Annotated in this window: 53 protein-coding genes and 1 tRNA gene (2 of these 54 cut by a window edge); 29 read left to right on the forward strand and 25 right to left on the reverse strand. The window is 61.1% G+C overall.

Translation table 11 applies throughout. From position 1 onward, the window contains the following. On the reverse strand, positions 1–400 hold the 5' end (the start) of the coding sequence (locus tag ABD653_RS11115; protein ID WP_160778743.1) for an MJ0042-type zinc finger domain-containing protein. The gene continues 470 nt to the left of window position 1, outside the view; 400 of the gene's 870 nt are visible here — the first part of the coding sequence; its start codon is at positions 398–400; the stop codon falls past the left edge of the window. A gap of 150 nt (positions 401–550) precedes the next feature. Between ABD653_RS11115 and ftsE the strand changes: the two genes are divergently transcribed. From ftsE to ABD653_RS11135, 4 genes are read left to right on the forward strand one after another with little or no spacing between them, the layout of a single operon-like run. Further along, positions 551–1,285 (forward strand): cell division ATP-binding protein FtsE, encoded by a 735-nt coding sequence (gene ftsE, locus ABD653_RS11120; protein ID WP_160778744.1) that lies wholly within the window; start codon positions 551–553, stop codon positions 1,283–1,285. Then, a complete protein-coding gene (locus ABD653_RS11125) occupies positions 1,282–2,214 on the forward strand; it encodes a cell division protein FtsX (protein ID WP_160778745.1) in 933 nt (310 codons plus the stop codon). Before ftsE ends, ABD653_RS11125 begins: the two co-directional genes overlap by 4 nt. After that, on the forward strand, positions 2,211–2,744 hold the full coding sequence (locus ABD653_RS11130) for a YdcF family protein (RefSeq protein ID WP_325065379.1): 534 nt from the start codon (positions 2,211–2,213) through the stop codon (positions 2,742–2,744). Before ABD653_RS11125 ends, ABD653_RS11130 begins: the two co-directional genes overlap by 4 nt. A 6-nt stretch (positions 2,745–2,750) precedes the next feature. Next, positions 2,751–3,434 carry a lysophospholipid acyltransferase family protein gene (locus tag ABD653_RS11135; RefSeq protein ID WP_160778746.1) on the forward strand — a complete coding sequence of 228 codons (684 nt, stop codon included), beginning with the start codon at positions 2,751–2,753 and terminating at the stop codon, positions 3,432–3,434. On the opposite strand, the gene ABD653_RS11140 is transcribed toward ABD653_RS11135, so the two are convergent. Both ABD653_RS11140 and hisC read right to left on the reverse strand, forming a co-directional pair. Then, a complete protein-coding gene (locus ABD653_RS11140) occupies positions 3,435–4,337 on the reverse strand; it encodes a prephenate/arogenate dehydrogenase family protein (protein WP_160778747.1) in 903 nt (300 codons plus the stop codon). Then, complete coding sequence (gene hisC, locus ABD653_RS11145; protein ID WP_160778748.1) at positions 4,334–5,428, reverse strand: histidinol-phosphate transaminase; 1,095 nt, start codon at positions 5,426–5,428, stop codon at positions 4,334–4,336. The genes ABD653_RS11140 and hisC overlap by 4 nt, the downstream gene beginning before the upstream one ends. 69 nt (positions 5,429–5,497) lie before the next feature. Between hisC and metX the strand changes: the two genes are divergently transcribed. The 3 genes from metX to ABD653_RS11160 all read left to right on the forward strand — a co-directional run bounded on the left by metX (position 5,498) and on the right by ABD653_RS11160 (position 8,389). Beyond that, a complete protein-coding gene (gene metX / locus ABD653_RS11150) occupies positions 5,498–6,625 on the forward strand; it encodes a homoserine O-acetyltransferase MetX (protein ID WP_160778749.1) in 1,128 nt (375 codons plus the stop codon). Next, the gene (gene metW / locus ABD653_RS11155; RefSeq protein ID WP_160778750.1) at positions 6,618–7,229 is read left to right on the forward strand and encodes a methionine biosynthesis protein MetW; all 612 of its coding nucleotides are present in this window, start codon (positions 6,618–6,620) and stop codon (positions 7,227–7,229) included. Before metX ends, metW begins: the two co-directional genes overlap by 8 nt. 281 nt (positions 7,230–7,510) lie before the next feature. Beyond that, positions 7,511–8,389: an OmpA family protein gene (locus ABD653_RS11160; protein WP_160778751.1), complete on the forward strand. Its 879-nt coding sequence runs from the start codon at positions 7,511–7,513 to the stop codon at positions 8,387–8,389. Positions 8,390–8,434: 45 nt separating this feature from the next. Here the strand turns inward: ABD653_RS11160 and fghA are convergent, their stop codons facing one another. From fghA to ABD653_RS11190, 6 genes are read right to left on the reverse strand one after another with little or no spacing between them, the layout of a single operon-like run. Further along, a complete protein-coding gene (fghA, locus tag ABD653_RS11165) occupies positions 8,435–9,280 on the reverse strand; it encodes an S-formylglutathione hydrolase (RefSeq protein WP_160778752.1) in 846 nt (281 codons plus the stop codon). Further along, the gene (locus ABD653_RS11170) at positions 9,280–9,672 is read right to left on the reverse strand and encodes a VOC family protein (protein ID WP_160778753.1); all 393 of its coding nucleotides are present in this window, start codon (positions 9,670–9,672) and stop codon (positions 9,280–9,282) included. The genes fghA and ABD653_RS11170 overlap by 1 nt, the downstream gene beginning before the upstream one ends. A 42-nt stretch (positions 9,673–9,714) precedes the next feature. Then, the gene (locus ABD653_RS11175) at positions 9,715–10,095 is read right to left on the reverse strand and encodes a VOC family protein (RefSeq protein ID WP_160778754.1); all 381 of its coding nucleotides are present in this window, start codon (positions 10,093–10,095) and stop codon (positions 9,715–9,717) included. Between the two features lie 13 nt (positions 10,096–10,108). Further along, positions 10,109–10,483: a cupin domain-containing protein gene (locus ABD653_RS11180; protein WP_160778755.1), complete on the reverse strand. Its 375-nt coding sequence runs from the start codon at positions 10,481–10,483 to the stop codon at positions 10,109–10,111. Next, positions 10,483–11,589 (reverse strand): S-(hydroxymethyl)glutathione dehydrogenase/class III alcohol dehydrogenase, encoded by a 1,107-nt coding sequence (locus tag ABD653_RS11185; RefSeq protein WP_160778756.1) that lies wholly within the window; start codon positions 11,587–11,589, stop codon positions 10,483–10,485. The genes ABD653_RS11180 and ABD653_RS11185 overlap by 1 nt, the downstream gene beginning before the upstream one ends. Positions 11,590–11,619: 30 nt before the next feature. Continuing rightward, complete coding sequence (locus ABD653_RS11190; RefSeq protein ID WP_160778757.1) at positions 11,620–13,053, reverse strand: NAD-dependent succinate-semialdehyde dehydrogenase; 1,434 nt, start codon at positions 13,051–13,053, stop codon at positions 11,620–11,622. Between the two features lie 123 nt (positions 13,054–13,176). On the opposite strand from ABD653_RS11190, the gene ABD653_RS11195 reads away from it, so the two are divergent. From ABD653_RS11195 to ABD653_RS11215, 5 genes are all read left to right on the forward strand, one after another. Beyond that, positions 13,177–13,551, forward strand: a complete 375-nt coding sequence (locus tag ABD653_RS11195) for a hypothetical protein (protein ID WP_234032141.1) — start codon at positions 13,177–13,179, stop codon at positions 13,549–13,551. Between the two features lie 73 nt (positions 13,552–13,624). Next, positions 13,625–14,068 carry a hypothetical protein gene (locus tag ABD653_RS11200; protein ID WP_160778758.1) on the forward strand — a complete coding sequence of 148 codons (444 nt, stop codon included), beginning with the start codon at positions 13,625–13,627 and terminating at the stop codon, positions 14,066–14,068. Between the two features lie 51 nt (positions 14,069–14,119). After that, complete coding sequence (locus tag ABD653_RS11205; RefSeq protein WP_160778759.1) at positions 14,120–14,791, forward strand: glutathione S-transferase family protein; 672 nt, start codon at positions 14,120–14,122, stop codon at positions 14,789–14,791. Between the two features lie 51 nt (positions 14,792–14,842). Then, complete coding sequence (gene msrB / locus ABD653_RS11210; RefSeq protein ID WP_160778760.1) at positions 14,843–15,253, forward strand: peptide-methionine (R)-S-oxide reductase MsrB; 411 nt, start codon at positions 14,843–14,845, stop codon at positions 15,251–15,253. Positions 15,254–15,349: 96 nt separating this feature from the next. Continuing rightward, positions 15,350–17,491, forward strand: coding sequence for a transglycosylase domain-containing protein (locus ABD653_RS11215; RefSeq protein ID WP_160778761.1), 2,142 nt, complete (start codon positions 15,350–15,352; stop codon positions 17,489–17,491). A gap of 84 nt (positions 17,492–17,575) precedes the next feature. On the opposite strand, the gene ABD653_RS11220 is transcribed toward ABD653_RS11215, so the two are convergent. The 3 genes from ABD653_RS11220 to hflK form a co-directional block, all read right to left on the reverse strand. Continuing rightward, complete coding sequence (locus ABD653_RS11220) at positions 17,576–19,105, reverse strand: Do family serine endopeptidase (protein ID WP_325065422.1); 1,530 nt, start codon at positions 19,103–19,105, stop codon at positions 17,576–17,578. 180 nt (positions 19,106–19,285) lie between these two features. Then, a complete protein-coding gene (gene hflC / locus ABD653_RS11225) occupies positions 19,286–20,131 on the reverse strand; it encodes a protease modulator HflC (protein ID WP_160778763.1) in 846 nt (281 codons plus the stop codon). Next, the gene (hflK, locus tag ABD653_RS11230) at positions 20,131–21,279 is read right to left on the reverse strand and encodes a protease modulator HflK (protein ID WP_234032142.1); all 1,149 of its coding nucleotides are present in this window, start codon (positions 21,277–21,279) and stop codon (positions 20,131–20,133) included. Before hflK ends, hflC begins: the two co-directional genes overlap by 1 nt. Positions 21,280–21,352: 73 nt before the next feature. On the opposite strand from hflK, the gene ABD653_RS11235 reads away from it, so the two are divergent. From ABD653_RS11235 to ABD653_RS11250, 4 genes are read left to right on the forward strand one after another with little or no spacing between them, the layout of a single operon-like run. After that, on the forward strand, positions 21,353–22,324 hold the full coding sequence (locus tag ABD653_RS11235) for an Mrp/NBP35 family ATP-binding protein (RefSeq protein ID WP_160778764.1): 972 nt from the start codon (positions 21,353–21,355) through the stop codon (positions 22,322–22,324). Next, on the forward strand, positions 22,324–24,597 hold the full coding sequence (locus ABD653_RS11240; protein WP_160778765.1) for a molybdopterin cofactor-binding domain-containing protein: 2,274 nt from the start codon (positions 22,324–22,326) through the stop codon (positions 24,595–24,597). Before ABD653_RS11235 ends, ABD653_RS11240 begins: the two co-directional genes overlap by 1 nt. A 41-nt stretch (positions 24,598–24,638) precedes the next feature. Next, entirely contained in the window at positions 24,639–25,661 is a 1,023-nt protein-coding gene (gene hemH / locus ABD653_RS11245; RefSeq protein ID WP_160778766.1) for a ferrochelatase, read from the forward strand. A 39-nt stretch (positions 25,662–25,700) separates the two neighbouring features. Then, the gene (locus ABD653_RS11250) at positions 25,701–27,104 is read left to right on the forward strand and encodes a cytochrome P450 (protein WP_160778767.1); all 1,404 of its coding nucleotides are present in this window, start codon (positions 25,701–25,703) and stop codon (positions 27,102–27,104) included. Here the strand turns inward: ABD653_RS11250 and ABD653_RS11255 are convergent. Further along, positions 27,101–27,268: a DUF1674 domain-containing protein gene (locus ABD653_RS11255; protein ID WP_160778768.1), complete on the reverse strand. Its 168-nt coding sequence runs from the start codon at positions 27,266–27,268 to the stop codon at positions 27,101–27,103. The genes ABD653_RS11250 and ABD653_RS11255 overlap by 4 nt on opposite strands. 55 nt (positions 27,269–27,323) lie before the next feature. Between ABD653_RS11255 and ABD653_RS11260 the strand changes: the two genes are divergently transcribed. After that, on the forward strand, positions 27,324–28,559 hold the full coding sequence (locus tag ABD653_RS11260) for an RsmB/NOP family class I SAM-dependent RNA methyltransferase (protein ID WP_160778769.1): 1,236 nt from the start codon (positions 27,324–27,326) through the stop codon (positions 28,557–28,559). Between the two features lie 91 nt (positions 28,560–28,650). Then, positions 28,651–29,121, forward strand: coding sequence for a DM13 domain-containing protein (locus ABD653_RS11265; RefSeq protein ID WP_160778770.1), 471 nt, complete (start codon positions 28,651–28,653; stop codon positions 29,119–29,121). Here the strand turns inward: ABD653_RS11265 and msrA are convergent. Further along, positions 29,118–29,642 carry a peptide-methionine (S)-S-oxide reductase MsrA gene (gene msrA / locus ABD653_RS11270; protein ID WP_160780355.1) on the reverse strand — a complete coding sequence of 175 codons (525 nt, stop codon included), beginning with the start codon at positions 29,640–29,642 and terminating at the stop codon, positions 29,118–29,120. The genes ABD653_RS11265 and msrA overlap by 4 nt on opposite strands. 105 nt (positions 29,643–29,747) lie before the next feature. Between msrA and ABD653_RS11275 the strand changes: the two genes are divergently transcribed. From ABD653_RS11275 to folK, 3 genes are read left to right on the forward strand one after another with little or no spacing between them, the layout of a single operon-like run. Further along, positions 29,748–30,584, forward strand: a complete 837-nt coding sequence (locus ABD653_RS11275) for a class I SAM-dependent methyltransferase (protein ID WP_160778771.1) — start codon at positions 29,748–29,750, stop codon at positions 30,582–30,584. Positions 30,585–30,613: 29 nt separating this feature from the next. Beyond that, positions 30,614–31,465, forward strand: coding sequence for an N-carbamoylputrescine amidase (gene aguB, locus ABD653_RS11280; RefSeq protein WP_160778772.1), 852 nt, complete (start codon positions 30,614–30,616; stop codon positions 31,463–31,465). After that, complete coding sequence (gene folK, locus ABD653_RS11285) at positions 31,462–31,950, forward strand: 2-amino-4-hydroxy-6-hydroxymethyldihydropteridine diphosphokinase (RefSeq protein ID WP_325065423.1); 489 nt, start codon at positions 31,462–31,464, stop codon at positions 31,948–31,950. The genes aguB and folK overlap by 4 nt, the downstream gene beginning before the upstream one ends. Before the next feature lie 38 nt (positions 31,951–31,988). On the opposite strand, the gene ABD653_RS11290 is transcribed toward folK, so the two are convergent. After that, complete coding sequence (locus tag ABD653_RS11290) at positions 31,989–32,519, reverse strand: PEP-CTERM sorting domain-containing protein (RefSeq protein WP_160778773.1); 531 nt, start codon at positions 32,517–32,519, stop codon at positions 31,989–31,991. A gap of 223 nt (positions 32,520–32,742) precedes the next feature. Between ABD653_RS11290 and ABD653_RS11295 the strand changes: the two genes are divergently transcribed. The 3 genes from ABD653_RS11295 to yaaA all read left to right on the forward strand — a co-directional run bounded on the left by ABD653_RS11295 (position 32,743) and on the right by yaaA (position 35,403). Then, entirely contained in the window at positions 32,743–34,296 is a 1,554-nt protein-coding gene (locus ABD653_RS11295) for a tetratricopeptide repeat protein (RefSeq protein ID WP_160778774.1), read from the forward strand. Between the two features lie 106 nt (positions 34,297–34,402). Then, positions 34,403–34,478 (forward strand) — tRNA-Lys (locus ABD653_RS11300). 139 nt (positions 34,479–34,617) lie between these two features. Then, positions 34,618–35,403 carry a peroxide stress protein YaaA gene (gene yaaA / locus ABD653_RS11305; RefSeq protein WP_160778775.1) on the forward strand — a complete coding sequence of 262 codons (786 nt, stop codon included), beginning with the start codon at positions 34,618–34,620 and terminating at the stop codon, positions 35,401–35,403. Between the two features lie 27 nt (positions 35,404–35,430). On the opposite strand, the gene ABD653_RS11310 is transcribed toward yaaA, so the two are convergent. Beyond that, positions 35,431–36,819 carry a DcaP family trimeric outer membrane transporter gene (locus tag ABD653_RS11310; protein WP_234032143.1) on the reverse strand — a complete coding sequence of 463 codons (1,389 nt, stop codon included), beginning with the start codon at positions 36,817–36,819 and terminating at the stop codon, positions 35,431–35,433. Positions 36,820–36,963: 144 nt separating this feature from the next. Between ABD653_RS11310 and acs the strand changes: the two genes are divergently transcribed. After that, complete coding sequence (acs, locus tag ABD653_RS11315) at positions 36,964–38,889, forward strand: acetate--CoA ligase (RefSeq protein WP_160778776.1); 1,926 nt, start codon at positions 36,964–36,966, stop codon at positions 38,887–38,889. A gap of 4 nt (positions 38,890–38,893) precedes the next feature. Beyond that, entirely contained in the window at positions 38,894–39,547 is a 654-nt protein-coding gene (locus ABD653_RS11320; protein WP_160778777.1) for a LuxR C-terminal-related transcriptional regulator, read from the forward strand. On the opposite strand, the gene ABD653_RS11325 is transcribed toward ABD653_RS11320, so the two are convergent. The 5 genes from ABD653_RS11325 to ABD653_RS11345 all read right to left on the reverse strand — a co-directional run bounded on the left by ABD653_RS11325 (position 39,499) and on the right by ABD653_RS11345 (position 47,683). Then, the gene (locus ABD653_RS11325; protein ID WP_160778778.1) at positions 39,499–42,855 is read right to left on the reverse strand and encodes a hybrid sensor histidine kinase/response regulator; all 3,357 of its coding nucleotides are present in this window, start codon (positions 42,853–42,855) and stop codon (positions 39,499–39,501) included. The two genes, ABD653_RS11320 and ABD653_RS11325, sit on opposite strands and share 49 nt — an antisense overlap. A gap of 120 nt (positions 42,856–42,975) precedes the next feature. Continuing rightward, positions 42,976–44,751: a sodium:solute symporter family protein gene (locus ABD653_RS11330; protein WP_160778779.1), complete on the reverse strand. Its 1,776-nt coding sequence runs from the start codon at positions 44,749–44,751 to the stop codon at positions 42,976–42,978. Between the two features lie 10 nt (positions 44,752–44,761). Then, a complete protein-coding gene (locus tag ABD653_RS11335) occupies positions 44,762–45,052 on the reverse strand; it encodes a DUF4212 domain-containing protein (protein WP_160778780.1) in 291 nt (96 codons plus the stop codon). Positions 45,053–45,141: 89 nt separating this feature from the next. Further along, the gene (locus tag ABD653_RS11340; protein ID WP_160778781.1) at positions 45,142–45,819 is read right to left on the reverse strand and encodes an exonuclease domain-containing protein; all 678 of its coding nucleotides are present in this window, start codon (positions 45,817–45,819) and stop codon (positions 45,142–45,144) included. A gap of 1 nt (position 45,820) precedes the next feature. Further along, a complete protein-coding gene (locus ABD653_RS11345) occupies positions 45,821–47,683 on the reverse strand; it encodes a DUF294 nucleotidyltransferase-like domain-containing protein (RefSeq protein WP_160778782.1) in 1,863 nt (620 codons plus the stop codon). Positions 47,684–47,827: 144 nt separating this feature from the next. On the opposite strand from ABD653_RS11345, the gene ABD653_RS11350 reads away from it, so the two are divergent. After that, the gene (locus tag ABD653_RS11350; protein ID WP_160778783.1) at positions 47,828–51,037 is read left to right on the forward strand and encodes an amidohydrolase family protein; all 3,210 of its coding nucleotides are present in this window, start codon (positions 47,828–47,830) and stop codon (positions 51,035–51,037) included. On the opposite strand, the gene ABD653_RS11355 is transcribed toward ABD653_RS11350, so the two are convergent. The 4 genes from ABD653_RS11355 to ABD653_RS11370 all read right to left on the reverse strand — a co-directional run bounded on the left by ABD653_RS11355 (position 51,034) and on the right by ABD653_RS11370 (position 54,848). After that, positions 51,034–52,242 carry an acyl-CoA dehydrogenase family protein gene (locus ABD653_RS11355; RefSeq protein WP_344705447.1) on the reverse strand — a complete coding sequence of 403 codons (1,209 nt, stop codon included), beginning with the start codon at positions 52,240–52,242 and terminating at the stop codon, positions 51,034–51,036. The genes ABD653_RS11350 and ABD653_RS11355 overlap by 4 nt on opposite strands. Positions 52,243–52,284: 42 nt before the next feature. Then, a complete protein-coding gene (locus ABD653_RS11360) occupies positions 52,285–53,232 on the reverse strand; it encodes a GGDEF domain-containing protein (protein WP_160778785.1) in 948 nt (315 codons plus the stop codon). 167 nt (positions 53,233–53,399) lie between these two features. Continuing rightward, the gene (locus tag ABD653_RS11365) at positions 53,400–54,068 is read right to left on the reverse strand and encodes a helix-turn-helix domain-containing protein (RefSeq protein WP_160778786.1); all 669 of its coding nucleotides are present in this window, start codon (positions 54,066–54,068) and stop codon (positions 53,400–53,402) included. A gap of 78 nt (positions 54,069–54,146) precedes the next feature. Continuing rightward, positions 54,147–54,848, reverse strand: coding sequence for a queuosine precursor transporter (locus tag ABD653_RS11370; protein WP_160780358.1), 702 nt, complete (start codon positions 54,846–54,848; stop codon positions 54,147–54,149). Positions 54,849–54,986: 138 nt separating this feature from the next. On the opposite strand from ABD653_RS11370, the gene ABD653_RS11375 reads away from it, so the two are divergent. Together ABD653_RS11375 and ABD653_RS11380 are read left to right on the forward strand one after the other, a co-directional pair. After that, positions 54,987–56,336: a NupC/NupG family nucleoside CNT transporter gene (locus ABD653_RS11375; protein ID WP_160778787.1), complete on the forward strand. Its 1,350-nt coding sequence runs from the start codon at positions 54,987–54,989 to the stop codon at positions 56,334–56,336. Positions 56,337–56,345: 9 nt separating this feature from the next. After that, a protein-coding gene (locus ABD653_RS11380) for an isopenicillin N synthase family dioxygenase (RefSeq protein WP_160778788.1) crosses the window boundary here: on the forward strand, positions 56,346–57,058 show its 5' portion. Its footprint extends 217 nt past the window's final position; the window shows 713 of its 930 coding nt (coding positions 1–713); its start codon is at positions 56,346–56,348; its stop codon lies off the right edge, out of view.

Genomic DNA, 57,058 nt, shown 5'->3' on the forward strand with positions numbered 1-57,058 from the left:
GGTCCGGTTCGGGCAATGGCGGCGGTGGGGGGACCACATCCGGCACAGGCGGGGGGCCATCCAGTGCCGTGTCGGCGTAGGGATCGGCCTGCGCAAATTGCGTGTCGTCTTCCACTTCCCGGTCGGGTTCAGGAGTCGGGGCCGGCTCCGCTGCAGGTGCCGCGCTGACTTTTTCCGCAGAATCGGGAGTTGGTGCGGGCACCGTCTCTTCGACCGGGTGGTGATCGGGCGCGGGGGTCGGTGCCGCTTCGGCCTGTTGTTCCTCGGTCAGTTCCAGTTCGGGCCCGTCCTGGAACCAGCTGTTTTTGCACTTCGCGCACCGGACGGTGCGACCCTCTATGCCGATGGCACTATCAGGCACCGCGTAGCGGGTGGAACAGGCAGGGCAGGAAATGATCATTATCTTCCGCCTTACGCTGCACTGCGAATCGCTGGCAAGGTCGCTTGCGGTGGATGCAATTGTGAAAGCGGCTTTTTTCCACATGGAAGGGCGGCTATGGGGGCGCAGACATGCCCCGTGTGATCCAGCCCAGCAGCGAAAGGCAGCCCCATGGCCGAAGGTGACGAAGAAGTCGTGACCTTCGACAATGTCGGCTTGCGCTATGGCCAGGGCAAAGAGGTGTTGAGCGATGTGTCGTTCACGCTGTGGCCGGGCAGCTTCTATTTCCTCACCGGGGCGAGCGGGGCGGGCAAGACGTCGCTGCTCAAACTGCTCTATCTGGCGCAGCGCCCGTCGCGTGGCGCAATCCGCATGTTCGGCACCGATGTGATTACTTTGCCGCGTCCTCGCCTGCCGGGTTTCCGGCGCAGGCTGGGGGTCGTGTTCCAGGACTTCCGATTGGTCCAGCATTTGTCTGCATACGACAATATCGCATTGCCCCTGCGGGTGTCGGGCGTGACCGAGGCAGAGCTGGCAAAGCCGGTCACCGACATGCTGGAATGGGTCGGGCTGGCCCATCGGGCAGAGGCGCGCCCTGCGACCCTGTCGGGTGGGGAGCAACAACGCGTTGCTATCGCGCGGGCCGTGATCGGTCGCCCGGATCTATTGGTGGCGGATGAGCCGACCGGCAATGTCGATCCTGAAATGGCGGTCAAACTGTTGCGCCTGTTCGAGGCTTTGAACCGGCTCGGGACCACGGTCGTGGTTGCGACCCACGATCTGCATTTGCTGCAGAAAGTACCGCAATCGATGATCATGCGGCTCGACAAGGGGCGCTTGTCCGATCCAACCGGCGCCTTGCGCTATCCGCCGCGGGCCCAAACCCAGTCGGAACCCCGGGAATGAGCCGCCCTCCCGTCATCAAGAATGCGGTCAAGCGCGGACTGGCGCCTTTTCGCGGCGACCAGGCCGCGCAGTTGGTCCCGCAAGGCAGCCTGGCTGGTCCGATGCCGTGGGTGATCGCGATCATGGTCGCCTTGACGGTGATTGCCACGGCGGCAGGGCTGGCGCTGAGCAATCTTGCTGAGGGGGCACGGGCAGAATTATCGGGTGGTGCCACCGTGCAGGTGGTCGAAGCCGATCCCGTCGAGCGGGCACGACAAGCAGCTGCGGTGGAAGAGGTGCTGGCGAATTTCCCCGAAGTCGCATCGATCCGCCTAATCCCGGAAGACGAGCTGTCGCAGTTGCTGGAGCCGTGGTTGGGCACTGGCATGGACAGCGAGGCCGTGCCGGTTCCGGCCCTGATCGATGTCCGCCTGCGCGAAGGTGTGAATCCGGACAAATTGCGACGGATGCGTGCGGCCTTGATCGAGGCCGCCCCGGATGCCCGGATCGATGCGCAATCGACCTGGTTGCAGCCCGTATTCTCGGCGATTGCATCGCTCCAGTATCTCTCGATGGCGTTAGTGGTCCTTCTGGCCGTGACCAGCGCAGCGGCCGTTTTCCTGGCAGCGCGTAGCGCTTTGGGCGTGAGCAGGGAAACGATCGAAATTGTACACCTCCTGGGCGGGACAGACACACAGATTGCGCGGGTATTCCAGCGCTCTGTCGGTTTCGATGCCACCATGGGTGGTGCCGTAGGCTTGGCCTTGGGTCTGGGTGCTGTCCTTTTCCTCGGGCAACGCTTTGCTGCGCTCGATAGCGGTATGGTCACCGGCGGGGGTTTGGGTTGGCTGGACTGGCTGGCGGTGGCAGCGGTGCCCTTGATCACCGTCGCGCTCGCCATGGTTACGGCCCGCGTCACAGTGGTTGCTGCGCTGAGGAAAATGCTGTGATCCGCAGGTCGCTTGCGTTGTTGTTGGTGGTGTGGGCTTTCGGGTTCGCATGGTTCGCCGTGGCCTTGCCGCAACCGATGACAGAGGCCCGGCAAACAGATGCCGTGATCGTGCCAACCGGTGGAGCCGGGCGTATCCCGCATGGCTTGGAGATTGTCCGATCCGATGAGGCGCAGCTGATGCTTGTAACCGGGGTGGATCGCGAAGTCAGACCCGCCGAATTCGCAGCCGAGTTCGAAGCGTCGATGGAACTGATGGAATGCTGCGTCACGCTGGGGTTTGAGGCTGTAGATACGCGCGGCAATGCGACCGAAGCGGCACAGTGGGTGAAAGACAAGCAGGTTCGCTCACTAAGGCTGGTGACCAGCGACTGGCATATGCGGCGGGCTGCCGGAGAATTACGGGATGTGTTGCCAACCAATATTCGCGTGATCGAGGATGCTGTCCATACCGAGCCGAGCCTGTTCACCCTGTTTCTGGAATTCAACAAGTTCCTCGCAAGCTGGATCTCACGGGCCTGGCCGGGCTGATCCTTGATGTTTGTCCTGCGTACTCTCCTGTTTTGTCTTATCTTCTATCCGGGCAGCACGCTCCTGGTGGTCTGGGCTGTCCTGGCATTCCCGCTCGGGATTGAAGTGCAGCGCGCAGCAGCGAACCGCTGGAGCCATTTCCACCGCTGGTGCGTCGAGAATCTGCTTGGAATCGAGGTCGTCTTGGAGGGAGCACCCAGTACAGAGCCGACCCTCTATGCGATCAAGCACGAGAGCTATTTCGAAGCGATCGACATGCCGACCTTGTTCGAGATGCCGGTCGTCTTCGCCAAGGAAGAGCTGTTTCGCATCCCCGGTTGGGGCCGCATCGCGCGTGTCTATGGCCTGGTGTCGGTGGCCCGCAAAGACGGGGCCAAGGCGCTTCTCAAGCTCATCCGCGAGGCGCGCAAGAGCGCTGCGGAAGGCAGGCCTTTGATCATTTTTCCCGAGGGCACACGCGTGCTGCACGGGCAGATTGGCAAGCTCCAGTCAGGGTTTGCCGGCATCTACAAGATGGTGGGCCTGCAAGTTGTTCCGGTGGCAGTGGATAGTGGACCGCTATATCGCAAATTCTGGAAGCGCCCGGGCCGGATTACTTACCGGTTCGGGGATCCGATCCCGCCCGGTCTGGAGCGTGAAGAGCTGGAACGGCAGGTCGCTGCCGCGATAAACGCACTCAATCCCGACTGATCAGTGATCGCGCCCGAAATCGGGCTTGGCATCATCCTGTCCGGAATCGATGATTGACCGTCGAATGTCGCGAGTCCGGCTGAACAGATCATGCAATGTGTCGCCATCGCCGGATCGGATCGCGCGCTGAAGGGCGGTGAGATCCTCGGTAAAGCGACCCAGCATTTCCAGAACCGCCTCCCGATTGTTCAGGAAAACGTCGCGCCACATAACGGGATCGGAGGCGGCGATGCGGGTGAAATCGCGAAAACCGCCTGCGGAGTATTTGATCACCTCGCTCCGCGTGACCTCTTCCATATCGGAAGCAGTGCCGACGATTGTGTAAGCGATCAAATGCGGAATATGGCTGGTCACTGCCAGCACCAGATCGTGATGCTGGGCATCCATGATTTCAACCTTGGCACCAAGCGCTTCCCAAAATTCGGTGAGATCGGTCACGGCTTGGGCGGGGGCGTTCACGGGGGGTGTCAGGATCGACCAGCGACCATCGAACAGAGTCGCAAATCCCGCATCCGGTCCGCTTTGTTCGGTGCCCGCAACCGGATGGGCAGGGATAATGGGATTGTCGGGCAAAGCCATTGCCAGCGCATCCTGCACCGATTGCTTGGAGGAACCGACATCGCTGACTACAGCGTGCGGCGGCAAGGCGCTGGCGAATTCGGCTGCGGCGCTGGCCATGGCTCCCACCGGCACGCACAGGATGACCAGGTCACAGGCGGCAACGGCCTCGGCTGCAGTGTCGCATACAGTGTCGACCAGTCCGCGCTCCCGTGCGCGGTGCCGTGTCGCCGTGTCGCTGTCATATCCGGTCGTAGTTATGTCAGGCAGCTTCTCCCTGATCGCCAGGCCAACCGATCCGCCCAACAATCCAAGGCCTATGATGGCGACGCGCCCGAAGCTCACGCGCCGGCTGCCTTGGCAATGATCTGGGCAATGTCGTCCATCTGTTCGGCTGTTCCGATTGTTATCCGCAAAGCATGGGGTAGGCCCTGGCCGGGAAGGTGGCGCACAGCATATCCGCCCGCAGCGATGGCGGCCAGCGCTTCTGCGGCGTCCAGCTCTCCTTCAAACAGAACGAGCGCAAAATTTGCCTTGCTGGGCACGGGACGAATGCCCCGGTTGCCCAGAGCCGCCATGGCATCACTGAAGCGCGCCAGCTGCGTTGTATTATGCTCGCGTGTGGCGCTGATAAAGGCTTGGTCGGACAGCGCAGCCAAACCAGCAGCTTGCCCGGAATTGGTCACATTGAAGGGGCCGCGGATGCGGTTGAGCGCATCAATCAAATGCGGCGCGCCGGTGGCCCAGCCGATCCGCTCGCCTGCCAGACCGTAGGCTTTTGAAAAGGTCCGCGTGACAAGAACATTGCTGTGCGCGGCGGCCAGGAGGAACCCGCCATCATCCTCTTCAGGAGTGAGATATTCCGCATAGGCCTGGTCGATCACCAGCAGCACGTCAGCCGGCAAACCGGCATGGAGACGTTCGACCTCCGTACGCGGAAGATACGTGCCGGTCGGGTTGTTCGGATTGGCGAGGAAGACAACCCGTGTTGTCTCGTTGACCGCATCCAGCAGCGCATCGACATCGGCAGTATATTGGTCGTCAGCCGCCTCCACCGGTCTTGCTCCGCAGCGCCGGGCAGCAATATCGTAGACCGAGAAACTGTATTTGCTGAACAGGACTTCGTCACCTGGCCCGGCAAAGGCTTGTGCTGCCAGATTCAGCAGTTCGTCCGAGCCGGTGCCGCACACGATCCGTTTGGCGTTCAGCCCATGGACCTCGGCCAGCTTGGCACGCAGGGCCGTAGCATCGGGATCGGGATAGGTGGCCGGATTGGCTGGCGCGTTCAGTGCGTCCAATGCTTGGGGCGAGCACCCGAGCGGGTTCTCGTTGGCCGACAATTTGACCAGCTGGCGGCCGTCAGCGCCGGTCGCCTTGCCGGGCACATAGGCATGAATTCCCTCGATCCAGGGCTTGATGGTGGGGCGGGTGTTCATTGCACAGGGCCGATAGCCGCGAATGCGGGTGATTGACAGTGGGTAAGCTGTCCCCCAATCCGCCGGCCCATGTCACCAGCATATGTCCATCAGGCGCTGACGCTTCCCGGACCCCTGCCGCTCGATAACGGTCAGGCGCTCGAAGACGTACAAATTGCCTATGAGACGTATGGAAACCTGGCCGCCGACAAAGGCAATGCAATCCTGATCTGCCATGCGCTGACGGGGGACCAATATGTCGCTAGCACGCACCCAGTAACGGCCAAACCTGGCTGGTGGGAACGCATGGTCGGCCCCGGCAAGCCGATCGATACCGACCGTTATCATGTCATTTGCGCCAATGTGATTGGCAGCTGCATCGGCTCCACCGGGCCGTCGAGCAATCATGCTGATGGTACACCCTATGGTATGCGCTTTCCCGTGATCACCATTCGCGACATGGTTCGGGCACAGGTTGCGCTGCTCGATGCGATGGGCATTGCCCGGTTGCATAGCGTGGTGGGCGGATCGATGGGCGGGATGCAGGCACTGAGCCTGGCTGCAAACTTCCCTGACCGGGTTGAACGTGTTCTGGCGATTGCAACAACCAGTCGTCACTCGGCCCAGAATATCGCCTTCCATGAATTGGGTCGGCAAGCGATTATGGCCGATCCGCATTGGCGTGGCGGTGACTATTACGGCGAACAGAACGCGCCCGATTCCGGCCTCGCAGTCGCGCGGATGGCGGCGCATATCACCTATCTTTCCGAAGAAGGGCTGACCGAGAAATTCGGTCGCCGCCTGCAGGATCGCCCGGACGGTCAGGTGGGGGAAAGGGCGTTCGGGTTCGATGCCGAATTCCAGGTCGAAAGCTATCTGCGCTATCAGGGCAGCGGGTTTACCCGCCGGTTCGATGCCAATTCCTATCTCTATATCACCCGGGCGATGGACTATTTCGACCTTGCCGAAGAGCATGGCGGCATGCTTGCTGACGCATTCGCCGGCCATGCCAGGGGAAAGGGCGCGCGCTTCTGCCTGGTCAGTTTCGATACCGATTGGCTCTATCCTACGGCGGACAGCCGGCATGTGGTGCATGCATTGAATGCGGTGGGCGCCCCGGTCAGCTTCGTCGAGCTGTCTGCGCCATACGGCCATGACAGTTTTCTGCTCGATGTTCCCGCGCTCGACCGGGTGGTGAAGGGTTTTCTCGATGGCTGATCTGCGGCCTGATCTGCGGCCTGATCTTCTGGCCATTCTGGACCGGATCGAACCGGGCACCCGCGCGCTGGACGTTGGCTGCGGTGACGGGGTGCTGATGGCTGCCTTGCGCGACGCGAAGCAGGTCGATGCACGCGGGATCGAGATTGACGGAGCTTGCGTCGAACGCTGTGTTGCCCAAGGCCTTAGCGTTGTTCAGGGCGATGCCGATCACGATCTGACATTTTATCCAGACGGCGCGTTTGATTATGCGATCCTGAGCCAGACATTGCAGACGGCGGCGCGGCCCGACCATATGCTGGCCGAATTGCTGCGGGTCGGCCGCCGGGCATTCGTCAGTTTTCCGAACTTTGCTTATTGGCGGATGCGGTGGGCGCTGGCGAGCAGAGGTCGCATGCCGGTCACCCGCCATTTGCCGGTCACCTGGTTCGAAACGCAAAACATCCACCATGTGACGGTGAAGGATTTCGAAGAGCTGGCGGGCAGCCTTGGCATCACAATCGAAAACCGCTGGTTCTTCACGCGGGAGCGGGAGATTGCAGGCGGTGGCGCCAATTGGCGTGCCGAATATGCCCTGTTCGAAGTGAGCGGCACCACCGGCTGAGCGCGTTTGCGGCGATTTCGGAATACCGGTTTAAACGGTTCATCGCACGTTCCGCTCCGATGGCCACTACATCCCATAGCCGCCCGAGAATTGTTCATGTGCCAGCAAGGTCGGGCCGAACAATCGGGCATCACGAGGCGCCTTAGGACTGCAACCAGACGTGCCTCGTGTCGCAGGAATGTGGGGATTCTGGCGACTGGATTTGCCATCATTCTGGGGGCGGCCTGGCACGGGCCGATGATCTGGCTAGTCTAGCTGGTGAAATTTGAAGGAGTCGCCAAATGACGATGAACTATAGCAAGCCGACCGCGTTTGCCGCCCTGGCCGCCCTGGCAATGGCAGCGCCGACAGGCCTTTCCGCACAGCAACAGCTGCCCCCGTCAGAGCCGATGCTGACCGTAACCGGCGCAGTACCCGCAGACCTGACCGGCCTGCCAGAAGGCCCCGAGATCGAAGGTTTCATCTCTGCCCGCAAGGACGAGAAAATGCAGGTCACCGGTGCTGACGGCACCGGCACGACTGTCATGATCAGCGATGCCACGGAGATCCGCGGTCGAGGCGGTTTTCTCGGCATTAGCCGCACGGCTCTCGCGCAGGATTCCCTGCTTAACGGGCTGCCCGTGACTGTGCAGACCGTGCAATGGGGCGACGGATTGGTCGCGAGCCGTATCAAGTTCCGCAAGAATGACCTCAAAACCGCGTCGATGATCCGGACCGGGACCGCTCAGGGCTTTGCCGAGCAGACGGCAGCGACCGAGGCCCTGCGCGGCCGGGTTGGTGACATCGACAAGTACAATATAAAGGGCACCACCAACGTCTATTTCGATACCGGCAAGTGGAACCTGTCGGGCCGCGACGAGAGCGAGTTGTGCCTTGCGGCGAGCCAGGCGGACGCGATGGAGAACGCCCTGCTGCTGGTCGTGGGATATACCGATTCCGTGGGCAGCCAGGATTACAACCAGGTGCTCAGCGAGCGCCGCGCTGGTCGCGTGGTCAACTACCTTCAGCAGGCCTGTGGCTGGAAGCCCTGGCGCATGCTGACGCCCACCGGCATGGCCGAGGCTGATCCGCTGGCGGATAATGCCACCGAAGAAGGCAAGGCGCAGAACCGCCGCGTCGCAGTGAATATCCTCGTCAGCAAGAGCGTTGACGGGCTGTAGGTTGCGCGGGGTGGGCAGTGCTCACCCCGTCTCCTCGGTGGCATACTAGGCCGCGTTGATCCTGCTGGCGTGCCACGCCACATGTTCGGCCATGAATGTGGATATGAAGTAGTAGGAGTGGTCATACCCCTCCTGCATCCGGATGGCAGGCTCCATGCCAGCCTTCGCACAAGCTATAGAGAGCTGGCTGGTCTGCAATTGCTCTGCCAGGAAATTGTCGGCCGTGCCCTGGTCGACCAGCATGTGCGGATGGCGTGCGCCGTCCTCGATCAGCGCCACGGCATCATATTCGCGCCAGGCGGACCGATCGTCACCCAGATAGCGACCCAGCGCCTTTTCGCCCCAGGGCACCTGCGAAGGTGCCACGATCGGACTAAACGCGCTCACCGAACGGAAGCGGTCCGGATTGCGCAACGCGATCGTCAGGGCGCCATGGCCCCCCATCGAATGGCCGCAGATGGACTGGCGCGCCATATCGAGGGGAAAATGCTCTGCCACCAACGACGGCAGCTCATCCTCGATATAGCTGCGCATGCGGTAGTGCTTGGCCCAGGGCTGGCAGGTAGCATCGACGTAGAAGCCGGCGCCCTTGCCGAAATCATATTCATCCGCAGCATCGGGCACGTCATCGCCGCGCGGTGATGTGTCGGGCGCGATGAAGGCGATGCCGTGCTGCGCACATGCGGCCCGGAATTCGCCCTTCTCGGTCACATTGGCATGGGTGCAGGTAAGGCCGGACAGGAACCACAGGACGGGCAGGCGGGCGCCGTCATGGTGCGGCGGGAGATAGACCGAAAAGGTCATGTCCGTACCGGTTGCGGCGGAGGCATGGGAGTAAACCCCCTGCACTCCGCCGAACGCTTTGGTTTCGCTGAGTGTATCGAGCGCCATCAGGCGCCTTGTTTGATACCGCAGATCTTGTGCCCATCGAGATCACGGAAATAGCTCAGATGCATCGGACCCATGCTTCCTTCGCGGATGCCGGGAGCGTCTTCGATGCTGGTGCCACCATTGGCGATGGCCACATCGTGGAGTTCCTTGACCTGTTCGCCGCTGGCACAGCGGAAACCGATCGTCGAGCCATTGGCACTGGTTGCAGCGGAACCGTCGATCGGCTGGGTCAGCGCGAAGACGCTGCCATCATGAATGAAGAAATAGCGGACATTGCCGCTGGCATCTTCATTGCGCATGGGCTCCGGGCAGCCAAGGACGCCGAGGACGGCTGCATAGAAATCCTTCGACTTTTCGATATCGTTGCAACCGATCATTACGTGATTGAGCATGGTATTCTCTCCTTGTGAGCTCTGGAAATTATCGGACGCGGCTCAGCCCATTTGCTTGAGCGCACAAATCTTGTTGCCGGCAGGATCGCGTAGGTAGGCGAGATAGATGCTGCCCATCGGATTGGTGCGGATGCCCGGTGGGTCCTCGATGGCGGTGCCGCCATTGGCAACGCCCGCAGCGTGCCAGGCGTCGCCCTGCTCCGGGCTGTCGACAGCAAAGCCGATGGTGCCGCCATTGGCGCCGCACGCGTCGTCGCCATCGATTGGCTTGCTGAGCATCAGCACATTACCATTATGGACGTACATCGCCCGGCCCTTGGGATCGATCGAACCTTCGCGGCCGCCCAGGGCAACGAACAGGGCATCGTAAAACTTCTTGGAGGCTTCGATATCGTTCGCCCCCAGCATTACATGGCTGAACATCAGGTAGTCTCTCCTATAGGTCGACGGCCTTGGTGGCGGTCGCGTGGTCGCCGGTATTGGCAGTATCTTTCGGGTCGATAATTACCATCTGGACTTCGCCATGCAGCGCGCGTGGACGGTGCTCGGTGCCGCGCGGGACGACGATCATCTGGCCCTGTTCCAGCACTTCGGTGTGGCTGCGAAACTCCATGGTCAGGGTGCCGGAGACGATCAGGAACAGCTCGTCGCTGTCCTGATGACTGTGCCACTGGAAATCACCCTCGGCCTTGGCCAGACGGATTTCGTTGTCGTTATATCGGGCGACGATGCGGGGCGCCCAGTGATCCGAGAACTGGCCAAACTTGGCGTCCAGATCGACTTTCCGCGGGTATGTGTCCGCCGCTGCCATCAATAGACCACCACGGCGCGGATGCTTTCGCCAGCATGCATCAGATCAAACCCTTGGTTGATCTCCTCAAGGCTAAGCCGATGCGTAATCATCGGGTCGATTGCGATCTTGCCGTTCATATACCAGTCGACGATCTTGGGCACATCGGTGCGCCCCTTGGCCCCGCCAAACGCGGTGCCGCGCCAGTTGCGGCCAGTGACCAATTGGAATGGGCGCGTAGCGATTTCCTTGCCCGCTTCGGCGACGCCGATGATGATGGATGTGCCCCATCCCTTGTGGCAGCATTCCAGTGCGTCGCGCATCACATCGGTGTTGCCTGTGCAATCGAAACTGTAATCCGCGCCGCCATCGAGCAGCTCGACGATATGCTCGACGACATTGGTGGTTTCCTTGGGATTGACGAAATCGGTCATCCCGAATTTCTCGCCCCATTCCTTTTTGGAATTGTTGATGTCGACCCCGACAATCCGGTCTGCGCCAGCCATTTTGGCACCCTGCAACACGTTGAGGCCAATCCCGCCGAGGCCGAACACCACGACATTGTCGCCCGGCTGGACTTTGGCCGTATTGGTCACTGCACCCACACCGGTGGTCACGCCGCAACCTACATAACAAGTGGTGTCGAAAGGAGCATCGTCACGGATTTTGGCGACCGCGATTTCGGGCAGCACGGTGAAGTTCGAAAAGGTCGAGCAGCCCATATAGTGGTAGATCGTCTCGCCTTTGTAAGAGAAGCGCGAAGTACCATCGGGCATCACACCCTGGCCCTGCGTGGCGCGGATCGCGCTGCACAGATTGGTCTTTCCACTGAGGCACATTTTGCATTGGCGACATTCGGGTGTGTAGAGAGGGATCACGTGATCGCCAGGCACTACACTGGTGACGCCCGCACCTACTTCGCGCACCACGCCGCAGCCTTCATGGCCCAAGACGCTGGGGAAAATGCCCTCGCTATCGAGACCGTCAAGCGTATAGGCGTCGGTGTGGCAGATGCCTGTCGCCATGATTTCGACCAGCACTTCGCCGGCTTGCGGGCCTTCCAAGTCGAGTTCGACAATTTCGAGCGGTTTCTTGGCCTCAAAGGCAACTGCAGCCCTAGTTTTCATGATGGCTCGTTCTCATGGTCGGGCTATTCCTTATGCATTCTCGTGGATGGTCTTGGTCACCGTGCAGGCGGTGACGCCTTCGGCCCCGTCTTCGGAGCCATAGCCGGACCATTTGACCCCGCCAAATGGTGCATCGGCTGCACTGACACTACCGGCATTGATCCCGACCATTCCAGCCTCGATTTCACTGCTCAACTTTGCGCGACGCTTGGTGTCTTGGGTCCAGGCATAGGCGGCCAGGCCGTAGGGCAGGCGGTTGGCCTCCTCCAGCATCGCGTCATAGCCTGACATTGGATTGATGATCGCGACCGGGCCGAAGGGCTCCTCGTTCATGATTTCGGCATCGGTGGGCACTTCGCTCAGTACAGTTGGCTGGTGGAAGAAGCCCTGGTTGCCGATCCGCTCGCCGCCGGTCAGTAGTTTGGCACCCTTATCCTTCGCATCGGCAATCTTGGACTGGATGCCGTCTGGCCCTCGTTCGCTCGCCATCGGGCCCATATCAACACCATCGTCCATCCCGTTGCCGACTTTCACAGCTTCGGCCCGCTCCACAAAGCCATCACGGAACCGCTCGAACACGTCCTCTTCTACGAGGAACCGCGTTGGGCTGACACAGACCTGACCGGCATTGCGGAACTTGTTGCTGGCCATGGTGTCGAGAGCTTTTTCGACATCCGCATCATTGAACACCAGCACCGGCCCGTGGCCACCAAGCTCCATCGTGGCGACTTTCATGTCCTCTGCCGCCAGCTTGGCAAGGTGCTTGCCCACTGCGGTCGATCCGGTGAAAGTGACCTTGCGGATAACCGGGCTACCCAGCAGGTGGCGGCTGATATCGTCTGGCACGCCGAACACAGCCTGACATACATCGCCGGGCACGCCCGCATCCAGCATTGCCTGCACAATGCCGAGGCCACCGGCTGGGGTCTCCTCGCTCGGCTTGACGATGACCGAACAGCCCGCCGCCAAGGGCCCGCCGATCTTGCGCATCACGTTGAGGGCAGGGAAATTCCAGGCCGAGAAACCTGCGACCGGACCAACCGGCTCGTGCCGGACTTCGACCCGTTGGCCATCAGGGCGCACCAGCGTGCGACCATAAAGGCGTTTGCATTCACCGGCATAGAATTCGAGCAGCATGGCGCAGTAGATCACTTCGCCGGTTGCTTCCTTGACCGGCTTGCCCTGTTCACGGGTGATGGCGGCCCCGATATCTTTGGCCCGTTCGCGGATCAGGCCTGCGGCCTTTCGCAGGATCGCCTCGCGCTTGTCGGCATTGGTGGCGCGCCAAGTGGCAAATCCCGTCTTCGCATTTTCGAGCGCGGCGTCCAGATCGGCAGAAGAGGCTTTGGGCAATCCGGCAATCGCTTCGCCCGTCGCCGGATCCAAGACATCAATCGTCTCACGACCGCTTGTGCCAATGGTTTCGCCGCCAATCAGCAGGTTTAGATCGGGATAGGTGCTCATCGGGGGTTTTCCTGTGCTGTATGAATCGCTTGCGCCTCACTTGGGCTTCGCAATGCGTCAGGTAAAGGGGGCGAATGCGATAGGGGCAGCATTCGTTCAGCTTTGCCCCTATAGGATTTGACCATGTTCACTGCTTTGATGTCGATGGCTCTGCTGTTGCAGGCTTCACCACTTGCGCCTGTAACGGCCCCAGCTCCGACCCCGGCGTCCGCGCTTTCGCTGGAACAGCAAACGGCCTTGCGCTGTTCGGCTGCCTTTTCAATTGTCGCAGCCCGGCAGCGGGCGGGTGATGCCAAGGCCGGCGCTTATCCTCCCTTGGCAACCCGTGGGCGGGAATTCTTTGTGCGCAGTTCGGCGCAACTGATCGACCAGACAGGGCTTTCGCGTGAAGCAATTGCGCAAAAGCTCCGGGCGGAAGCTATCCTGCTCAACCAAGCGGACCGGCTGGATAGTGCGATGCCGGGATGCCTCCTTCTGTTGGAAACTTCCGGACTCTAGACTCGTTCAGCTTCAGGTCACTGGAGATGAACTAAACAGCGAATATTCGGAATTTTGACGAGAGGAGTCGCCAATGCGTTTCCCGATATTTCTGGGCGCATGCGTCCTTATTGCTGCGCCCGTTCCCGCTTTTGCCCAGGATGGCGGGTCTGCGCCTGATGAAGGCGACCTGTCCGTTTTGACCGAGCGGCTTGCCGATCCTGCAACCCAGTCGCAGATGACCAACCTGCTGACGGCTGTGACACAAGTCTTGCTGGACGTGAAAGTCGCACCGCTGGCGCAGGCTGTGGCCGAAGCCAGTGGCGATGACAGCATCGTCATCGACCCTGACCAGACCCTGCGTGACCTGGCGCCCGAAGCGGACCAATTGCCCGACACGCTTGAACGCGAGATTCCCCGTGCGATGGACCAGATGGCGGGCATGGCCGGTGCGATGGAAGCCATGCTGCCCGCGCTGCGCGAAATGGCCCTGAAATTCGAACGCGCTATCGAAGATAGTGCACTTTCCCGCCGCTAGACGCATTCGCCATATAGACGCTGCGCGCCGCTTGCGGCATGAGCGTTGGCCATGTGGCGCATCTATCAATTTCCGCTTTGCCCGTTCAGCCGCAAGGTCCGCTTGCTGCTGAGCGAGAAGGGTGTCGGCTATGAATTGTGGCGCGCCGATCCGTGGAACGCGGATGACGAATTCTGGGCCATGAACCCCGCCGGCCGCACGCCGGTGCTGCATGATCCGGACAAGAAGGTCAGCCTGTCTGACAGTCGCGCGATCTGCGAGTATTTCGAAGAAACCGTCGACAAGGCACCGATGATCAATGGCACCGCTGCCAATCGTGCGGAAATCCGCCGGCTGGTGGCGCTGTTTGACGAGAATTTCTTCGGTGATGTGACCATGCCGCTGCTGCATGAACGGATGAAGAAGCGGCTCATTTTGCGCCAGCCTCCCGATTCCCGGGTTCTGCGTGAAGCCATGAAGCTGGCCCATGGCCATCTCGATTATATTGACTGGCTGGTGGACACGCGGCCCTGGCTGGCCGGCCCGCAAATGAGCCTGGCCGATCTTGCCCTGGCGGCGCAAATCTCCGTCGCCGACTATCTGGGTGGGATCGATTGGGACGGCCATGAACAGGCGCGCAGCTGGTATGCGGTGTTCAAGAGCAGGCCCAGTTTCGGACCGCTATTGTCGGAACGGATGGAAGTGATTCAGCCGCCCAGCCACTATGCCCTGCTCGACGACTAGGGTTGGCGAAGCCCCGTCGCATCACCATATTTGCCGGGAAGGAGATTTGCGATGACCGACCCCAAGGCAAAGACACAAAGCGAATGGCGCGAGCAGCTCTCGCCTGAACAATTCCATGTCTTGCGCGAAGCCGGGACGGAGCGCCCTTTCACTGGCAAATACGACAAGTTCTACGAAGACGGAGAGTACTTCTGTGCCGGCTGCGGCCAGAAGCTGTTTGAAAGCGATGCCAAATATAACAGCGGGTGTGGCTGGCCGGCTTTCACAAAGCCCAGTGATGGCGAGTCCGTGGCCGAGCATCGCGATACCACGCATGGCATGATCCGCACCGAGGTGACCTGCTCCAACTGCGATGGCCATTTGGGCCATGTCTTCCCCGATGGTCCGCAGGATCAGGGCGGCTTGCGCTATTGCATCAACAGCACGGCGCTCGATTTCGATGGTGGCGGGAAGGACTCGTAATTTCCCGTTCACGGCGGGTTACGCTTCGCCTATGCATGCATGTGATGGGTGGGTGCGCCGGTTCCGCGCACGGCGTCACAGGGTAGTGCAAGACTAATGGCCAAAAGGGGCAGCCGTCGCAAAGCGGCAAAGAAAGCCAGGAAAGCAGCGTCGGGCAAGCAACCCGGCAAGTTCGCGCGCTGGGCCAAGCGGATTGTGATCTGGGGCGGAGCGCTGGCGCTGCTTGGCGCCCTGTTCCTGGGCCTCGCCGTGATGTTTGCAGCGCGCTCGCTGCCCAGTTACAGCCAGCTCAAGGCAACCCAAAACGCCCAGACCATTGTTGTGCGCGCACGCGACGGCTCGGTCATTGTCGAGCTGGGGCCGAGTTTTGGTCAATGGCTGAACAGCGACGAGATCCCCGGCATCATGAAAGAGGCGATGATCTCGGTCGAGGATCGTCGCTATTACTCGCATTTTGGTGTCGACCCGATCCGGCTGACCGGCGCGATCCTGGAGGGGATGACGGGAGAAAAGCGGATCGGCGGGACATCCACGATTACGCAGCAATTGGCGCGCAACGTCTTTCTCAATTCCAACCGCACGCTCGACCGCAAGCTGCGCGAAGCCGTGCTGGCACTGGCCTTGGAATCAAAATTCTCGAAAGAGCAGATCCTCGAACTCTACCTCAACAAGGTCTATTTCGGCGGCGGGGCCTACGGTATCGATAGCGCGAGCCGGAAATTCTTCAGCCACCCGGCGACTGAACTGAACACTGCAGAAGCGGCGATTATCGCGGGGCTGGTCAAGGCACCCAGCCGCTATGCCCCGACGGCCGATGTCGATGCCGCAGTCAACCGGGCCAAAGTCGTGCTGCGCCTGATGCGCGAGCAAGGCAGGATTACGGCCGAGCAGGCTTCGGTCAATGTCGATACAGTCGACCTGCGGCAGGAAAGCGGACAGAATTCGGTTCGCTATTTCACCGACTGGGCATTGCCCCAGCTCGACATTTTGTTGCCCGAGACGTTTGAACCGATCGAGGTTTGGACCACCCTCGATGTCGGGATGCAGCGCGCTGCCACCGCGGCCATCACGTCCAACGCACCATCGGGCGCGCAGGGAGCTTTGGTGAGCCTGGACCGCGACGGGGCGATCCTCGCGCTGGTCGGCGGCAACGACTATGTCGAGACCAACTTCAATCGCGCGACAACTGCACTGCGGCAGCCTGGATCAAGCTGGAAACTGTTCGTCTATCTCGCTGCGCTAGAGGCCGGCTACACGCCCGAAGACCGTGTCGTGGATACGCCGGTCACCATTGATGGATGGAGCCCGCGCAATTCGGGAGGGAATTACGCTGGCGAAATGAGCCTGCGCAGCGCCTTCGCCTATTCCAAGAACACGGTCGCGGCCCAATTGGGCAACGAAGTCGGCTTCGGCACGGTCGCCTCGATGGCGCGGCGCTTTGGCATCACGACCGAAATTTCGACCTTCCCGGCCATGGTCCTGGGCAGTTCCGAGGTGCGCCTGCTTGATATGACACGCGCTTTCGCCTCGGTCTCTGCAATGGGCGCATCGGTGGAGCCTTATGGTATTGTCAAAGTAACGACCGCAGAAGGCGAGACGATTTACGAGCGCGATAAGCCTCGCGATGTGAAACTGGTGCCCGACTATGTGGCCGCCGGGATGACCGATTTGCTGCAATCGGCGGTCCAGACCGGAACCGGGCGCGCCGCACAGATCGGGCGGCCCGTGGCAGGCAAGACCGGGACGACCAGTTCGAACAAGGATGGCTATTTCGTCGGGTTCTCCAGCGGGATCACCACTGGCGTGTGGATGGGTCGTGACGACAATAAAGCCGTCAGCGGCCTGCAAGGCGGGCGCGCACCGGCTCAGGCATTTTCCGCTTTCATGCGCTTTGCCGTCAAAGACCGCCCGGTCGAGAAATTCGATACCGATTTGAAACTGCCAGAATGGCAGCTGGAGCCGGACGACGAATTCTATTTCGGCGATCCGGACGATTACTACTATATCGACGAGCAAGGGAACCTGATCGAGCCGGGCCGTGTCGAGGGACCGCGGGGCGATGGCTTCCCGATCGAAGGCGAGACCGGGCCCGGTGAAGCCGAACGCCCGCGTCGACCTCCAGAGCCTGCTCCTGATGGCGCAGCGCCTCAGGCAGCAAGTGACGATTTCCTCGATCAGGCCACAGGTGGCAGCGAACCTCCGGAAAGTCCGCCACCTGCGCCACCTCCGGGCCAATAACGCGAAGACATACAAAAGCCCCCGCCAGATCGCTCTGACGGGGGCTATTTCGTGCTCAGGTTTGAGCAGTTCGGTCCGTCGCGATTACTGGATGCGAACGGCAACGTACGAGGCCGGGCGACCTCTGCGCTGGACCCGCAGCAGCACCGCTTCGCGGTCGGCAGCTTCGGCCTCGCGCACAATCGCTTCCAGATCGGCAACAGTGGAAACCGGCTTGTAGTTCGCAGTCAGGATGATGTCGCGCCGTTGCAGACCCTTGCGGCCCGCATCCGAATTCGGATTGACGACCGCAATGGCGAGGCCTTCCATATCCGCTTCTACGCCTAACTGGCGGGCAATTTGCGGTGTCACAGGCACCACGCCCAAGCCAAGCTTCTCGGCAATCATCTCGCTATCATTGGCGTCGGGCGCCATTTCCTGCGGATCCTCGTCATTGCCGCTGAACATCTGCGACTGGCGCAATTCATCTTCGCTCGGACGGCGACCGACCGTGACATTGACATTGCGGCGTTGCCCGTCGCGGAACAGCTGCACCGGCACAGTTGTGCCCGGTGAAATGTTGGCGATCAGGAAGGACAGGGTCTGGTCCGGCTTCACGTCCTTGCCATCAATTGTCAGGACGATGTCACCCGGCTCGATACCCGCATTCGAAGCGGCTTCGCCATCGACGACCGATTGCACAAATTCGCCGCGATTCTGCGGCAGGCCGAGCGAATCGGCGACGTCATCAGTCACCGGCTGGATTTGCACACCGAGATATCCGCGCTCGATCGAATTGCCATCGCGCAGCTGATCGACGATCGGCTGGGCAATTTCTGCAGGGATGGCAAAGCCGATGCCCACGCTGCCGCCTGATGGTGAGAAGATCGCATTGTTAATGCCGATCACATTGCCTTCCATATCGAACAGTGGCCCGCCCGAGTTACCCCGGTTGATGGAGGCATCGGTCTGGATATAGCGGTCATACGCACCGCCACCTGTATTGCGCAGCACCGCCGAAACGATCCCGCTGGTCACAGTTCCACCCAGGCCGAAGGGGTTGCCGATGGCAATCACCCAGTCGCCGGCGCGTGCTTCGCTCGAATCGCCGAACTTGACGAAGGGAAACGCCTCGCTGCGATTGACCTTCAATACGGCCAGGTCCGATTGGGCATCGGCCCCGACCAGTTCGGCCTCGTATTCTGTGCCATCAGGCAGGGTCACGGTGATTTCTTCCACCGTACCGCGCCCGTTCGGACTGACAACGTGGTTGTTGGTGACGACGTAGCCGTCGGCAGAAATGAAGAATCCAGAACCCAGCGATTGCGCTTCGCGCGTTTGTGGCTGGTTCTGCTGCTGGCCGCGGCGGCCGAACAGGTCTGCAAACGGCGTGCCCGCAAACGGATTACGATTGCTGACTTCGATCCGCTGCCGGGTCGAGATGTTGACGACAGCAGGCTGCAGCTGGGCCGTTAGCTCGGCGAAGCTCTCTGGCGCGCCGGCACGCGGCACGGCGCGCGACATGGCACGATCATCGTTCTGGGCGACCTGCGCTCCGGCAGGGTGGCCGGTCAGCAGGGATGCGGTCGCGCCGCCGACCAGCAGCGCGGAGGTAAGGCCATAAGCATAGCGCACGGGTTTCACGTCCTCTCGTTCCTTTTCATCTCGTCCGGTGCATGAATATACGCACCGAAAGGCCATCCGGTTTCACGCCGGCCCTTTTTCATTTTGACACGCCGCTATTTCAACGCAACGCGCGCTGAACGGCGGTTTAACGACATTTGTAGTCGTCGACCGACCGCCAACCAAGCCCGATCAGCGCCGACCGCGGAATTGCCGCAGATATTCATTATCCGGCGACAGGATGACAGAACTTTCGGCTTGTCCGCTTTCAAACGTGGTCCGATAACTCTGCATGGCGCGGTAGAAGTCGTAGAAATCCGGGTCCTTGCCATAAGCTTCGGCATAGGTTCGTGCAGCGGTTGCCTCTGCTTCTGCGCGGATGATCTGAGCATTCTTGCGGCCCTGCGCGCGGATAGTCTCGGCTTCTTCCTGACGGTCTGCTTCCATTCGCTGGAACGCTGAGTCGAGCGGTGTGCCTTCGGGCAGGTCGGCACGTTTGATCCGAACGTCGATAACCTGTGCGCCATATTGTCGGGCCTGGGTGTCCAGCGCCTCACGAATATTGCGCATCGCATCGCCACGTTCCGCCGTCAGCAACGAGGAGAAGGGCCGACGGCCGAGTTCCTGGCGCAGAACCGAGGTCAGGATCGGCTGCAACTGCAGCATCACGTTCTCTTCGGTACCGGCCGTTTCCACCATAAGATCGGGATCGATAATGCGGAACCGGGCAAAGGCGTCGACTTGCAGGCGCTGCTGGTCATTCGACAAGACCTGCTGGCGCTCCATATCGAGATCCAGCACCCGCTTGTCGATCATCTGGACGGTTTCGATCAGCGGGATGCGCAACACCATGCCCGCACCGGTCTGGCCATAGGGCACATCCGGTTTGAACGTGTTCACATTGCGCACCGGTTCACCCGTGCGAATGATCACCGCCTGCTTGGTCTCGGGCACGATCACGATGCTGGAGGCGAGGAGCCCCAGCAATACGAACACCGCGAGGATCGAGAATTTGTGGTTATTCCAGAGCGTTTCCATCACTGGCCTCCTTCAGCGGCCTGGGCATTGGCCTGGCTGCGGCGGCGCACCTCCGGCAAAGGCAGGTATGGCGTTACGCCTTCGGCTTCGATCACTGTCTTGTCCGTCTTGCTCAACACGCTTTCCATGGTCTCGTAATAGAGCCGGCGCCGCGTCACTTCGGGGGCGAGGCGGTATTCCTCGTAGATCTTGTCGAACGAGGCGGCATCACCTTGCGCACGGGCCAGGACCTGCTGGGCAAAGGCGCGGGCGCGGTTGATGTCGGTTTCCGCATTCTGCTGCGCGGCCGACACGTCCTTGAACGCTTCGATCACCCTTTCGGGCGGATCGGTTTTCTCGATTTCGATACCCTGTACGGCGATGCCGGAGCGATAGGCATCGAGCGTGGCTTGCATCCGGCTGCGCACGCGCTGTTCGATATCCGCACGGCCAGAGCCTGACAGCACATCATCGAGCTCTTTCTCGGCAACCGAGGCCCGCATGGCGAATTCGGCAACTTCCTCAACCGTCTCGACAGGCTCTGCGAGCTGATACTTGTATTGCTTCAGGTCCTTGATGTTCCAGCGAATAAGATAAGACAGGTCGACCAGGTTCTGGTCTCCGGTCAGAATCAGTTTTTCGCCGCTGGAGCCAACCCGCTCCGACCGGAACGTACTGACATCCATAATATCGACATTCTGGAACGGCCAAGGCGCGGTGAAATTCAGACCCGGCTGCAATGTGCGCGAGTATTGGCCAAAAGTGCTGACCACGCCCTGTTCCTTGGGGCCGACCTGGTGGACACTGCTGAAGAACAGCCACGCACCGGCAACGCCGGCGATGATCAGCGGCAGCCAGCTTTTCCCACCGGGGCGCTGGGGCAGGCGGAAATTGGGGCCACCGCCACCACCGCCGCCGGAACGACGCGGACCTTCGGGGCCGCGGTTCTTGAAAATATCTTCGATGCTGGCGCTGCGGCGCGGCTCTTCGCCTTTGCCGGGTGGCAACCAGGGATTGCGTGGGCCCTTGGAATCGCCGGAAGAAGGTGTGTCGCCTCCTCCGCCTTCTCCTCCGCTCTCTCCATTGCCACTACCATTGGAGCCGCCCCACGGGCTCTTGCCCGCCATGGCCAAACCGAAACGTCTTCGGAAACTGTCAAATCTTTCCATGTCTTTCGTTATAGGGAGCCGGTGCGGGAAAAACAGGGGTGGCGGCAGCAAAATTGCTGCTAGGGAGCCGCGCATGTTGAACGAGACGATTTTAAAGAGCGCTTTGCCCGAGGCAATTGCTGCCCGCGTTAGTTCGTTGTTGGTCAAGCCAGACGCCGTAACAGCAGTGCTCGATGGCACCGGGTTGGATGGCAAGGGCCGGGCGGATTTGGAGGCTGGTGCGAAGCAGGCTCTCGAAGCTGTCGAGGGGGTGAGCGAGGCCCGCATTGCCGTTATGGCTGAGCGCGTCGACCGGCGGTTCATTGCGATTGGTTCGGGCAAAGGCGGTGTCGGCAAGTCGACTTTGACCGCCAATCTTGCAGTCGCGCTCAAGCGGATGGGCCATAATGTCGGCGTCGTCGATGCCGATATTTACGGGCCGTCGCAGCCTACTTTGTTGGCGAGCGAGAAAGAAAAGCCCGAAGCGGTTGAGCAGACGTTGCAGCCGGTACGCGGCGTGATGGGTATCCCGATGCTGTCGATGGGCCACCTGATTGCGCCGGGCAAGGCAATCGCATGGCGCGGGCCGATGGCAGCCGGAGCGTTGACCCAGCTGGTTGAGGCGGATTGGGGTGATGCCGACATCATCCTGATGGATCTTCCGCCGGGGACAGGCGATGTGCAGCTGACCATGGTGCAAAAGCACAAGCCGCAAGGGGCGATCATCGTCTCCACCCCGCAGGACCTGGCCCTGATCGATGCTGCCCGGGCCGGGCAATTGTTCGAAACCGCAGGTGTTCCAGTGATTGGCTTGGTCGAGAATATGGCCGGCTATGCCTGCCCCCATTGCGGCGAAGTGAGTGATCCCTTCGGTCAGGGCGGTGTGGAGAAGATCGCAGAGCGGTTGGAACTGCCTTTCCTAGGCCGTATCCCCCTGACCATGGCCATTCGCGAAGCCAGTGATAAAGGAACACCGCCTGCCGCCGATGATGGCGACGCCGGGGCCGCGTTCACCGCAATTGCCGCCCAGCTGTCGGACTGGCTGCGCCAGGGGCAGGCCGCCTGATGCCGGTCAGCCGACGCGGAGTGCTTGCGGGCGCCGCAGTCGGCGGAGGGTTGCTGGTCGCGTGGGCATTGATGCCACGCACATTTAGTACACCGCTGGAGCCTGCCGAGGGCGAAACAGCTTTCGGGGCCTGGCTCAAGATCGGAATAGATGGTGTGGTCACCGTGGCCGTGCCCCAGCTCGAAATGGGGCAAGGGGTAACGACAATCCTGCCCCAACTGGTCGCGGTCGAACTCGGCGCGGATTGGCGCCAGATCGCCGTCGAGCCGGCTCCGGTCAGCGGCGCCTATGCCAATGTACCATTGGCCGCGAAGTGGGCCCCGCTATGGATGCCCGACGCCACGCCGGGCTTTGTCGAGACTGGGCCGGAGGATCTCGTCGCCAGGCGGTTTGCCGAACATACCCGCTTCACCGCGACTGCCGATGGCATGTCGCTCGATGCCTATGAGCAATCAAGCCGGGAAGCTGCGGCTGCGGCGCGCACTATGCTGGCTCAGGCCGCGGCCGAACGCTGGGATGTATCTTGGGAAGAATGCGAAGCCCAGGCCGGCTTTATCACCCACGGCGACAAACGGCTGCGCTTTGCCGAACTGGCGCAAGAAGCAGCAGAGCTCGACCCGCCTGATCCCGCACCTCTGCGTACCAAAGGTGCTTTCGAAACACCGGTGAGCGGGGAGAACGATGCATCCACCTCGTTCCCAAGGCTGGATCTGCCGTCGAAAGTGGACGGGACCCATATTTTCGCCGGCGATATCCGCCTGCCCGGAATGGTCTTTGCCGGTATTCGCCATGGCCCGTTCGGCAAGTCGGAATTGGCCAAGTTTGAAGCATCGAAAGTGCAGGCCATTCCCGGTTTTGTGGGGCTGGTCGAGGGTAAACGCTGGATCGCCGCACTGGCAGAGACATGGTGGGCAGCAGAGCGCGCGCTCGACACGGTGGGTGCACGTTTCCGCACTGTCGATCCAGTCGACAGCACCGCGATAGAGCAGCGCCTTGACGAGGCGATCCGCGAGGAGCCCGGCACGCGTATTGCAGAACGCGGAGCAGGCACGACAGGCTTGGGTGAACCCGACATTGCCCTGCGCTATGACATCGCGCCCGCGATCCACGCGCCGCTCGAGACAGCAACCGCAACCGCGTGGTTGCGGGACGGGACGCTGGAGCTGTGGATGGCGAGCCAGGCGCCGGAGCGGGCACGCGAGGCAGCGGCAAGAGCGATCGACCTTCCAGTCGAGAAGGTCGTGCTGTATCCGATGCCGGCGGGCGGCAGTTTTGATCGCCGGCTGGAGCATGATCACGCCATCGAAGTGGCGCTGATTGCGCGCGAGGCGGAACGCCCTGTCCAGCTGGTGTGGTCGCGCTGGCAAGAGGCGCTGCTGGCCCCGCCGCGCGCACCCGCCGCAGCGATCGTGACGGCCAAGCTGGGGCCGACGGGGGCGGTCGATATCCTGCGCACGCGCATTGCAAGTGCTCCGGCTGGGCTGGAATTCGGCGAACGCTTGTTCGAGAACACAACCAGCTGGGGAGCCATCGCGGCCAGCAGTGGCACGCCTGATCCCCTTATGGGTGAAGGCGCGATGCCGCCCTATGGTGTCCCCAATGTCGGTATCGACCATGTCCCGGTGAAAACCGGGCTGCCGGCGGGCCGAATGCGCGGGAATGCACACGGCTACACCGCGTTCGTGACCGAGAGCTTCATCGATGAAGTGGCCAAGCGCGCGAATCGCGAGCCGCTGTCTTACCGGATCGAGATGCTGGGCCAGGATATCCGGCTGGTCGAATGTCTCCAACGCGCCGCCCGCCTGGCGGAATGGGGCGGTGGGGGCGACGGCAGCGGACAAGGGCTCGCCTGCCACCGCATGGGTACAGCAGATACAGGTGGACGGATTGCCTGCATTGCGACCGCCCGCCGCGATGAGGGCGGTGTGCGCGTCGGCAAGCTGAGTGCGGCGGTTGATATCGGGCGTATCGTCAATCTCGATATCGCCCGACAGCAAATCGAGGGTGGGCTCATTTTCGGCCTTTCGCTCGCGCTTGGCGCCAGCACAACATATGACCGGGGCATTCCGGCGCGCGGCAGGCTGGGGGCACTTAACCTGCCGGTCCTCGCCGATTGTCCGGATATCGAGATCGAATTTGTCGCCAGCGACAAGGCGGCATTCGACCCAGGCGAACTGGGTGTTGCGGTGGTGGCGCCTGCCATTGCCAACGCACTTTTCTCCGCCACTGGCCTGCGTCTGCGCCGCTTGCCACTGCTTTCGGGCGGGCTTTAGGGCACCTTGACGCGCCTCGTGCATTGGGGTTGGCGAAGACTATGACCTGGCAACCTCAATCTCTCCCGGCAGACCATCCTCCCGCCAACAGCGGGAAGGTAGGCGTGCTGCTCGTCAATCTGGGCACCCCCGATGCCCCAGACACCAAATCGGTGAAGCGCTATCTGGCGGAATTCCTGTCAGACAAGCGCGTGGTCGAGATTCCGCAAATCGCGTGGCAGCCGATCCTGCGTGGCATCATCCTGAACACACGTCCGAAGAAAAGTGCGCATGCCTATCAACAGGTGTGGAGCGAGGATGGATCGCCGCTGGCCGCCATCACCAGGCGACAGGCAGAAGCGTTGCAAGTGCGTCTGGGCGAGCAGGTGCTGGTTGATTGGGCGATGCGATATGGCAATCCATCGATCGACAACCGGCTGCGCGCGCTGAAAGATGCCGGTTGCGAGCGGATCTTGCTCGCGCCACTCTATCCGCAATATTCCGGCGCTACCACGGCGACGGTCGCAGACAAGGCCGCCGATACGTTGCGTGATTTGCGCTGGCAGATGACCTTGCGCACCTTGCCGCCCTATCACGATCACCCTGCCTATCTGGACGCATTGGAGGCGGACCTCACCCACCAGCTCGATGCCCTGCCGTTTGCGCCGGAAGTGCTGATGCTGAGCTTCCACGGCATGCCCCAGCGCACGCTGGAACTGGGCGATCCGTATCATTGCCATTGTCATAAAACCGCGCGCCTGCTGGGCGAACGGATTGGCAGGGACGGCATGCGGATTGTTACCACGTTCCAAAGCCGTTTCGGCCCGGCCAAATGGCTTGAGCCAGCAACCGATACGACGATTGACGAACTTGCGGCCCAAGGCACCAAGCGCTTGGCCGTCGCCATGCCGGGGTTCTCTGCCGATTGCCTGGAAACGCTCGAGGAGATTGCGATCCAGGGCAAGGAGCAGTTTCTGGACGCCGGCGGCAGTGATTTTGCTGCTCTAACCTGTCTCAACGACAGTGCGCCGGGTATGGATATGGTCGAAGCTTTGGCGCGACAGGAATTGTCAGGCTGGATTTGACTTCACCCTTTACTGACATTGGTGTAAGCAGGGTATATTATGGCAACCGCAGCACAGACCCCCATCGCCTCGCCGGAACTTCGCGCGACCCCTCCAACCCACTGGACGCAGGGCGTTCCCGATGTCTCGGAAATCGCCCACATCCCTGGCGAAAAGGGCTGGCCCATGGTCGGGCACACCTTCACCCAGTTGCGCGATCCGCACGCCTTCACGCGGCGCATGGTGGAAACCTATGGCAAGGTTTACCGTGTCCATAGCTTCGGTGGCTGGAATGTTGCGATGATCGGTGCCGAAGCCAACGAAATGGTGCTGTTCGACCGTGAAAAGCGCTTTTCCAGCGAGCAGGGCTGGGGGCCGATTCTGGACCAGTTATTCCCGCGCGGATTGATGCTGATGGATTTCGATCATCACCGCGCCGATCGTCGCGCGCTGTCGATTGCATTCAAACCCGGCCCGATGCGCCATTATGCCGATGCGCTCAATCGCGGGATCGGCAAACGGATGGGCGAATGGGGCGAGGGACCTCTCCAATTTTACCCCGCGATCAAGCAGCTTACGCTCGATCTGGCCGCCGACAGTTTTCTCGGCCTGCCGTTTGGGCCGGAAGCGGATGCGATCAATACCGCCTTTGTCGATATGGTCCAGGCGTCGGTTGCTCCGGTGCGCAAGCCACTGCCCTTTACCAAAATGAAGAAGGGCGTCGATGGGCGCGCGTTCCTGGTCGATTACTTTACCAAGGAAACCCATCGCATCCGCGCCGAGGGCGGCGGGCAAGACATGTTCAGCCAGTTCGCGACCGCTGAATACGAGGACGGCAGCCAGATGCCGGTCGACGAAGTGGTCGACCACATGAATTTCCTGATGATGGCCGCGCATGACACGATCACTTCCAGCGCAACTTCGCTGGTTTTCTATCTCGCGCAGAATCCGGAGTGGCAGGAGAAAGTCCGGCAGGAACTGACCGCGATCACCGGTGGCGAGGGCAAGGATCTGGCCTATGACCAGCTGGGCGAGCCGGATCTGACCGAGATGGCGTTCAAGGAATCATTGCGGATGACCCCGCCCGTGCCATCCATGCCGCGCCGGGGGCTCAAGGCATTTGAATTCGGCGGCTACCACATTCCTGCAGGGCAGCATGTCGGGATCAACATTCACTACACCCATCATTCGGAGGAATATTGGGACAGTCCTTTCACCTTCGATCCAATGCGGTTCACGCCGGAACTGGTGAAGGCGCGCCACAAATACGCCTGGGTTCCGTTTGGTGGGGGCGCCCATATGTGCCTGGGCCTGCATTTCGCGTATATGCAGATCAAGATCCTGATGGCGCACATGCTGACGCGTTACCGGATCGAAGTCGCCGAAGGCTACAATCCCGCATGGCAGGCATGGCCCATCCCGCAACCCAAGGATGGGCTGCGGATTGAGCTCAAGAAACTCTAGAAATCAATCGCGACACCGTCTTTCACCCAGTCTCCATAGCGCGTCGGGCTAAGACCGTCGGGATCTTCCTCGCTCGCATCGATCGGTCGCGGCTTGGGTGCAGGATCGGTGTGCCAATGCTCCGGCTTCTTGAAGCCCTCGGGCCGTTTGGTTGCGCGTTTCATATGTCTTCAAATGCGCGCACTGGCGCTTGGTTTCAAGGTAGCCTAACGGCTGCCCATGGCTGAACCTTCCGGAATCCATGCCCGCCGTGCGGCGCTGCAAATGCTTGATGCCGTGTTGCGGCGTGGCGACACGCTGGAGCAGGCGATCGGCCCGGCGACCTCGCGCATCCGGCAGGCACCGGACAAGGCACTGGCACGGGCGATCGCCAACGAGACCTTGCGCTGGCTGACCGATCTCGATGCCATGATTGATAGCGCAACGCGGAAAAAACTGGCCGATGATGCGAGGCCACGCATGGTGCTACGCATGATGCTGGCGCAATGGTTGCGGCTGGAAACGCCGCCCCACGCCGTCATCGCGACCGGCCTTCCCTTGCTCATCGGCGGCGCACGCAAATTGGCGCACGGGGTTTTTTCGACCCTTGCAAAGCAAGAGGTCGAACTCCCCGCTGCGCCTACTCTGCCCGACGCGGTGATCCTGCGCTGGGGCGCGGGCAAATCGGCAGCGATTGCGCCCGGCCTGGCCGAACCGCCTCCGCTCGATCTCACACTCCGTAATTCGGCAGAAACCGCGCAATGGGCCAACACCTTGTCAGCAGACAGTTTCGCGCCGGGGCACCTGCGCCTTTCGCGCGGGGAGGCTGTCGAAAACCTGCCCGGCTTCAAGGACGGGGCCTGGTGGGTACAGGATATCGCTGCGTCGCTTCCCGCCCGTTTGTTGGGGCAGGGGGAAGGGCGTCACGTGCTCGATCTGTGTGCTGCTCCGGGCGGGAAAAGCCTGCAACTGGCGGCGGCGGGCTGGAATGTGACCGCGCTGGACCTGAGCAAGCGCAGGCTCGATTTGCTCAAAGACAATCTCAAACGCACCGGCCTCAAAGCTGCGCCCGTGCGCGCCGACGCCCTGACATGGGAACCCAAGCATCAGTTTGATGCCATCTTGCTTGATGCTCCATGCACGGCCACTGGCACCTGTCGCCGGCATCCCGATGTGCTCCATCGCATCAGCGGACGGCAGATCGAGGAAATGACGAGCTTGCAGATGGCCTTGCTGGAGCGCGCGCAGGGTTGGCTCAAACCGGGCGGCACCCTGGTCTACGCGGTTTGCTCGCTGGAAAGCGAGGAAGGCGAAGAGCAAGCGGCGCATGTCGCGTTAACACCCACACCGATCACCGGAGATGAGCTTCCGGCAGGGCTGAAGCCGACCGCAGAGGGCTGGCTGCGTTGCGATCCCGGGATGCTGGCGGAACAGGGTGGCCTCGATGGATTTTTCATTGCACGCTGGCGGCGATAAGCTGACGGGTCAGCCTGCTTCGTAACTTTTCGCGCTCGGCGTGCGGACGATAGGGCAACAACCAAACGCTTGCTTTACCAGGGAGGCTCAAATGAAGCGCATCATCCTACTCGTTTTCTCGCATGCGGCGGCACTCGCCATCGGTTTCGGCCTCGGCATCTACTTGCTGCCGATCCTGACCGCGCCACCTTCGCCCGAGGCAGCAGTGCTGCAAGAACAAGCCGCCAAGGCACAATACAGTGCTGACCTGACCCGCGACCTGCGCGGCAGCGATGCGCTCCACTGGGGCGAAGGCACGATCAGCGTCTCGGCCGAGCGCATTGTCCACCAGGGCGAGCTGGCCCCCGGTCCGGACTACATGGTTTACCTGACCCAGGAATTTGTCGAGCACGAAGACGAATTCGGGCCTGTGAAGGCCGATTCCGTGCGGATCGGAGCCGTCAAAACCTTCGACGGATTCCTGCTCGACATCCCCGAAGGCGTGAATATCGAAGACTACACCACTGTCGTCGTCTGGTGCGAGAGTTTCGGCGAATTCATCACCGCAGCGCGCTACCGTTAATCCTTCACATATTGGGCGAAGCTTTTGCGCAGTTTCATCAGCTTGGGCGGGATCACGGCCTGGCAATAGGGATTGCGTTGGCCGTCGCCGTCCCAATAGGCCTGATGGTAGTCCTCGGCGGGGTACCATTCGCCCGTCTCGACGGTGGTCACGGCCGTGCCGCTATTGCTATCGTTCCAGCGCGCGATCGCGGCTTCGGCTTCGCTGCGCTGGGCATCGTCGAGCGGAAAGATCGCGCTGCGATATTGCGTGCCCACATCGCCGCCCTGACGGTTAAGCTGGGTCGGGTCATGCGTGCCAAGGAACATGTCGTAGATTTCCGGCAAGGTAACAACATCGGTATCGAAGGTGACGCGGATGCCCTCGGCATGGCCGGTGGTACCGGTGCACACCGCCTTGTAGGTGGGATTGGGTACATCGCCGCCGATATAACCGCTCTCGACTTCTGTCACACCGATCACATCCTTGAACACCGCTTCGGTGCACCAGAAGCATCCGCCTGCAATGATGGCCTGCTGCATGTTGCTCATAGAAATCTCCGTTCGTTTCACCGAAGATAGGAGGTGAAACCAAATATGCTATTCCAGCGTTAAGCCATTATCGTGTTTTCGAAGAGGGACTGTCCAATGAAGAACATCATGCTTGCCGCCGCTGCGGCCCTGCCGCTGGCAATTGCCGCTCCGGCTGTTGCCCAGGACGCCATGCCTGCGGGCCTGGCCGAAGTGCTGGCCGCCGAGCTGCGCGCGAACGACACTGCGCGCGACCAGTATCGCAATCCGGCCGAAACGCTTGCTTTCTTCCGGGTTGAACCGACCATGACGGTCGCCGAATATGGCCCCGGCGGTGCGTGGTACACTCGCGTGCTCGCTCCTTGGCTGATGCCGAATGGCAAATACATCGCCTTCAACGGCGATAGCGATGCGCGCAGCTACAACACGCGCGCCCAGGAAGCCCGCGCCAAGGCGTGGACAGAAACCTTCAAGAATGCGCTCGCCGAAGGTATGGGTGTGGAACCGGACAGCGTGACGGCGTTCGAGACCGACGAAATGCCGGATGATGTCGCCGGCACTGTCGACCGCGTGCTTATCTTCCGTTCGATGCACGGGCTCAATATCGGCAATACGGCCGACGATGTGCTCAAGGCAGCGCGCAAGATGCTCAAGGATGATGGCATGGTTGGCGTCGTCCAGCACCGCGCACCTGACGGGGCGAGCTACGATGATTACGGAGCGCGCCAGCGTGGCTACATGCGCCAGAAAGATGTCGTCGCCATTTTCGAGGCGAACGGCTTCGAACTGGTCGATAGCAGCGAGGTGAATGCAAACCCGAAGGATCCCGCGAACTGGGAAGGGGGCGTGTGGACGCTGCCGCCAGTGCTGCGTTACGGTGACGAAGATCGCGCCAAATACGAAGCGATTGGCGAAAGCGACCGGATGACGCTGCTGTTCAAGAAAGCAGACTGACGCTAGAGGGCGGCGCGTGAGAGACTATCATGCGTGAAATCACTGTCGCCGCCCTCCAGCTGCCGCTCGCCCGGCCAGGCGAGCAGGACAATATCGAGGCGGTAGCCGAGCTGGTCGAGCAGGCCGCTGCGCGAGGCGCCGAGATCGTGTTGCCACCCGAACTGTTTTCGGGCGCCTATTTCTGCCAGCAGGAAGACGAGGCGCTGTTCGCACTCGCCCGCCCGACGCTGGAACATCCTTCCGTCGTCGCCATGCGCAAGCTGGCGGCCAAGCTGCGCGTTGCCATACCAACCAGCTTTTTCGAGCGTGACGGGCATCACTATTACAACACGCTCGCGATGATCGGCCCTGACGGCGAAGTGCAGGGGACCTATCGCAAGAGCCACATTCCCGACGGACCTGGCTACGAAGAAAAATTCTATTTTCGCCCGGGCAATGGCGGGTTCAAAGTGTGGGATTTTGCCGGCACCCGGATCGGCGTCGGCATTTGCTGGGACCAATGGTATCCTGAATGCGCGCGCGTCATGGCCTTAATGGGCGCCGAATTGCTGTTCTACCCCACGGCCATCGGCTCCGAACCTTACGATAGCGATCTCGACACGAGCGCGATGTGGCAACGCGCGATGCAGGGGCACAGCGTTTCCAATTGCATGCCGGTAATCGCGGCCAACCGGATCGGTACCGAGGGTGAGCAAACTTTCTACGGCCACAGCTTCGTGACCAATGAGTGGGGCGAGAAGGTGGTCGAATTTGGTGCCGATGACGAGGGCATCCTGGTGGCGACACTGGACCTCGATCAGGCTGCCACCCACCGGGCGGGCATGGGTTTCTTCCGTGATCGCCGTCCGCAGCTCTATGGCCGTCTCTGCGAGGATATCTGAGCAGCACCTATCTTGTCGCGCTCGGCTCCAACCGGCGTCATCATCGCTACGGCCCGCCTGCCAATGTGGTGCGCGCGGCGATGGAGGAATTGGCCGTGCTCGGTACCGTCACCGCAAGATCCGCGATCAGGGCAACACCGCCGATGGGGCCTTCGCGCCGTTGGTTCGCCAACGCGGCCGTAGTCATCGAAAGCCAGCTCGATCCCGAAGCGATGTTGGCAGGGCTCCAGCATGTCGAACACGAGTTTGGTCGGCGGAAATGGCGGCGCTGGGGAGACCGGGTGCTGGATCTCGATCTTATCCTTTGGAGCGGGGGTAGCTTCGCCTCGAAGGCCCTCATTATCCCCCACGCAGGACTGCCGGGCCGGGATTTTGTACTGCGTCCAGCGCGTGAGATCGCTGGTGGGTGGAAAGATCCGGCTTCCGGCCTGTCGCTCGCCCATCTTGCCGCACGCCTGACAAAGAAAAAGGGCCAGCCTCGTTAGAAGCCGGCCCGATAGTTTTCCGTGTCTGGCTGTCGCGATCAGGCGGCAGCAAGCTTTGCAGTAGCCATGCGGCTGCGACGACGGCGGAAGCCGAGCGCCGCCAAGGCAAGCCCGAACAGTCCCAGCATGCCCGGAGCGGGTACTTCGGTCGCAGTATAGCCGCCGATATGCTTGATATAATCGCCGCCCTTGATCGGGTCGCCCCACCATGCCCAGAGATTGAACCGCGAACCCTGGCCGATCAGTTTTTGCGGGTGCGTCGTGTTAATGTTCTTGGGATTGTCGGTGTAGGTCTTGCCGCGAATGGTGCGGGTGCCGTCGAGCGAAGTCAGTACAGCTGTGAAACGCGGATTGGCGCCGCCAGTAAATTTGGCAAAGTCGGGGCTGGTCATCACCGTATCGATGTTCTTGCCCTTCCACGTGGCAGTCGACTTGTCGGTGTCGATCGTCAGCAGATCGCCATTGGTCATGTCATATTCGAAAATCGTCGCATTTGCTGGTGCGGCCATAGCCAGCGTACCCAGTGCAACTGCTGTGGCAGCTTTGGTTTTCAGATTTTTGATCATCATTGTCCCCATCACAATTCGGTTTCGACCCCGGTTCAACCCAGTAACGGCCCGCAAGCCGCGAATAGTTAAGCAAGGGAAGCATGGAGCGTGCCAGCAAGGGGCAAGGTGAGGATCTGCGGGCCCTTCACTGGTTAACGGCTTTGTGAGAGCGCGCGCATTTGTAAGAATTTCCGACGGTTTTCTGGCCAACCGCTTGTTAAACATCCCGCGCTAGGATCGCTGCATGTCCGAGCCTTCCGCACATCGTTCTTTCCGCCTGCCATTAACCCTCGCGCTGGGATTGGCGCTGGTGGCCTGTGACAATGGCCCCGCCGATCCGATGGCAGCGGCGCAGCAGGCGCTCGCTGCAAGCGAGCCTCGCGCTGCGCTGCTCCATCTGGCGCAAATGAGCGAGAAAGATGCCGCCTATGTGCCTTCGCGCCTGCTGGCCGGAGAAGTGGCGCTGATGCTGGGCAATCCGGACCGCGCAATAACCGAGCTCAAGAAAATTCCCCCGGCCGCCCCGGAATTTGTAGTGGCGCGATCCTGGCTGGCAGAAGCCTACTTGGCGGGCGGCAACACAAACATGGCCCGCAAAACCCTGGCCGACATTCCGCTGGAGGCGGAACGCGCTTTCGCAGTTTCTGCCGGGGTGGCGCTGGCAACCGGAGATTTCGAAGCGGGCTTTGCTTTGCTCGATCAGGGGCTGACCGCTCATCCCGATGCACCACGCCTGATTGCCATGGATGCCGAACGCATCTGGACCAACGGCAAGCCGGAGGCCGCGCTTGCCCGCCTTGCCCCGGTCCTGTTGCAAAGCCCGGCTGTGCCGGAAGCACATATGCTGGCCGGCCAGATCAAACTCGCCGACAGGCAACCGGCCGAAGCTGCAATCCATTTCAACACCGTGCTGGACGTTCGCCCCGCGCAGCAAACCGCGATGCTGGCGCTTTCCGCGATTGCCCGCGATCGGGGTGATACGAAAGGCTCTGCGGCGTGGGTGGAGAAGGCAAATTCTGCCGGTCCGGCCCATCCGGTGGCGCTCTATTTCACCGCGCAAATGGCTTACGATGCCGGCGATATCGATCGCGCCAACAGCCTGATCGAAATGATGCCGGACGGGCTTTCGGGTATGCCCGAATTCCAGCGCTTGCAGGGCTTCGTGGCGTCTGCACGCGGGCAGCGCCAGTCGGCGATTACAGCCCTACAACGCTATTTCGCCCGCAGTGAGGGTGACCCTCTGGCGCGCCGGGTGCTGGCAGAAAACCTCGCTGCGAATGGCGAGCTCGCCAATGCGTGGGAGGTGATCGAACCCGTTATCGAACATCCGCAGGCCGACGGCGCCAGCCTCCTCCTCGCGCTTGATCTTGCGCAGGAAACCGGGCGCGGCGATCCTGCTGCGATCCGAGAGGTTATCGCCCGCCGCGACGGGTCGCAGAAGCTGGCCGCGCCTCTACGCAAGGCTGGCCTCGCCATTCGCGCCGGAGACTGGGGCAAAGCGGATGCCATCCTCGATCCGTTGAGCCGCGATGAAGCCATGACCGATCCGGTGCTCCTGAACAATTCGGCCGCGGTCAAAGCCAGGCTGGGCGGGTATGATGCGGCCGTGGCCCTGGCCCGGCGGGCGCTGGCACAGTCGCCCGAAAGCCCGGAGATTCTCGACACATTAGGGTGGGCATTGTGGCAATCGGGCGAGGATCCGGACGCAGCGCGCACGTTCCTCGACCGGGCGCGTCAGCTCGCCCCGCGCAATCGTGAAATTGCCGAACACTGGCAAATGGCCCACGCCGAACAATAGGCGGCGGCAGCGGCAAGCAGGATCTTCGCGCCGAATTGCCAAACTCCGCTTGACCCGCCTGCGCCCCCTGCCTAGGGGAGCCGTCCGTGCCACCAAGCACACAGGTGGGCCCTTAGCTCAGTTGGTAGAGCAACTGACTTTTAATCAGTAGGTCGCTGGTTCGAACCCAGCAGGGCTCACCACCTTTTTCTCCTTGATGCCGTCTTGCGCAGGTCTTCCCCCGCTGTTGTCGGGAACGGCTTGCCATTCGCCCCGTATATTGTTTTCAGGATACGGTGAGCGGTGAATTCCGGTGCCGGTGTGAAGAGGCAATGCCAAGTTATGATTACCTTGCTGTCGCCAGCCAAGAAGCTGAATTTCGATCCGGCTGAAACTGGGCTGGACCTCACCCGCCCCCGGCTTGACGTGCATACGCGAGAGCTTGCCGGTGTTGCGAAGAAACAATCGGCGGCAGACCTCAAACGGCTGATGGGCATTTCGGACAAGCTGGCAGAACTGAACGCAGACCGCTTCAAGAGCTTCGATCTCGACGGGCGCAGCAATTCGGCCAAGCCTGCCGGGCTGACTTTCGATGGCGATGTCTATTGGGGGCTCGAGGCCAAGAGCATGGACGAGGCTGCGCTCAGCTATGCCCAGGACCATTTGCGGATCCTGTCCGGCCTGTATGGGTTGCTGCGTCCGATGGACGTTATCCAGCCCTACCGGCTGGAGATGGGCACCAAGATGAAGAATGCCCGCGGCGGGTCACTGTATGATTTCTGGGGCAGTCATATTGGCGAGACCCTCGCCAGTGATATTTCGGAACATGCCGACCAAACCATCGTCAATCTTGCGTCCAACGAGTATTTCAAGGCGGTGGATACGCAGGTTTTGCCGGGCAAGGCCGTCACTGCCTCGTTTCTCAATGTGAAGGACGGAGAAGCGCGGCGACTGATGTATCACGTGAAGTTCGCCCGCGGCCTGATGGCGCGCTGGATCATGGACAACCAGGTCGACCGTGCCGACGGGCTGAAAGACTTCAATGCGGAAGCCTATGCATATGATGCCAAGGCGTCTTCCGACAGTGAGCTGGTGTTCACCCGCAAGCAACCGCCGTTGAAGAAGTAGCGCCCGGCGGCGGCGCAGCGGCTAAGCTTAGAACGAGTATTTGGTCGAGACCTGCACTTTTTGCAGATTGCCAGACCGTCCGTCTTCCAAAGAACGTTCGGCATACATGTATTCGAGGCCAATGCTGAGCGGCGTGACCGGCGTCCAGATGATGTTGGCGAGGGCATTCCAGCTTTCATCGGTCACAAGGTTGCCGGTCAACAATACCGGGTTGTCGGCCTTAAAATAGGATGCGCCGATGGTGGAGCGTAGATCGTCGCTCCAGAAGTGGCGATATGCGGCGAATCCGGAATAGGTGAAGATGGGGTCCAGCTTGCCGGTCGCATCAATCGCCGCATCGTTGACGATATTGAGACCGATATACCGGCCTAGCCCGTCACCTGCCGTGGCCATGAAACGCAAATCGTCGCGCGGCCCGACTTTGACCTTGCCGGAGAGGCTGAGTCCGTAGGCCAGTGCGCTGTCGCTGCCGGTACCGAAATCATCATCGGTGATCTTCAGGTTGCGCAGGATGCCGGCCGCACTGAGCGAGCCCCAATCGCCGGAGAAGTTGTAGCGTGCAACAAAGTCGGGAAGCGTATCATCACCTGCAAGGACCCGCGCGCCAGTGGGCGAGGTCACAGTGGTTTCCGGCTGTTCAACCGCCAGCTGCAACCCGCCTTTGGTATAACGGATCATGGGCTGGCGATCGAAGACCGTGCCGGGCGTGGTGCCGATGAAATCAAGGCTGTCGGGCAGGGCGCCAACATTCTGGAACGTTGACCAGGCCTGGCCGAACAGCCAGTTATCATAGGTAATGAAGGCCTGCCGCAAGCGCGGAGTATAACTGTTGGAAATCCGCTCGTCACCGCCAGGCGTGACCATGAAATCGAGCTCGATTTGCGAGTTGAGCTGGTGATCCGCCCCGACATCGGTCGACGTCTTGAGGATGAAACGGGATTGGCGCGCACTGAAATCCGTGTCCCAGCCTGACCCGTTGCCGCCGACCGGGATAGCACCGGGGATCAGGAAGTCGCGCACGATACTGCCACCGCCAATCTGGCCGCCACTGGTGCGCTGGGTTATCGCATCCAATTTGACATAACCGGCATAGGCAATGGTCGTGTTGCCGACGCGGAAGCCCTTGTCTTCCTGCTTCTTGGGTTCCGCAACTTGTGCGGCAAGCTCTGTCTGGCGTTCCTGCATGGCCCGCGTTTCGGCTAACGCCCGTTGGGTCTCGGCCAGTACGGCAGCCTGCTGGGTGGTTACGTCGCCCTGTCGTGCATCCATGCGTTCGACCAGCCCTTCTACCAAGGCCTCCAGCCGCGAGAGCCGGTCTTCCACGGTTGTTTCCTGGGCCAGAGCAGGTGAAGTCGCGAGACAAGTTGCAGCCAGCATGGTGGCCCGCAATGCTTGGCGTGTGATGCCGTGTGTCATGATAATCCCTCCCACAAGATATTCAGGGAAGAATGCCTGCGGATCGGGTCCGGACACAGCTAGCGAATGGTCTTACGACCTTTGTCTGAGAGCGCATCGCACAGCATTGCCGTTACGATGACCGGCAAAAGGGAGGACTCACATATGAGCGATTTCGTTGGCCGTCCGGCGCCGCAGACCGGCACCCATTGCAAGCCGAAGCAGTATGACGCGCTCTATCGCCAATCGGTTGAGGATCCTGATGGGTTCTGGCTCGAACAGGCCAGGCGGCTCGACTGGTACAAACAGCCCACCGTGGGTGGCTCATGGTCGTTCGATCCTGTCGATATCAAATGGTACACCGACGGTTCGCTAAACCTGTGCCACAACGCCGTGGACCGGCATCTGGCCGACCGCGCCGATCAGGTCGCGCTGATATTCGAACCTGATGATCCCGCATCTGCTGGCCGCAGTCTGACCTATAGCGAGCTGCATGGCGAAGTTATCGGGATGGCCAATGCCCTGAAGGCGATGGGTGTGGGTAAGGGCGATCGGGTTACGATCTATATGCCGATGGTCATCGAAGGTGTGTTGTCCATGCTGGCCTGCGCCAGGATCGGCGCGATCCATTCGGTTGTCTTTGGCGGCTTCTCCCCCGAAGCGCTGGCTGGCCGGATTACCGACTGCCAGAGCCGGTATGTCATCACTGCTGACACCGGATTGCGAGGTAGCAAGGTGGTGCCGTTGAAAGCCAATGTGGACGCTGCGCTCGCTCTCGATGGCGTGGACGTCGACGGTGTGTTGGTGGTGCGCCACACTGGCGCGGCGATCAATATGCTCGAAGGCCGCGATCACTGGTTCGATGACTTGAAATCGGATGTCGACTGTCCGTGCGAACCGATGGCGGCAGAGGATCCGTTGTTTATCCTGTACACATCGGGGTCTACCGGCCAGCCCAAGGGGGTGCTGCATACGACCGGCGGCTACGGGGTGTGGACGGCGACAACTTTCAATTATGTGTTCGATTATCAGCCGGGGGAAGTGTTCTGGTGCACGGCTGATATCGGCTGGGTCACCGGACATAGCTACATCGTCTACGGCCCGCTGATCAATGGCGCGACCGGAGTGGTATTCGAAGGCGTACCCAATTACCCCGATCACGGGCGGTTTTGGGATATCGTCGACAAGCACCAGGTCAACATTCTCTACACCGCACCAACCGCAATCAGGGCGTTGATGCGCGAAGGTGATGATTTTGTGACCAGCCGAGACCGTTCGAGCCTGCGGCTGCTGGGGTCGGTCGGTGAACCCATAAATCCGGAGGCCTGGCGTTGGTATTTTGAAGTCGTGGGCGACAAGCGTTGCCCGATTGTTGATACCTGGTGGCAGACCGAAACTGGCGGGGTGATGATCACAACTTTACCCTCGGCCCACGACATGAAGCCGGGCAGCGCGGGCAAACCCTTTTTCGGGATCCAGCCGCAGTTGGTCGACAATGAAGGTGCGGTTCTTGACGGGGCCATCGAAGGCAATTTGTGCATCACGCATAGCTGGCCGGGCCAGGCGCGGAGCGTCTATGGCGATCACGACCGGTTCGACCAGACCTATTTCAGCACCTATCGCGGCAAGTACTTTACCGGGGACGGATGTCGCCGTGATGGGGATCAGTATTACTGGATCACGGGCCGGGTCGATGATGTGATCAACGTGTCCGGCCACCGGATGGGTACGGCAGAAGTCGAAAGCGCGCTGGTCTTGCATGACAAGGTCGCCGAATCTGCGGTTGTCGGCTACCCGCACGATATCAAGGGGCAAGGCATCTATTGCTATGTCACTCTCAATGCGGGGGAGGAGCACTCGGAACAGCTTTTCGCCGAATTGCGGGCCCATGTGCGCAAGGAGATCGGACCGATTGCCTCGCCCGATCATATCCAGTTCACCGATGGTCTACCCAAGACGCGTTCCGGCAAAATCATGCGGCGCATCCTGAGGAAGATTGCGGAGAATGATTATGGTGCGCTGGGAGATACCTCGACCCTTGCCGATCCATCCCTGGTTGATCGGTTGATCGAAGGAAGGCAGAACCGCTGACATCATGACACAGCGCATCATCATCGCCGACGATCATCCGCTGTTCCGCACGGCGCTCAGCCATGCGGTGGGCAAGGTCTGGCCTGATGCAACTGTGATCGAGGCAAGCTCTGCCGCCGCGGCGCGGACCGAGGTCGAAATGGGCGCCGAGGCGCTGTTGCTCGATTTGCATATGGACGATTCGCAGGGTCTCTCGGCGCTGATGGATTTCCGACAAGATTTCCCGGCGCTGCCGGTGGTGATCGTGTCTGCAAGCGAGGAACAGCGGATTTACACCGCCGCGCAGCAGCTAGGGGCGGCAGCGTTCATTCCGAAATCTGCCAGCCTCGATGCCATGCGCGATGCGCTGGCCGCAGTGCGTGCAGGCGATAGCTGGTTTCCCGAACCCCTTGCCGAGGTTGATGACGACCTGGCCCGGATCGCCAGCCTTACGCCTGCGCAAAGACGGATATTGGGTCAACTCCAGTCCGGCCTGCTGAACAAACAGATCGCCTATGAACTGGATATCAGCGAGGCGACCGTAAAGGCACATATTACGGCCATTTTCCGCAAACTAGGCGTAGTCAGCCGCACTCAGGCGGTGTTGCTCGCGACCAAGCTGGATGCCGATCAACCGGCTGCCGACGCTGGTGCGTCCGGATCGCCAGCGCCCGCCTGATCGATACAATTGGCAATCAAGGCGCGCAGGGCTGCGGGCGAGGGCGGTTTGAGCAGACGGTTGGCGCCCATCCGCCTGGCTGCCTGCTCGGTTTCTTCCCCGGCTTCGGCCGTGAGCAGGATGGCGGGCGGACGAGCGCCCCAGCGTTGGCACAGGTCGAGGAAAACTCCGTCGCCGCGTTCCTCGTCATTCAGGCGGAAATCCATGATCGCCACATCGGGCACGTCCGGGCACACCGCGAAGGCTTCGGTTCCGGAATGGGCACAACTGACCGCGAGACCCCATTTCTCCAGCAGGGCCGTGGTCGCACTCAGCACTGCCGGGTCGTTGTCGACCACCAGAACACGGGCGCCGGCTAGCGTGGAATTGTTCGCTATCGTCTTGCGGACGATACGCCCGCCCCGGTGCAATACAGGCAGATAGACCGCAAATCCGGTGCCGCTGCCCTCAATGCTCGAAGTCTCGACGTGGATGTCGAGTAACCCGGTGACCCGGCGGACAATCGCCAGGCCCAGCCCCAAACCTTCACGATCGGTGGCTTGCCCGCGCTGGAATTCTTCAAACATGCGCTCGACATCGTCTTGCGGGATGCCGCGACCGGTATCGACTACGCACAGCCTGATATCCGCGCCGTGCCGCCGCACTCCCACCAGCACTCCGCCCTCATCGGTGTATCGGATCGCATTGCTGACGAGGTTGCGCAGTACACTGGCAAGCAGGGCGCGATCGGTCTTGATCCAGGCACTGGTATGTACGCGCCTGAGACGTAGACCCTTGGCTTCGGCCTGTACGGCGAATTCGCGCACCACCTCATCGAAGATTGCATCAAGGGCGACAGGCTCCAGCTTCGGCTTGATTCCGCCGCCATCCAGTTTGGATATATCGAGCAGGGCCCGGATAAGCCGGTCGGCTGAGGCGATCGACCCGTCGAGATCCTTGACCAGCCGCAAGAGCTGCTCGTGGTCACGGACTTCCTCGCCCAATGCCGATGCGAACAAACGTGCGGCGTTGAGCGGCTGGATCAAATCGTGACTGGCCGCAGCCAGGAAATGGGTCTTGGACCGGGTGGCTTTTTCCAGTGCCTGATTGGCCTCGCTCAGTTGGGTCGTCCGCTCGGCAACTTTCTCCTCCAGCGCCTGTTCTGCACGGCGGTCGGCCGTCACATCGGTGTAGGAGGTGACATAGCCTCCCCCGGGCGCCGGGTTGCCAATGATCCGCATGATCCGCCCGTCATGCTGCTCACGCTCCATCTTGTGCTCGCGCCCGGCCCGCATATGCTCCAGCCTACGCTCAACATGGGCATTGATCTCCGCGTCCTGCAGCCCGCCCTGGCGCAGATTGTGACAGATCAGGTCCGCTATGGGTGTACCCACGGCGACCAGTGCTTCGGGCAGGTCAAACAGTTCCTGATAGCGCGTATTCCACGCCACCAGGTTCATATCGGCATCGACCAATGCGACCCCCTGGTCGATATTCTCGATCGCGATCTGCAACAGCTCTCCGCTGAAGGTCAGGCGGCGATTGGTCTCGCCGAACATTGCCATTACCTCGGGCAAGGGCACCGGTTCGCCATCGGCCCAGGATGATACGATCATCCGCGATGAGGATGCCCCGACTACGCCGGAGATTGTCCGTTCGGCCATGGCGACCATCGCCTCATCGGCGGTATCGCTATCGCGATAGGGGCCGGGCATCGCGGCAAGGGCAGCATCCGCCCGGGATTTGCCTATGAACTGGCGCAGCAAAAGCCGGATGTCGGCCACCCGCTTGCGGGTGACAACCGCGGAAGGATCGCCGGGAACCGGGGCGCCGACAAAGCTCGCCGCCTGCGCGGCATCGACGATGTTGGGCCGGGCCAGCGAAGAACCGATCCAATAGGCGGCAATATTTGCCATCAGGCTGAGCAGCACTCCCGAAACCAGTGGATCAGGATGTATGGAAACAAGAGGCTCAGTATCGAGCGCGGCCGGCAGGATCAGCAGGGTAAGCCACAGGATGAAGCCTACCGAAAGCCCGGCGATCATGCCGATGCGGTTGCCCGCCCGGCTGAGCATGCCCAGCGCCAGCCCTGGTGCGAACTGGGCAGCTGCCGCAAAAGCGAGCGTGCCCAAGCCGGCCAGATTGCCGATTGCGCCGAAGCCGAGATAGAACACGTAGGCAGAGAACAGCAGGGCCCCGATCACCAGCCGGCGGATCGTCAGCAGGCTTTGTGCCAACTGTCCGCGCTCGCCGTGCCCGCTCAAGGCTTGGCGCAACAGCAGCGGAGCAATCAGGTCATTAGTGATCATGGTCGACAAGGCGACACTGGCGACCACGATCATCCCGGCCGCAGCTGAAAAGCCGCCGATAAAGACCAGCAGTGTCAGGGCATCTTGCCCTGCTGCAAGGGGCAGGGCGAGCACGATCGTGTCCGGATCCGTACCGGTGGGCAGGAAAGTCAGGCCCGCGAGCACAATCGGCACGATAATGATCGATGTCAGCAGCAAATATGCCGGAAAGACCCAGCGCATCGCCGCATCAGGCCGGTCGGTCTGGGCCTCGACAAAGCTCATATGAAACTGGCGCGGGAGACACAGTGCGGCACAGCCGGCAATCAGGGTCAGGACCGCAAACCGGGCATCGAATTGCGTCGGCGAAAACACGGCCGGAATTGCTGGCGACCCTTCGAAAAGCAGCAAACTGATTGCCAATGCGGCTACTGCAATCAGTGCAACCAGCTTGACCACGGCTTCGACCGCTATTGTAAGGACCAGGCCAGCATTGTCGCCGGCTTGATCGGCCCGGCGTGAGCCAAACAGGATGGCGAATAGCGCCATCAAACCAGCCGTCAGGAGGACAATTTCGTCCAGCGCAACGGTGGCCGCAAGTTCAGGGTTCAGGGTCAACAATGCGTTGCCGACCGACTGCAATTGCAGTGCCATGTAAGGCAGCGAACCTACCGTCGCGATAATCGTGACGAGCGCAGCGACCGTCGCACTCTTGCCGTAACGCGCCGACAGGAAATCGGCGATTGAGGTGGAATGCTGGCTCTTGGCCTGAGCCAGGATTCTCCGGACCAAGCCGTAACCCAGAGTGAAGACCAGAATGGGGCCAAGATAGATCGGCAGGAAATCGAGGCCAGCCGTCGCCGCGGTGCCGACCCCGCCAAAGAAAGTCCAACTGGTGCAATAGACTGCCAGCGAGAGGCCATAAATCCAACTGGCATGACGCTGCAGTTTCTTGCCGCCTTTGCGGTCGCGCCAGGCGGCGAGCCAGAACAGACCCGCAAGATAGAGGGTGGCGGCTGCGATGGCGGCCCCGAATATCATCTGTTCCTCCCTCTGCCGGTCAAAAAGCTAACCGATCCGGCCCAACTTGCAAGCCAAAGGGGCGGCACCTTGCGGCACCGCCCCTCCTTGGTCCGGGGAGGTCCCCCTGGATGGGCCCGCTTAGTGCGCGTGGGCATCCCCGGCACCGCGCGGGACCCGGATCGAGTCCACCAGTTTGCGGATTTCCAGCGGGGTCTTCGCGGTCACACTCGCGACTGCGATAGCGATGCCGAAGTTGATCAGCATGCCGATCACTCCGATGCCTTCCGGCGAGATGCCAAACAGCCAGTTCTCCGCCACGTTCAGATCCGGCGCCATCAACTTGAAGTAGACAATGTAGCTGAATGTGAACACCAGCCCGCTGATCATGCCGGCTATGGCGCCTTCCTTGTTCATCGATTTGAAGAAGATGCCCATGAAGATCGCCGGGAACAGGCTGGATGCTGCCAGACCAAAAGCAAAGGCCACCACCTGCGCCACCCATCCGGGAGGATAGATGCCGAGATAGCCTGCCACCACAATGGCCGCTGTCGCCGCCGCCCGCGCCGCGAGCAATTCGCTCTTGGCCGAAATGTTGGGGGCGAAAGTGCTTTTGAGCAGATCGTGGCTGACCGAGCTGGAGATCACCAGCAATAGCCCCGCCGCCGTTGAGAGCGCCGCGGCCAGGCCACCTGCTGCCATGAGAGCAACGACCCAGCCCGGAAGATTGGCAATCTCGGGATTGGCCAGAACCATGATGTCACGGTCGACATAGACTTCGTTTGCAGTATCGGGGTTCGGCGCATTGGCGACGATCCGTTCACCCGAAGGGCCTGTCTCACCGGTAAACTCCGGCTTGCCTTCGAACGCATTGCCAGCGCGATATTGCATCACACCGTCTTCGTTCTTGTCCTGCCAGGCGATCAGATCGGCACCTTCCCAGTTCTTGAACCAGCTGTCTGCCTCGGCATACTCGGTTTCGTTGGTCTGGTTGATGAAGTTGTACATGCCGAATGCACCGATTGCCGGAGCAGTCGTGTACAGCAGGGCAATGAACACCAGAGCCCAGCCAGCCGATTTGCGCGCATCCGATGCCTTGGGCACCGTGAAGAAGCGCACAATCACGTGCGGCAGTCCGGCCGTACCGACCATCAGCGCCATGGTGATGCAGAACATGTCGATCGTACTTTTGGTGCCAGCGGTATACTGGTTGAAGCCAAGTTCGACGAGCAGATTGTCCAGCTTTTGCAAGACGTAAGTGCCCGATCCATCATTGAGCTGCGACCCCAAGCCCAGTTGCGGCAAAGGATTGTCGGTGAGCATGAAACTGATGAAGAATGCCGGCACCATATAGGCTGTGATCAGCACGCAATACTGCGCGACCTGGGTGTAGGTGATGCCCTTCATCCCGCCGAGTACGGCATAGATGAAGACGATACCCATACCGATAATCACACCCATCGTGATATCGACCTGCAGGAACTGCGAGAACACAATGCCCACGCCCCGCATCTGGCCGGCGATATAGGTGAAGCTGATGAAGATCAGGCAGATCACCGCAACCACCCGCGCGGTCTTGGAATAGTATCTTGTGCCGATGAAATCGGGCACAGTGAACTGGCCAAATTTGCGCAAATAGGGCGCAAGAAGCAGTGCCAGCATCACGAAGCCGCCGGTCCAACCCATCAGATAGACCGACGCATCATAGCCCATGAAGGCGATAAGGCCGGCCATGGATAAGAAGCTTGCAGCGCTCATCCAGTCGGCTGCGGTTGCCATGCCATTGACGACCGGGTTGACCCCGCCGCCAGCTACATAAAACTCTTTGGTCGAACCGGCCCGGCTCCAGATGGCAATGCCGATATAAAGCGCGAAGCTGGCCCCGACGAAGAGATAGATCAGTGTTTGCGTTTCCATGATCGCCCCCTCAATCGTCGAGATCGAATTTGCGTTCGATCTTCTTCATCCTGATTACGTAAACGAAGATCAGCGCGATAAAGATGTAGATCGAACCCTGCTGGGCGAACCAGAAGCCGAGCGGGTATCCGCCGATACTGAATTGGTCCAGCCAGTCGCGGAACAGGATCCCTGCGCCGAACGAGCAAATGAACCAAATGCTCATCAGCGTTACGAGAAGACGGATGTTTTCCCGCCAATACGCGCCTTCAGCGGCGTTGGTCTCCGTTTCCGGGACTTCGTCATTTGAATTGTCGGCCATGAGCCTCCCCTCCGTGTCTGTGGCCGCATTTCGGGGCCATCATGCAAAGGCTAGGGAACGCGCTGTCGGCTGTAGAGCGCGACATTAGTCTAATGGTGGATCGCAAGGTCTTCCAGCTCGCCGGTGGACGTATCCGCCGGCATGCAGCTGAGCTGGGCCAGAAACAGCTCGGCAGCCGCGAGGGCGTCCTCCAGTGCGTCGTGCATCGCATAAGGGGGCAAATTGTAGCGCGCGCGGCATCGATGGAGGCGATACGGTTCGGCGCCGGGCAATTGGGGGCGGAGCTTGCGCTCGAGCGCGAGTGTGCAGATGGTGCGGACGGGCACGGCTTGGCCAAGAACAGCGCGTGTGGCGCGCTTTATCACCCCAGCCTCGATAGAAGCCCCATGAGCGACAATAACGCGTCCGGCAATGGTCGGCAGCAGCTCTTCCAAGACTGCCTCGAGTGGCGCTCCCTCGCGGGCGCGCTGTTCTCCGATTCCGTGAATCGTCACCGCGACATCGTCCCGTATCTGGGTGCTGCGGATGTCGCGCGATTGCGCGTCCGCCAGCGGGATCGCCGCCGCGGTGAAATGCACCCAGCCAGCCTGGAGAATGTGGGCGCTGGCACCCAATCCGTCGAGCTCGAAGTCAAGGGCGAGGAAATCAACCTGTGAGACGGGATCTTTCCGGTCTGGCCAGGTCGATCCGGCATAGCGTTGCAGGATTGGTAATCCGGCCTGTTCCAGGTTGGCGACCGCACGCCGGAAGCGCCAGCCGGCAAACATCTCAGGCGATGCCCCCGGCAAAATTCCTGCGCAGCGAATCGAGGGCGCGGCGGATCACGGCAAAGGCATCCTTCAGATATTCGCGCTCCAGCGGCGAGAGTTTCTCGGGCTCGATCGCATTATCCGGCTCGCTGCCCGCCCGGATCTGGTCAGACTGGTGGGCGATCCGCAGATCATTGGCGAACAGGAATGCATCCTCCAGGCTTTGGGCATCCTCGGACGCCATCTTGCCTGCCTTGGCCAGCGAAGCGAGTCGTTCCAGTGTGCCAACCGCTTCGATTCCGTGGGCCAGCGCCTGGGTCCGCGCGATGTCGATGATCGGCATGATGGCCTGGGCCTTGGCGTTAAACACCCTGTGCCCATCGGCAGATTTTTCGAGCACCAGATTGCGAAAAATACCAAGTGGAATCTTGCTGCGCAGCGCATCGCGGGCAAGGAAGCTGACAAAGATAGGATTTTCCGCGGCCCGAGCGACGACATCACGATGCAGGTCCCGAACCAGGCTATCGGGCCCGTGGACGCAGCGCATGTCAAAAAAGATCGTAGCGCGCAGGATTCCGTCTTCGCTTGGATTGGTGATCCAATGTTCGTAGCGGGCCCGCCATTCGCTAAGCGATAGTCGCTGTTCGGCGTTCTTGGCCATGATCCCGCCCTTGCAATAGACGAAGCCGGCAGCATCGAGCAGGTCGGAAATACGGCCGCCGAGCGTTTCGAAATAGGCCCGACCAGCAGCGTCCACACTGTCATGGATTACCAAGCCATTGTCCTGATCCGAACCGACCAGCTGTTCTTCGCGCGCGAGCGAGCCGAACACCACTAGCGCATAGGGAACTGGGGGCGGGCCGAGCTCCTTCTCGGCCAGTTCGGCAGCACGCCGATGCGCGGCTTCGCCAAGCGCTGATGTAAATCGCATGGCGTGCCTGGCATCGAAGCCGTTGGCGACCATCTTGGCGAAGGCATCCGGAATCTGGCTTGTCGCGGCGACCAGAGCAGCAGGATCCTGGGCCTTGCCAATAGCGAGGCCGATATCGATCGCATTGCTACCGAGAAAGGCGAGGATATCGCTGGCGCTCAAGATGGCGACCAATTCCCCGGCCTGGCCGGTCAGGGGGATATGACGAAATGCGCCGGACGCCATCATGGCCATGGCCTGCGCAATGCTGGCATGGCTGGGCAGGGTGCGTGGATGGTCTGTCATCACTTCGGATACGGGCCGGTCCAACGCGAATTCCGCAGCCACCACCCTGTTGCGCAGGTCCTTGTCGGTAAAGATACCGACAAGGTCACCTCCGTTGCAGATGGCCAAGGTGCTGACATTGCGATCGTGCATCAGGCGCACCGCATCGCGGATCGAAGAATCCGGTCGGCACGCAACAGGTTCGCCGCGCCGCACCAACTGGTCGAGAGCCGTGACGTCCAACTCACGTGCTCGTTCGCTGCGGTTTTGCTCCAGCGCGTGGCGGATCCGGCTGGTCTCGTCATCATCAAAGAACGCGCGGAATGTCTCGTCTGCCGTCCGCAGCCGGTGAAAATCATCCGCCGGAATAGCATAGAGCAGTGTGTCTTCGATCGCGACTGTCGTATTGCGAACCTCGCCGCCGCGCAGGAGGGAGGGATAGGCGAAGCATGATCCTGCACCCAAGCGTGCGGTCAGGTCATCACCGGCCAGACGCAGCTCGACCGAACCGGATCGGACAATGAAAAGTTTTTCATTGTGCTCTCCGGCCGTGGTCACCGCATCCTGCGCACGGGCATAGCTGACCTCGATGCGGCGCGAGAGCATTGCAACCTGGTCGTCAGGCAATGTGTGGAAAGGCGGCGTAAGCCGCAGGAACTGGACAATTTCGCCGATCTCGCTGGCCATTGTCCCAATGTACACGGCGCAGTCGCGAGGGGAAGTACGACCTTGGTTTGGTGTATCCGAGCCCCTGCCCGTCCACAGATTTGCAATGTTGCGCCGCCTGCCTAGAACGCGTGGCATAGATATTTGAAGAGAGGACCTCCCCAGATGAAATCCCTGCGCGCCCTGCTGCTGTCCAGCGCCCTTGTTCTGACCCCTGCTGCTGCGCTTGCGCAAGATGGTGATGATGGCGGGAAAGATGAAAAGTGGGATGTGAACGCGCCCAAGGGGGCCACCATCAAGCAGGTTCCGATCCAGACCGACGAAGGAACCTGGATGGATGTCGACGTATCGCCGGATGGCCGCCGCGTGGCGTTCTCGATGCTGGGCGATATTTACACCATGCCGATCAGCGGCGGCACGCCGACACGGATCGCCGAGGGGCTGGCATGGGAAGTGCAGCCGCGCTTCTCCCCCGATGGCAGCCGCATTGCCTTCACTTCGGATCGGGCCGGGGGCGACAATATCTGGCTGATGGATGCGGACGGGTCGGACAAGACGCAGCTGACCAAGGAAAGCTTCCGCCTGCTTAACCAGCCGACCTGGTCGCCCGACGGCGAATTCATTGCGGCCAAGAAGCATTTCACCACTGGCCGTTCGCTCGGCACGGGCGAGGTCTGGCTCTATCACGTGACCGGTGGCAGCGGGGTCAAGCTGGTCAAACGCCCCAACGAAACCCATCAGAAGGAACTGGGTGAGCCGATCTACGCGCCCGATGGAGAGGCGATCTATTTCACCCGCAACGACACGTCCGGCCCGATCTTCGAATACGCCCAAGATTCCAATGCCGGGATCTTCCGGATCGAGAAATATGACCTGACCACGGGCGAGCGCACTACGGCGGTAGATGGCTTTGGCGGGGCAGTGCGCCCAACCCCTTCGCCAGACGGCAGCGCGCTGGCTTTCGTCCGCCGCGACAAGGCTGATTCCCAGCTGTGGGTGAAGGATCTCGCCAGCGGATCGGAGAGCATGCTCTATGGTGATCTTGATCTCGATGTGCAGGAGACCTGGGCGGTTACCGGGGTCTATCCGAATATGGACTGGACGCCTGACAGCCGCTCGATTGTGTTCTGGGCGGGCGGGAAGCTGCGCCGGATCAACAAGGATGGCTCGGGTTCGGCGGTCATTCCGTTCACCATCGATGATACACGCGGCGTCGCCGACGCGCCGCATCCGGTGATCGATGTCGCCCCGGCTTCCTTCACCACCAGCATTCCGAAATTCGCCACGCTTTCGCCTGATGGTCGCCGCGTCGTGTTCGAAACGCTGGGCAAGCTCTATGTCAAAGGAACCGGTGGCGGGTCCGCACGGAGGCTGACATCCAGCCCCGGCACCACGCAGGAGCTCTGGCCGGCATTCAGCCGCGATGGGCGCAGCATGGCTTTTGTCCGATGGACCGATGATGACCTTGGCGAGATCGTGGTGGGCGATGCCAATGGCGGCAACCTGCGCACGATCACTAGCCAGCCAGGCCACTATGCCGTGCCGCAATTCTCTCCCGACGGCCGCACCATCGTGTTCGAGAAACGCAGTGGCGGTTTTCTGACCGCGCCGGAATATTCCGACAATGCCGGTGTATACAGTATCCCGGCCAGCGGGGGCACGCCGACCATGATTGCACGTGGCATGGCATCGCCGCAGTTTGGCGCTGATGGTGACCGGCTGTTCATGAGCGATTTCGCAGGCGGCAAGTTGCAGCTGGTTTCAACCGATCTGAATGGCGAGGCCAAGCGGGTTCATGCCCAAGGTGACCTGGCCAACGAATTCAGCGTCTCGCCCAATGGCAAGCTGATTGCCTTCCGCCAGAATTACGAAGTGTTTGCGATGCCGCTGATGCCGGGCGGGCAGGCCGTCAATGTCAGCGAGAAGGGCGGACCTCTGCCCGTGACCAAGGTTAGCACCGGGGGGGCTGATTATATCGGCTGGTCGGGCAATGGCGGCACCCTGGCATGGTCGATGGGGCCGGAAATGTTTCGCGTCTCGACCGCCGACCTGTTTGGCAATGCGCCCGGATCGGACACGTCGTTCTCTTCGCCGGAAAGCGGTATCTCGCTGGCCATGACCCAGCGTGCTGCCAAGCCAAGCGGGACAGTTGCGATAACCGGCGCGCGTATCCTGACCATGACTGGCGAGGGCGCGGGCGCGATCGACAATGGTACGATCGTGATCGAGGGCGACCGGATTGTTGCCGTTGGCGCTGATGTGGCTGTTCCGGCCGGGGCGACCATGATTGATGCATCGGGCAAGACGATCATGCCGGGCCTGGTGGATGCCCATGCCCACGGGCCGCAAGGTGTTGGTGACTTGATCCCGGAACAGAACTGGGTCCTGGTCCAGCAGCTCGCCATGGGCACAACGACCATGCATGATCCCTCGTCGCGTGCGAGCATGATTTTCGCCGCATCGGAACGCCAGCGTGCCGGGATGCTGCTGGCACCGCGGATATTCTCGACAGGAGAGATCATTTACGGGGCCAAGGCACCCAGCGTCTATGCCCGGATCGACAGCTATGACGATGCGCTGGCGCATGTCCGCCGGATCAAGAAACAAGGCGGCATTTCGGTCAAGAATTACAACCAGCCCCGGCGTGAGCAGCGCCAGATGGTGGCGCGGGCGGCTGCGGCTGAAGACATGCTGGTTGTCGCCGAAGGCGGGTCGCTGTTCGGGATGGACATGAACCTGGTCGCAGATGGCAACTCTACCGTGGAGCACAACGTCCCGGGCGAGGTCTTCTACGAAGACGTGCTGCAATTCTTCAGCCAGTCGGGCAGCAATTATACGCCGACGCTAACGGTGACGTATGGCGGGCTTGCCGGTGATCCGTATTGGCGCCAGGCCACTGACGTGTTTGACAATCCGCTGCTCGTCCACACGCCGCCCAAACGGCTGCTGGCGGCCACGGCACGGCGGACCAAGGCACCCGATTGGGCGTTTGTGGATGACGATGCTTCGCGCGAAGCCAAGAAGTTGGCCGATCGCGGGGTCAAAGTCAGTATCGGGGCGCATGGTCAGCAGGCGGGCATTGCCGCCCATTGGGAGCTGTGGAGCTTCGTCCGTGGCGGGATGAGCGCGGTGGAGGCACTGCGCGCAGGCACCATCGCTCCGGCACAGTCGCTTGGCATGGACAAGGATATCGGCAGCCTTGAAGTCGGCAAGCTGGCCGACTTGATCGTGCTCGATGCCGACCCTAGCGTGGACATTCGCAATTCCGACAAGATCGACAGCGTCATGCTGGGGGGCCGGATGTACGATGCAACCACGATGAACGAAGTTGCCACCGGCACATCCAAGCGGAAAGCCTATTTCTGGGAGAATTAGTCCCGGGTCGGTTTGCCCAGCAGCGTGTCAGCAATGATACGCTGCTGGATTTCGCTGCTACCTTCGAAAATCTTGGTCAGTCGCGCATCGCGCCAATGGCGTTCGACCGCGTGCAGGGTAGTGTAGCCCGCTCCGCCAAGAATCTGCAGCGCTTCGCTGGTGACCCGCTCGGCCATTTCGGCGGCATAAAACTTCACCATCGCGGCTTCCTTGGCGCAATTGTGGCCATTGTCGATCTGGTGGCAGACGAAATACATCAGCTGGCGGGCCGCTTCCACTTCGGTCGCCATGCTGGCGATCTTGAAACGAATGGCCTGGAAGTCGGAAATCGGACGGTCAAACTGCTCGCGTTGCTTGGCGTGCGCAATCGCGTCCTCCAACGCGCCGCGAGCGAGCCCGATCGAGCGGGCAGCGGTGTGGGCACGGGCACCCTCCAGGCCAGAGACCACCGCTTTGAAAGCACCGCCAGTGGTGCCGTAATCATAAGCGGGCGTGCGCGCCTCATCGAAGGCCAGCTCATAGGTCTTCCAGCCATGATAACCGATTTTGGGGATTGAATGGCCGGACACACCTTGTGGAAACTCGCCGCGCGGCTTTTCGAACAGGATAGCGGTCAGCCCCGCCCATCGTGGCGCATCCGGATCAGCCGAAGTGCGGCAGATGACCTGCATGAAATCGGCCCGGTCGGCGAAAGTGCACCAGTATTTGCTGCCGGTGACGACCCATTCATCCTCGTCCCGCACAGCGCGGCAGCCGATGCTAGCCATGTCCGATCCGGCATTGGGTTCCGACATCGAGAAAGCACCGAGATATTTGCCCTGCGCCATCAATTTGATCTTCTCGAGCTTCTCCTCGTCGGTTCGGGCCGGGATCGACTTGTAGAACATGTTGCCCCGCGCGATGATGCTGCCCACGCTCATCCAGGCCCGGCTCAGCTCTTCGGCCACCAGGCAATATTCGAACATGCCAAGGCCCAGCCCGCCGAACCTTTCGGGGATGAGGATACCGAAGAAACCGAGCTCGCCCATCCGGTCGATCAGGTCTTGGGGGATGTCGCCCTTCTCCGGGTCGAGCCGGTTCGCTGCGGGCAGCACTTCTTTCATCGCGAAGTCGCGCGCCATCTCCTGCATCATCAGGCGCTCTTCGGTCATGTAGCCTTCGCTCGGGCGAATTTCGGGTTTGTCCATCATAGTGGCGCGCACCATGCCGATGCAGCGCGCGATGTCGACTGCAAAATTGGCAAGGGTTCAGCCAGCCAAGCGGTGCGGGCGCGATGGCATGGGTGCAGCAAACGGGCGCAGGGGCGGGCGCGGGCGAACCTGCGCGTTACTCTGGCGGGTCGAACCGTTGGTCCGATCGAGGAAGGCCGCCATCTCCGCGCGGCGAAGCGTCTCGTCCGCACAGACACCGATTTCTGCCACTCCGGCAGCGGCGGAGAGCGGCAGTGCCGCCTTGCCAGCGCGGATCTCGTCGGCGAACACATCCTGCACCTGTGTGCAAAGATCGGCAGTGATCGTCTCTCCGCTGTCGGGCAGGAGTACCGCGAAGCTGGCATCGCCAATGCGCGAGAGGATGTCTCGCTGCCGCAGGACGGTACGCAGAACCTGGCCAAACGCGGCCAGCACGTCGTCACCGAAGTCCTGCCCCAGCCGGTGATTGATGGCGCGGAAATGCTCTATCCGGAACAGGGCGAGACAACCGGCCCTCCTGTGTTCTGCCATGTGGCGCAACATCGAAAGGAACGCGATGCGATTGGTCAGGCCTGTCAGCGGGTCGGTCATCCGCGCCGCAAACAACTTGTCTTCCAGCCGCCGGCGTTCTTCGACATTGCGCAAGACCCCGATAGTGCCGTTCGGTCCGCCGGCGCGGCGCGAGCAGGGCTGTAGTTTCAGCGCGAACCAATGGCCGGCTTCCGGCCCATGCGCACATTCGAACTCCACCCAATTGCGGTCGCCATTGCCTGCCGCGACTAACGCCAATTCCGCCTGCACTCGATGGACGTGGTGCGGCGCGACCAGATCCAGCAAGTTGGGAGGCACCAACAGGTCCGGCATTGGAGCACCGAGGAACGCGATGTTCTGTGATGCGCAGACGATGAAGCCATCATTGTCGGTTTTCAGAAGTATATCGGTCGATCCGCCCGCCACCATTTCACATAGCGCAGCCAATTCGCCGATCGCAAAGTCGAGCCCCATTTCTGTCGTTCCCCAGCAACATCTCTTGACCCGCCACGAGATCCCTATTCTCGAGGCGGACAATATAGAGTCAGTCAATATTAGTAAGCCGTATTATTTAACTTGACTAAATAAAGAATCGACTTGACGAGCATTAACCAAGTTTGGGAGATTTGTGAAGTTAGTGCTTACAAATCGATCATGACGCGGACTTGATCGGGGGAGCAGCCATAGGCTTCCGCAATCACCTCGCGCGCTTCGTCGATCACATGATCGGCCTGGCTGATATCACGGCCCGTCAAAAGCTCGGCCTCAGCCACGCCCAGCACCTCCGCCAGCGCGCCAATCCGTTTGGAGACGGGCTGCGAGCGATCATGCTCCCATGCCCAGACGGTCGGCTTGCTGACGCCGAGTGCCTCCGCAACCTGCGCCAGCGTCAGGTCTTTTTCCTGCCGCAGCTTGGCAAGGCGCTTGCCCAGTGTGGCACGGTTCTGGGGATGCATCGCCGGGACCGGCATATCCTCGATCGGCGCTATCGCGCTCCGCAACTGGGCCGCGCTGAGGACGGAGGACGGCAGCGGGTCGGGAAAGCGGCATCCATGCAGCGTGGCGCTGCGCCAGACCACTTCGGCTACCACCGGGCCGGCTTCAGGCAGATCGATCGTTAGCTTGGCGCCTTGCTCCAGTTCCATCCGGCAATCCAGCAGCAGGCCTCCGGCCGAAATATTGTGCAGCAAGACCTGGGCATCACTGCCGCCTGCCAGCTTCCCCTCGGCAACCAGCCTGACACTCCAGCGCCGTGCATCGCGCCCGCTACCATCATCGGCCTGGGTCTCGATAACACCGGAAATTGCCACGACTCATTCTCCTTTATGGGTGGGGAGGATGTCGGGCTGAGGAGGTTAAATTTGGGTTAGCATCCGAAGGTAACGCGCTCAGTTGCCCTTGGCATCGAGCCAGCGGGCAAGCGCCACACCGCCCGTGATCAGGAACGGCACCAGCACGATGGATAGCACCACCTTGGCGATCACCTGGCCGATCATCAGGTTGGTGATGTCGAATTCGCCATAGAACGCCAACGTGATGAAGATCACCGAGTCGACTGCCTGACTCAGCGCCGAAGCAATTGCGCCGCGCACCATGATGCCGACGGTTCCGCCTTCGCCACTGCCCGCCAGCTTGGCAAAGATCCAGATATTGAGCAGCAACGAGGTGATGTAGGCGGCGGGACCGGCCAACCATACGCGCCAGGTGGTCCGGTGGACTTGCTCGAATGCGGCCAGATCGTCGGGCCGGAATTCGATCATTTCGGTCGATGCGGGCAGCGCGAGGACCAGCTGCATCAATACCGCCGAGAGCCCGAGCGGCACAAAGCCCCACCACACAATGCTGGTGGCGACTTTCTGGCCGTAGAGCTGTGAAACCGTGCTGCTGATCACGACGAGGATCAGGAAGGCGAAGATACCGGCCTCGACGGCGAGATCGGTCGGCGGCAATTGCACCTGCTTGAAGGCCAGGACCCCGGCCAGGACCGTCATCCCGCCATAAAGCAACATGAAGACGAACAAGCCGCGCGGCATGGCCTTTGCAGCCTCTGAAACGGTGGTTGTGCGGGTTTCGGTCGATGTGTCGGTCATCACGGCGGCATAGGCGAAGGAGCCGCCGCTTGGAAAGCGTATGCGGATCACTTCCCCCAGAGGCGTTACCCGAGTCATTTGACTGCGCAGGCCCGAGCGGCAAAGGGAGTATCAACTGACCGCCACGAAAGACCCTGCATGCCGCCCTTCGTCATGAGCCTTATCGGCATCCTTGCTATTCTGGGAATCGCTTTCCTGTTTTCGACCGGGAAGAAGCGGATCAAACTGCGCGTTGTCGGGGCGGCCTTTGCCTTGCAAGCGTTGATGGCTCTGCTGGTTCTGCGCACGCCATGGGGTGTGCAAGCGATCGAGTTCCTCTCCAACGGGGTGATCGCGCTGCTCGATTATTCCAAGGTTGGCATCACTAGCGTGTTCGGACCGATGGAGAGCAATCCTTTCGCAAACACTTTCGTGATTGCAGCCCTCCCCGTCATCGTGTTCTTTGCCGCAATCGTCTCAATACTTTACCATTGGGGCATCATGCAGCGGCTGGTGCGCTGGGTTGGCGGTGCTATCGGCTGGATCACCGGCATCAGCAAGGTCGAGGCGCTGGGCAGCGCAGCCAACATTTTCGTCGGTCAATCGGAAAGCCCGCTGGTGGTGCGCCCCTATCTCGCCGCGCTGACGCCTAGCCGCCTTTTCACCCTGATGAGCGTGGGCATGGCCGGTGTCGCGGGTACGATCCTCGCGGCCTATGCCAGCTTCATCGGCTCCGAGGCCGTGCCGTTTCTGCTGGCGGCAGCCTTCATGTCCGCCCCGGGCGGTATCCTGATGGCGAAGATCATCATGCCGGATGACGATAGCGAGCTTGCCCGCGATGCGGCGTTACTGGCCGGTGTCGATCCTGATCCCGACGTGAAACTGCCCGATGCGCGGATCAGCGCCGAGGGCCCGGCCGCGTTGACTGAAAGCGGTAAGCCGCATGAAGTCGAAGTCGCCGAGACCTTCGAGGAAGGGCATCGCCCTGCCAATGTGATCGAAGCGGCTGCCCAAGGCACCCAGACCGGCGTCAAACTGGCAGTAGCTGTGGGTGCCATGGTGATGGTGTTTGTGGCGCTGGTCGCGCTTGCCAACGGTATCCTGGGCGGGATTGGCGGCTGGGTCGGTTATCCCGATATCAGTTTCCAGCAATTGCTTGGCTTTGTGTTCGCGCCGGTCATGTTCCTGATCGGCATTCCCGACTGGAATCAGGCGCAAGTCGCCGGCGGCTTGTTCGGGACCAAGATCGTGCTCAACGAATTTGTCGCCTTCATCGATCTCGGCGCCATGCAGGCGGGCGAACTAACCGAGCGGAGTCGCGCGATCGTGACCTTTGCCCTGTGCGGCTTTGCCAATTTCAGTTCGATCGCGATCCAGATGGCGGTGACTGGCGGCCTTGCGCCCAACCAGCGCCCGGTTATCGCAAAACTGGGTCTGCGTGCTCTCGTTGCTGGCTCTTTGGCCAATTTGATGAGCGCAGCCCTAGCGGGACTGTTCCTGCCATACTAATATAGGCTCATGTCTGATATTGCATCCGTATCGCTCGAGCGTCCGCTCGCGGAGATTGCCGACGAGCTCGGCCACAGCTTTTCCGAATTCGGCTTTGGCGTCATCCGCGACCACGGCATTCCGCAGGATCTGATTGATCGTGCCGATGCCCTGTCAAAGGCCTTCTTCGCGCTGCCCGAGGCGGCCAAGCTTGCCTACAAGCTGGAAGGCAGCGGCGGTGCGCGCGGGTATACATCGTTCGGGACGGAGAAAGCCAAGGACGCCGAGGTCCATGACCTGAAGGAGTTCTGGCATGTCGGGCGTGACTTGCCCGAGGGGCACGCATTGGCCGAATTCATGGCGCCCAATATCTGGCCCGGCGAAGTCGCAGGTTTCGAAGAGACTTTCGAAGATTTGTATGCCGCGTTCGAGAATGCCGGCCGGCGCGTATTGCGCGCGATTGCCCTGCATCTGGGTCTCGAAGAAGACTATTTCGACGCAACCATCGAAGATGGTAATTCGGTGATGCGCCTGCTGCATTATCCGCCTTTGGGCGATGACGCCCCCGAAGGCGCGATCCGCGCTGCAGCGCATGGCGATATCAACACGATTACATTGCTGCTGGGCGCCGAGGAAGCCGGGCTCGAGCTGCTCACCAAACAGGGTGACTGGTTGCCGATTGACGCAACGCCCGGCGCCCTGGTGGTCAATATCGGTGACATGCTGGAACGTTTGACCAACGG

Source organism: Parerythrobacter jejuensis, from assembly GCF_039536765.1.
Lineage (GTDB): Bacteria > Pseudomonadota > Alphaproteobacteria > Sphingomonadales > Sphingomonadaceae > Parerythrobacter > Parerythrobacter jejuensis.

Bases quoted from the DNA above. Each gene is read 5' to 3' on its own strand.
- ftsE (WP_160778744.1), top strand. From the start codon at position 551: ATGGCCGAAGGTGACGAAGAAGTCGTGACCTTCGACAATGTCGGCTTG.
- ABD653_RS11125 (WP_160778745.1), top strand. From the start codon at position 1,282: ATGAGCCGCCCTCCCGTCATCAAGAATGCGGTCAAGCGCGGACTGGCG.
- ABD653_RS11135 (WP_160778746.1), top strand. From the start codon at position 2,751: ATGTTTGTCCTGCGTACTCTCCTGTTTTGTCTTATCTTCTATCCGGGC.
- hisC (WP_160778748.1), bottom strand. From the start codon at position 5,428: ATGAACACCCGCCCCACCATCAAGCCCTGGATCGAGGGAATTCATGCC.
- metX (WP_160778749.1), top strand. From the start codon at position 5,498: ATGTCACCAGCATATGTCCATCAGGCGCTGACGCTTCCCGGACCCCTG.
- metW (WP_160778750.1), top strand. From the start codon at position 6,618: ATGGCTGATCTGCGGCCTGATCTGCGGCCTGATCTTCTGGCCATTCTG.
- ABD653_RS11160 (WP_160778751.1), top strand. From the start codon at position 7,511: ATGACGATGAACTATAGCAAGCCGACCGCGTTTGCCGCCCTGGCCGCC.
- fghA (WP_160778752.1), bottom strand. From the start codon at position 9,280: ATGGCGCTCGATACACTCAGCGAAACCAAAGCGTTCGGCGGAGTGCAG.
- ABD653_RS11170 (WP_160778753.1), bottom strand. From the start codon at position 9,672: ATGCTCAATCACGTAATGATCGGTTGCAACGATATCGAAAAGTCGAAG.
- ABD653_RS11175 (WP_160778754.1), bottom strand. From the start codon at position 10,095: ATGTTCAGCCATGTAATGCTGGGGGCGAACGATATCGAAGCCTCCAAG.
- ABD653_RS11180 (WP_160778755.1), bottom strand. From the start codon at position 10,483: ATGGCAGCGGCGGACACATACCCGCGGAAAGTCGATCTGGACGCCAAG.
- ABD653_RS11185 (WP_160778756.1), bottom strand. From the start codon at position 11,589: ATGAAAACTAGGGCTGCAGTTGCCTTTGAGGCCAAGAAACCGCTCGAA.
- ABD653_RS11190 (WP_160778757.1), bottom strand. From the start codon at position 13,053: ATGAGCACCTATCCCGATCTAAACCTGCTGATTGGCGGCGAAACCATT.
- ABD653_RS11195 (WP_234032141.1), top strand. From the start codon at position 13,177: ATGTTCACTGCTTTGATGTCGATGGCTCTGCTGTTGCAGGCTTCACCA.
- ABD653_RS11200 (WP_160778758.1), top strand. From the start codon at position 13,625: ATGCGTTTCCCGATATTTCTGGGCGCATGCGTCCTTATTGCTGCGCCC.
- ABD653_RS11205 (WP_160778759.1), top strand. From the start codon at position 14,120: ATGTGGCGCATCTATCAATTTCCGCTTTGCCCGTTCAGCCGCAAGGTC.
- msrB (WP_160778760.1), top strand. From the start codon at position 14,843: ATGACCGACCCCAAGGCAAAGACACAAAGCGAATGGCGCGAGCAGCTC.
- ABD653_RS11215 (WP_160778761.1), top strand. From the start codon at position 15,350: ATGGCCAAAAGGGGCAGCCGTCGCAAAGCGGCAAAGAAAGCCAGGAAA.
- hflC (WP_160778763.1), bottom strand. From the start codon at position 20,131: ATGGAAACGCTCTGGAATAACCACAAATTCTCGATCCTCGCGGTGTTC.
- hflK (WP_234032142.1), bottom strand. From the start codon at position 21,279: ATGGAAAGATTTGACAGTTTCCGAAGACGTTTCGGTTTGGCCATGGCG.
- ABD653_RS11235 (WP_160778764.1), top strand. From the start codon at position 21,353: ATGTTGAACGAGACGATTTTAAAGAGCGCTTTGCCCGAGGCAATTGCT.
- ABD653_RS11240 (WP_160778765.1), top strand. From the start codon at position 22,324: ATGCCGGTCAGCCGACGCGGAGTGCTTGCGGGCGCCGCAGTCGGCGGA.
- hemH (WP_160778766.1), top strand. From the start codon at position 24,639: ATGACCTGGCAACCTCAATCTCTCCCGGCAGACCATCCTCCCGCCAAC.
- ABD653_RS11250 (WP_160778767.1), top strand. From the start codon at position 25,701: ATGGCAACCGCAGCACAGACCCCCATCGCCTCGCCGGAACTTCGCGCG.
- ABD653_RS11255 (WP_160778768.1), bottom strand. From the start codon at position 27,268: ATGAAACGCGCAACCAAACGGCCCGAGGGCTTCAAGAAGCCGGAGCAT.
- ABD653_RS11260 (WP_160778769.1), top strand. From the start codon at position 27,324: ATGGCTGAACCTTCCGGAATCCATGCCCGCCGTGCGGCGCTGCAAATG.
- ABD653_RS11265 (WP_160778770.1), top strand. From the start codon at position 28,651: ATGAAGCGCATCATCCTACTCGTTTTCTCGCATGCGGCGGCACTCGCC.
- msrA (WP_160780355.1), bottom strand. From the start codon at position 29,642: ATGCAGCAGGCCATCATTGCAGGCGGATGCTTCTGGTGCACCGAAGCG.
- ABD653_RS11275 (WP_160778771.1), top strand. From the start codon at position 29,748: ATGAAGAACATCATGCTTGCCGCCGCTGCGGCCCTGCCGCTGGCAATT.
- aguB (WP_160778772.1), top strand. From the start codon at position 30,614: ATGCGTGAAATCACTGTCGCCGCCCTCCAGCTGCCGCTCGCCCGGCCA.
- ABD653_RS11290 (WP_160778773.1), bottom strand. From the start codon at position 32,519: ATGATGATCAAAAATCTGAAAACCAAAGCTGCCACAGCAGTTGCACTG.
- ABD653_RS11295 (WP_160778774.1), top strand. From the start codon at position 32,743: ATGTCCGAGCCTTCCGCACATCGTTCTTTCCGCCTGCCATTAACCCTC.
- yaaA (WP_160778775.1), top strand. From the start codon at position 34,618: ATGATTACCTTGCTGTCGCCAGCCAAGAAGCTGAATTTCGATCCGGCT.
- ABD653_RS11310 (WP_234032143.1), bottom strand. From the start codon at position 36,819: ATGACACACGGCATCACACGCCAAGCATTGCGGGCCACCATGCTGGCT.
- acs (WP_160778776.1), top strand. From the start codon at position 36,964: ATGAGCGATTTCGTTGGCCGTCCGGCGCCGCAGACCGGCACCCATTGC.
- ABD653_RS11320 (WP_160778777.1), top strand. From the start codon at position 38,894: ATGACACAGCGCATCATCATCGCCGACGATCATCCGCTGTTCCGCACG.
- ABD653_RS11325 (WP_160778778.1), bottom strand. From the start codon at position 42,855: ATGATATTCGGGGCCGCCATCGCAGCCGCCACCCTCTATCTTGCGGGT.
- ABD653_RS11330 (WP_160778779.1), bottom strand. From the start codon at position 44,751: ATGGAAACGCAAACACTGATCTATCTCTTCGTCGGGGCCAGCTTCGCG.
- ABD653_RS11335 (WP_160778780.1), bottom strand. From the start codon at position 45,052: ATGGCCGACAATTCAAATGACGAAGTCCCGGAAACGGAGACCAACGCC.
- ABD653_RS11340 (WP_160778781.1), bottom strand. From the start codon at position 45,819: ATGTTTGCCGGCTGGCGCTTCCGGCGTGCGGTCGCCAACCTGGAACAG.
- ABD653_RS11345 (WP_160778782.1), bottom strand. From the start codon at position 47,683: ATGGCCAGCGAGATCGGCGAAATTGTCCAGTTCCTGCGGCTTACGCCG.
- ABD653_RS11350 (WP_160778783.1), top strand. From the start codon at position 47,828: ATGAAATCCCTGCGCGCCCTGCTGCTGTCCAGCGCCCTTGTTCTGACC.
- ABD653_RS11355 (WP_344705447.1), bottom strand. From the start codon at position 52,242: ATGGTGCGCGCCACTATGATGGACAAACCCGAAATTCGCCCGAGCGAA.
- ABD653_RS11360 (WP_160778785.1), bottom strand. From the start codon at position 53,232: ATGGGGCTCGACTTTGCGATCGGCGAATTGGCTGCGCTATGTGAAATG.
- ABD653_RS11370 (WP_160780358.1), bottom strand. From the start codon at position 54,848: ATGACCGACACATCGACCGAAACCCGCACAACCACCGTTTCAGAGGCT.
- ABD653_RS11375 (WP_160778787.1), top strand. From the start codon at position 54,987: ATGCCGCCCTTCGTCATGAGCCTTATCGGCATCCTTGCTATTCTGGGA.